This window comes from Rhodococcus sp. IEGM 1307 (assembly GCF_030056915.1).
In the GTDB taxonomy this organism is placed as follows: Bacteria; Actinomycetota; Actinomycetes; order Mycobacteriales; family Mycobacteriaceae; genus Rhodococcus_F; species Rhodococcus_F opacus_D.
This window is the reverse complement of the sequence record NZ_JASHKW010000004.1, coordinates 62,972-119,790: the sequence shown is the minus strand read 5'-3', so window position 1 is coordinate 119,790 and position 56,819 is coordinate 62,972. Positions and strand designations below refer to the sequence as shown.

At 64.9% G+C, this 56,819-nt stretch carries 56 protein-coding genes and 2 pseudogenes; 30 read left to right on the top strand and 28 right to left on the bottom strand.

Annotation, left to right across the window (positions count from 1 at the left end; genetic code table 11):
- Window positions 1-36: 36 nt before the first annotated feature.
- Window positions 37-264, bottom strand: a complete 228-nt coding sequence (locus QM841_RS09095; protein ID WP_283331732.1) for a hypothetical protein — start codon at window positions 262-264, stop codon at window positions 37-39.
- A gap of 11 nt (window positions 265-275) precedes the next feature.
- Window positions 276-1,430, bottom strand: a complete 1,155-nt coding sequence (locus QM841_RS09090) for a 3-ketosteroid-9-alpha-monooxygenase, oxygenase component (protein WP_283331731.1) — start codon at window positions 1,428-1,430, stop codon at window positions 276-278.
- 418 nt (window positions 1,431-1,848) lie between these two features.
- Between QM841_RS09090 and QM841_RS09085 the strand changes: the two genes are divergently transcribed.
- Both QM841_RS09085 and QM841_RS09080 read left to right on the top strand, forming a co-directional pair.
- Window positions 1,849-2,574: an IclR family transcriptional regulator gene (locus tag QM841_RS09085; RefSeq protein ID WP_283331729.1), complete on the top strand. Its 726-nt coding sequence runs from the start codon at window positions 1,849-1,851 to the stop codon at window positions 2,572-2,574.
- 126 nt (window positions 2,575-2,700) lie between these two features.
- A complete protein-coding gene (locus QM841_RS09080) occupies window positions 2,701-3,867 on the top strand; it encodes an NADH:flavin oxidoreductase (protein ID WP_283331728.1) in 1,167 nt (388 codons plus the stop codon).
- Window positions 3,868-4,121: 254 nt separating this feature from the next.
- Here QM841_RS09080 and QM841_RS09075 read toward each other — a convergent pair whose 3' ends face one another.
- Window positions 4,122-4,958 (bottom strand): class I SAM-dependent methyltransferase, encoded by an 837-nt coding sequence (locus QM841_RS09075; RefSeq protein WP_283331726.1) that lies wholly within the window; start codon window positions 4,956-4,958, stop codon window positions 4,122-4,124.
- A 200-nt stretch (window positions 4,959-5,158) separates the two neighbouring features.
- Here QM841_RS09075 and QM841_RS09070 point away from each other — a divergent pair, with 200 nt between their 5' ends.
- Window positions 5,159-7,225, top strand: a complete 2,067-nt coding sequence (locus tag QM841_RS09070; protein WP_283331725.1) for an FUSC family protein — start codon at window positions 5,159-5,161, stop codon at window positions 7,223-7,225.
- 281 nt (window positions 7,226-7,506) lie between these two features.
- Here QM841_RS09070 and QM841_RS09065 read toward each other — a convergent pair whose 3' ends face one another.
- Together QM841_RS09065 and QM841_RS09060 are read right to left on the bottom strand one after the other, a co-directional pair.
- Window positions 7,507-7,773, bottom strand: coding sequence for a hypothetical protein (locus QM841_RS09065; RefSeq protein ID WP_283331724.1), 267 nt, complete (start codon window positions 7,771-7,773; stop codon window positions 7,507-7,509).
- Window positions 7,774-7,840: 67 nt separating this feature from the next.
- Window positions 7,841-8,044 carry a hypothetical protein gene (locus QM841_RS09060; protein WP_283331722.1) on the bottom strand — a complete coding sequence of 68 codons (204 nt, stop codon included), beginning with the start codon at window positions 8,042-8,044 and terminating at the stop codon, window positions 7,841-7,843.
- Window positions 8,045-8,388: 344 nt separating this feature from the next.
- On the opposite strand from QM841_RS09060, the gene QM841_RS09055 reads away from it, so the two are divergent.
- The gene (locus QM841_RS09055; RefSeq protein ID WP_283331721.1) at window positions 8,389-8,736 is read left to right on the top strand and encodes a hypothetical protein; all 348 of its coding nucleotides are present in this window, start codon (window positions 8,389-8,391) and stop codon (window positions 8,734-8,736) included.
- Window positions 8,737-8,966: 230 nt separating this feature from the next.
- On the opposite strand, the gene QM841_RS09050 is transcribed toward QM841_RS09055, so the two are convergent.
- The 4 genes from QM841_RS09050 to QM841_RS09035 form a co-directional block, all read right to left on the bottom strand.
- Complete coding sequence (locus tag QM841_RS09050) at window positions 8,967-9,134, bottom strand: hypothetical protein (protein WP_198602278.1); 168 nt, start codon at window positions 9,132-9,134, stop codon at window positions 8,967-8,969.
- 231 nt (window positions 9,135-9,365) lie between these two features.
- Window positions 9,366-9,671: a hypothetical protein gene (locus QM841_RS09045; protein ID WP_283331720.1), complete on the bottom strand. Its 306-nt coding sequence runs from the start codon at window positions 9,669-9,671 to the stop codon at window positions 9,366-9,368.
- Between the two features lie 124 nt (window positions 9,672-9,795).
- The gene (locus tag QM841_RS09040; RefSeq protein ID WP_280782291.1) at window positions 9,796-11,859 is read right to left on the bottom strand and encodes a transglycosylase domain-containing protein; all 2,064 of its coding nucleotides are present in this window, start codon (window positions 11,857-11,859) and stop codon (window positions 9,796-9,798) included.
- A gap of 164 nt (window positions 11,860-12,023) precedes the next feature.
- Window positions 12,024-12,314, bottom strand: coding sequence for a hypothetical protein (locus QM841_RS09035; protein WP_283331719.1), 291 nt, complete (start codon window positions 12,312-12,314; stop codon window positions 12,024-12,026).
- 297 nt (window positions 12,315-12,611) lie between these two features.
- Between QM841_RS09035 and QM841_RS09030 the strand changes: the two genes are divergently transcribed.
- The 8 genes and pseudogenes from QM841_RS09030 (at window position 12,612) to QM841_RS08995 (ending at window position 21,937) form a co-directional block, all read left to right on the top strand.
- Window positions 12,612-12,941: a VOC family protein gene (locus QM841_RS09030; protein ID WP_280782289.1), complete on the top strand. Its 330-nt coding sequence runs from the start codon at window positions 12,612-12,614 to the stop codon at window positions 12,939-12,941.
- Between the two features lie 484 nt (window positions 12,942-13,425).
- Window positions 13,426-15,273, top strand: a complete 1,848-nt coding sequence (gene dnaK / locus QM841_RS09025; RefSeq protein ID WP_283331717.1) for a molecular chaperone DnaK — start codon at window positions 13,426-13,428, stop codon at window positions 15,271-15,273.
- Window positions 15,270-15,941, top strand: coding sequence for a nucleotide exchange factor GrpE (gene grpE, locus QM841_RS09020; protein ID WP_283331715.1), 672 nt, complete (start codon window positions 15,270-15,272; stop codon window positions 15,939-15,941). Before dnaK ends, grpE begins: the two co-directional genes overlap by 4 nt.
- A gap of 83 nt (window positions 15,942-16,024) precedes the next feature.
- Window positions 16,025-17,194: a DnaJ C-terminal domain-containing protein gene (locus QM841_RS09015; RefSeq protein WP_283331713.1), complete on the top strand. Its 1,170-nt coding sequence runs from the start codon at window positions 16,025-16,027 to the stop codon at window positions 17,192-17,194.
- A 116-nt stretch (window positions 17,195-17,310) separates the two neighbouring features.
- A pseudogene (locus tag QM841_RS09010) lies at window positions 17,311-17,700 on the top strand (VOC family protein).
- A 690-nt stretch (window positions 17,701-18,390) separates the two neighbouring features.
- Window positions 18,391-19,647, top strand: coding sequence for a threonine--tRNA ligase (thrS, locus tag QM841_RS09005; RefSeq protein WP_283331963.1), 1,257 nt, complete (start codon window positions 18,391-18,393; stop codon window positions 19,645-19,647).
- A 339-nt stretch (window positions 19,648-19,986) separates the two neighbouring features.
- Complete coding sequence (locus tag QM841_RS09000; protein ID WP_283331711.1) at window positions 19,987-21,468, top strand: sensor histidine kinase; 1,482 nt, start codon at window positions 19,987-19,989, stop codon at window positions 21,466-21,468.
- Between the two features lie 157 nt (window positions 21,469-21,625).
- Window positions 21,626-21,937, top strand: coding sequence for a hypothetical protein (locus QM841_RS08995; protein WP_283331709.1), 312 nt, complete (start codon window positions 21,626-21,628; stop codon window positions 21,935-21,937).
- Window positions 21,938-22,024: 87 nt separating this feature from the next.
- On the opposite strand, the gene QM841_RS08990 is transcribed toward QM841_RS08995, so the two are convergent.
- Window positions 22,025-22,309: a hypothetical protein gene (locus QM841_RS08990; protein ID WP_283331707.1), complete on the bottom strand. Its 285-nt coding sequence runs from the start codon at window positions 22,307-22,309 to the stop codon at window positions 22,025-22,027.
- 182 nt (window positions 22,310-22,491) lie between these two features.
- Between QM841_RS08990 and QM841_RS08985 the strand changes: the two genes are divergently transcribed.
- Complete coding sequence (locus QM841_RS08985) at window positions 22,492-22,926, top strand: periplasmic substrate-binding domain-containing protein (RefSeq protein ID WP_283331706.1); 435 nt, start codon at window positions 22,492-22,494, stop codon at window positions 22,924-22,926.
- Between the two features lie 233 nt (window positions 22,927-23,159).
- Here the strand turns inward: QM841_RS08985 and QM841_RS08980 are convergent, their stop codons facing one another.
- Together QM841_RS08980 and QM841_RS08975 are read right to left on the bottom strand one after the other, a co-directional pair.
- The gene (locus tag QM841_RS08980; RefSeq protein ID WP_283331704.1) at window positions 23,160-23,465 is read right to left on the bottom strand and encodes a hypothetical protein; all 306 of its coding nucleotides are present in this window, start codon (window positions 23,463-23,465) and stop codon (window positions 23,160-23,162) included.
- Between the two features lie 91 nt (window positions 23,466-23,556).
- Window positions 23,557-23,763 (bottom strand): zinc-ribbon domain-containing protein, encoded by a 207-nt coding sequence (locus tag QM841_RS08975; protein ID WP_283331702.1) that lies wholly within the window; start codon window positions 23,761-23,763, stop codon window positions 23,557-23,559.
- 781 nt (window positions 23,764-24,544) lie between these two features.
- Here QM841_RS08975 and QM841_RS08970 point away from each other — a divergent pair.
- The 3 genes from QM841_RS08970 (at window position 24,545) to QM841_RS08960 (ending at window position 26,898) form a co-directional block, all read left to right on the top strand.
- Window positions 24,545-24,979, top strand: coding sequence for a hypothetical protein (locus QM841_RS08970; protein ID WP_283331700.1), 435 nt, complete (start codon window positions 24,545-24,547; stop codon window positions 24,977-24,979).
- A 188-nt stretch (window positions 24,980-25,167) separates the two neighbouring features.
- A complete protein-coding gene (locus QM841_RS08965; protein WP_283353494.1) occupies window positions 25,168-26,400 on the top strand; it encodes a DUF6745 domain-containing protein in 1,233 nt (410 codons plus the stop codon).
- A gap of 42 nt (window positions 26,401-26,442) precedes the next feature.
- On the top strand, window positions 26,443-26,898 hold the full coding sequence (locus QM841_RS08960) for a DUF8820 family protein (protein ID WP_283331696.1): 456 nt from the start codon (window positions 26,443-26,445) through the stop codon (window positions 26,896-26,898).
- A gap of 270 nt (window positions 26,899-27,168) precedes the next feature.
- On the opposite strand, the gene QM841_RS08955 is transcribed toward QM841_RS08960, so the two are convergent.
- Both QM841_RS08955 and QM841_RS08950 read right to left on the bottom strand, forming a co-directional pair.
- Window positions 27,169-27,264: a hypothetical protein gene (locus QM841_RS08955; RefSeq protein WP_283331962.1), complete on the bottom strand. Its 96-nt coding sequence runs from the start codon at window positions 27,262-27,264 to the stop codon at window positions 27,169-27,171.
- A gap of 365 nt (window positions 27,265-27,629) precedes the next feature.
- Window positions 27,630-28,115: a DUF3263 domain-containing protein gene (locus tag QM841_RS08950; protein ID WP_283331694.1), complete on the bottom strand. Its 486-nt coding sequence runs from the start codon at window positions 28,113-28,115 to the stop codon at window positions 27,630-27,632.
- 380 nt (window positions 28,116-28,495) lie between these two features.
- Here QM841_RS08950 and QM841_RS08945 point away from each other — a divergent pair, with 380 nt between their 5' ends.
- Window positions 28,496-29,509, top strand: a complete 1,014-nt coding sequence (locus QM841_RS08945) for a LacI family DNA-binding transcriptional regulator (protein ID WP_283331692.1) — start codon at window positions 28,496-28,498, stop codon at window positions 29,507-29,509.
- 139 nt (window positions 29,510-29,648) lie between these two features.
- Here QM841_RS08945 and QM841_RS08940 read toward each other — a convergent pair whose 3' ends face one another.
- From QM841_RS08940 to QM841_RS08930, 3 genes are all read right to left on the bottom strand, one after another.
- Window positions 29,649-30,398, bottom strand: coding sequence for an SDR family NAD(P)-dependent oxidoreductase (locus QM841_RS08940; protein ID WP_283331691.1), 750 nt, complete (start codon window positions 30,396-30,398; stop codon window positions 29,649-29,651).
- Between the two features lie 91 nt (window positions 30,399-30,489).
- On the bottom strand, window positions 30,490-31,791 hold the full coding sequence (gene hisD, locus QM841_RS08935; protein ID WP_349307398.1) for a histidinol dehydrogenase: 1,302 nt from the start codon (window positions 31,789-31,791) through the stop codon (window positions 30,490-30,492).
- Between the two features lie 407 nt (window positions 31,792-32,198).
- Entirely contained in the window at window positions 32,199-32,876 is a 678-nt protein-coding gene (locus tag QM841_RS08930) for a GntR family transcriptional regulator (protein WP_283331687.1), read from the bottom strand.
- 174 nt (window positions 32,877-33,050) lie between these two features.
- Between QM841_RS08930 and QM841_RS08925 the strand changes: the two genes are divergently transcribed.
- The 6 genes from QM841_RS08925 to QM841_RS08900 all read left to right on the top strand — a co-directional run bounded on the left by QM841_RS08925 (window position 33,051) and on the right by QM841_RS08900 (window position 38,869).
- A complete protein-coding gene (locus tag QM841_RS08925; RefSeq protein ID WP_283331685.1) occupies window positions 33,051-33,941 on the top strand; it encodes a fumarylacetoacetate hydrolase family protein in 891 nt (296 codons plus the stop codon).
- 2 nt (window positions 33,942-33,943) lie between these two features.
- Window positions 33,944-34,864, top strand: coding sequence for a VOC family protein (locus QM841_RS08920; RefSeq protein WP_283331683.1), 921 nt, complete (start codon window positions 33,944-33,946; stop codon window positions 34,862-34,864).
- 50 nt (window positions 34,865-34,914) lie between these two features.
- Window positions 34,915-35,346, top strand: a complete 432-nt coding sequence (locus QM841_RS08915) for a nuclear transport factor 2 family protein (protein ID WP_283331681.1) — start codon at window positions 34,915-34,917, stop codon at window positions 35,344-35,346.
- Window positions 35,347-35,880: 534 nt separating this feature from the next.
- The gene (locus QM841_RS08910; RefSeq protein WP_283331680.1) at window positions 35,881-37,137 is read left to right on the top strand and encodes an MFS transporter; all 1,257 of its coding nucleotides are present in this window, start codon (window positions 35,881-35,883) and stop codon (window positions 37,135-37,137) included.
- 50 nt (window positions 37,138-37,187) lie between these two features.
- Window positions 37,188-38,042: a sugar phosphate isomerase/epimerase family protein gene (locus tag QM841_RS08905; RefSeq protein ID WP_283331678.1), complete on the top strand. Its 855-nt coding sequence runs from the start codon at window positions 37,188-37,190 to the stop codon at window positions 38,040-38,042.
- Window positions 38,043-38,080: 38 nt separating this feature from the next.
- The gene (locus QM841_RS08900) at window positions 38,081-38,869 is read left to right on the top strand and encodes an SDR family NAD(P)-dependent oxidoreductase (RefSeq protein ID WP_283331665.1); all 789 of its coding nucleotides are present in this window, start codon (window positions 38,081-38,083) and stop codon (window positions 38,867-38,869) included.
- A gap of 385 nt (window positions 38,870-39,254) precedes the next feature.
- Here the strand turns inward: QM841_RS08900 and QM841_RS08895 are convergent, their stop codons facing one another.
- Entirely contained in the window at window positions 39,255-40,208 is a 954-nt protein-coding gene (locus QM841_RS08895) for a DUF808 domain-containing protein (protein ID WP_283331663.1), read from the bottom strand.
- A 554-nt stretch (window positions 40,209-40,762) separates the two neighbouring features.
- Between QM841_RS08895 and QM841_RS08890 the strand changes: the two genes are divergently transcribed.
- From QM841_RS08890 to QM841_RS08875, 4 genes are all read left to right on the top strand, one after another.
- A complete protein-coding gene (locus QM841_RS08890) occupies window positions 40,763-41,821 on the top strand; it encodes an ABC transporter substrate-binding protein (RefSeq protein WP_283331661.1) in 1,059 nt (352 codons plus the stop codon).
- 77 nt (window positions 41,822-41,898) lie between these two features.
- Entirely contained in the window at window positions 41,899-42,888 is a 990-nt protein-coding gene (locus QM841_RS08885) for a FecCD family ABC transporter permease (protein ID WP_349307395.1), read from the top strand.
- Complete coding sequence (locus QM841_RS08880; protein WP_283331659.1) at window positions 42,885-43,670, top strand: ABC transporter ATP-binding protein; 786 nt, start codon at window positions 42,885-42,887, stop codon at window positions 43,668-43,670. Before QM841_RS08885 ends, QM841_RS08880 begins: the two co-directional genes overlap by 4 nt.
- Before the next feature lie 41 nt (window positions 43,671-43,711).
- Entirely contained in the window at window positions 43,712-44,977 is a 1,266-nt protein-coding gene (locus QM841_RS08875; protein WP_283331657.1) for an MDR family MFS transporter, read from the top strand.
- A 355-nt stretch (window positions 44,978-45,332) separates the two neighbouring features.
- Here the strand turns inward: QM841_RS08875 and QM841_RS08870 are convergent, their stop codons facing one another.
- The 5 genes from QM841_RS08870 to QM841_RS08850 all read right to left on the bottom strand — a co-directional run bounded on the left by QM841_RS08870 (window position 45,333) and on the right by QM841_RS08850 (window position 49,512).
- Window positions 45,333-45,572 carry a DUF3263 domain-containing protein gene (locus QM841_RS08870; RefSeq protein ID WP_283331655.1) on the bottom strand — a complete coding sequence of 80 codons (240 nt, stop codon included), beginning with the start codon at window positions 45,570-45,572 and terminating at the stop codon, window positions 45,333-45,335.
- A 54-nt stretch (window positions 45,573-45,626) separates the two neighbouring features.
- Window positions 45,627-46,019: a tautomerase family protein gene (locus QM841_RS08865; protein WP_283331653.1), complete on the bottom strand. Its 393-nt coding sequence runs from the start codon at window positions 46,017-46,019 to the stop codon at window positions 45,627-45,629.
- Between the two features lie 126 nt (window positions 46,020-46,145).
- The gene (locus tag QM841_RS08860; protein WP_283331651.1) at window positions 46,146-47,657 is read right to left on the bottom strand and encodes a CoA-acylating methylmalonate-semialdehyde dehydrogenase; all 1,512 of its coding nucleotides are present in this window, start codon (window positions 47,655-47,657) and stop codon (window positions 46,146-46,148) included.
- A 64-nt stretch (window positions 47,658-47,721) separates the two neighbouring features.
- Window positions 47,722-48,069, bottom strand: coding sequence for a cupin domain-containing protein (locus QM841_RS08855; protein WP_283331649.1), 348 nt, complete (start codon window positions 48,067-48,069; stop codon window positions 47,722-47,724).
- Window positions 48,070-48,102: 33 nt separating this feature from the next.
- Window positions 48,103-49,512, bottom strand: coding sequence for an NAD(P)/FAD-dependent oxidoreductase (locus tag QM841_RS08850; protein ID WP_283331648.1), 1,410 nt, complete (start codon window positions 49,510-49,512; stop codon window positions 48,103-48,105).
- A gap of 131 nt (window positions 49,513-49,643) precedes the next feature.
- Here QM841_RS08850 and QM841_RS08845 point away from each other — a divergent pair, with 131 nt between their 5' ends.
- Window positions 49,644-51,116, top strand: coding sequence for a PucR family transcriptional regulator (locus QM841_RS08845; RefSeq protein WP_283331647.1), 1,473 nt, complete (start codon window positions 49,644-49,646; stop codon window positions 51,114-51,116).
- A 67-nt stretch (window positions 51,117-51,183) separates the two neighbouring features.
- Here QM841_RS08845 and QM841_RS08840 read toward each other — a convergent pair whose 3' ends face one another.
- Both QM841_RS08840 and QM841_RS08835 read right to left on the bottom strand, forming a co-directional pair.
- Window positions 51,184-52,620 (bottom strand): amino acid permease, encoded by a 1,437-nt coding sequence (locus tag QM841_RS08840; RefSeq protein WP_283331646.1) that lies wholly within the window; start codon window positions 52,618-52,620, stop codon window positions 51,184-51,186.
- A gap of 425 nt (window positions 52,621-53,045) precedes the next feature.
- Window positions 53,046-53,219 (bottom strand): hypothetical protein, encoded by a 174-nt coding sequence (locus QM841_RS08835; RefSeq protein WP_283331645.1) that lies wholly within the window; start codon window positions 53,217-53,219, stop codon window positions 53,046-53,048.
- 806 nt (window positions 53,220-54,025) lie between these two features.
- On the opposite strand from QM841_RS08835, the pseudogene QM841_RS08830 reads away from it, so the two are divergent.
- Window positions 54,026-54,326 (top strand): annotated as a pseudogene (locus tag QM841_RS08830) (superoxide dismutase family protein); the annotation flags it as partial.
- A gap of 27 nt (window positions 54,327-54,353) precedes the next feature.
- Here QM841_RS08830 and QM841_RS08825 read toward each other — a convergent pair.
- From QM841_RS08825 to QM841_RS08815, 3 genes are all read right to left on the bottom strand, one after another.
- A complete protein-coding gene (locus QM841_RS08825; RefSeq protein ID WP_283331644.1) occupies window positions 54,354-54,572 on the bottom strand; it encodes a nuclear transport factor 2 family protein in 219 nt (72 codons plus the stop codon).
- An 8-nt stretch (window positions 54,573-54,580) separates the two neighbouring features.
- Complete coding sequence (locus tag QM841_RS08820; RefSeq protein ID WP_283331643.1) at window positions 54,581-54,739, bottom strand: hypothetical protein; 159 nt, start codon at window positions 54,737-54,739, stop codon at window positions 54,581-54,583.
- 103 nt (window positions 54,740-54,842) lie between these two features.
- Complete coding sequence (locus QM841_RS08815) at window positions 54,843-55,388, bottom strand: dihydrofolate reductase family protein (protein ID WP_280782268.1); 546 nt, start codon at window positions 55,386-55,388, stop codon at window positions 54,843-54,845.
- A gap of 1,024 nt (window positions 55,389-56,412) precedes the next feature.
- Between QM841_RS08815 and QM841_RS08810 the strand changes: the two genes are divergently transcribed.
- Window positions 56,413-56,819 (top strand): Lsr2 family DNA-binding protein (locus QM841_RS08810; RefSeq protein ID WP_283331642.1); only part of this gene is annotated, 407 nt, incomplete at its 3' end.

Sequence of the window (56,819 nt, the reverse complement as noted above, 5' to 3'; positions counted from 1 at the left end):
CGACAGGCCATCGCCGGAGGGAGTAAAGGGATGTGGTCAGTCCGGGGGGATCGGGATCGTGCCATCCAGGACGGCCTGCCGGATCGTCTCGCGCAGCGCCGAGCAGTTCCTGATGTGGACCCCCTGGCGGCCCGGAACGGCGTCGACGCGGAACTGTGCGCAGGAGGTTTCGCAGTCGGCCAGCCACTGCACGGAAGTGTGGTGCCAGCTGAACTTCTCCACCATCACCCGGGTGCTGCAGGTGCTGCATTCCAACGGTTGCATGACAATTCCTCTCAGGTGGGCTTGCCTGCGGCGGTGCTGCGGGCGAGGTTGTCGGCGACTTCCTGCTTCCAAGTCTCGACCGGTTTGGTGGTGTCGAGCTCGTACTCGAAGCGGTCCACCATCTCGGGCGTGATGTCCGCGACGTCCACGTAGAACTGCTCGTACCAGCGGCGCAGCTGGTAGACGGGGCCGTCCTCGTTGGTGAGCAGGGGGTTGTCGATCCGGGTCTTGTTCTTCCAGATCTCGATGTCCTGCTCGAAACCGACGCCGATGTAGCCGATCATCGCGTCGACCAGTTGGTCGGCGATCGCGGCGGGCGCATGTTCGGTCTTCTGGACGGTGATCCCGTACATCAGGACGAATTTGTCGGGGGTGATCGGGTAGTGACAATTGATGAGGATGGATTCGACGTCGAACTTGTCGTACTCGTAGGTCAGTTCGTCGACCATGAACGAGGGCCCGTGGTAGGCGGCGAGGGACCGGTGTGCCAGCAGTTGGGGGACGTCCGGGTCCGTCCATTCGGTGATGTCCTCACGGCCGACGCCGCTTTGCTCCTGGATCGCGACGTGCCCCTCGAAGATGTTCTTGAAATACGTCGGGAAGGAGAAGTGGACGTAGAAGAAGTGCGCCATGTCGACGACGTTGTCGATGATCTCGCGGCAGTTGGTGTCGATGACGATCGACTTCCACACCCACTCGGTCCACTCGGTGCCTGGCGCCCTCATCACCGGGATCGTCACCTCGGCCGGCGGCGGGTTGCCCTCCGGGTCGTGCCAGACGAACAGCAGCTCATCCTGTTCCATGGTCGTCCAGGCGCGAGTGCGCGCCAGCGGCGGAACCCGTCGCGCGTAGGGGATGTCGGTGCACTTGCCGTTGCCGCCCCAACGCCAGTCGTGGAACGGGCACGCGATCGAATCGCCCTTGACGGTGCCCTGACTCAGGTCGCCGCCCATGTGCCGGCAGTAGGCGTCGAGGATCTTGATCTCACCCTTGCTGTCGGCGAACACCACGAGCCGGGTGCCGAACGCCTCGATGGAGTGCGGCGCGCCGTCCCGAAAGTCCACCACCAGCCCGAGGCAGTGCCACCCCCGGGCGAAGCGAGCAGGCGGTGTGCCCTCGTCGATGTAGCGGACCTCGTCGGTTTCATCGATATTCAGAGCAGTCATGGTGGTTTCCTTCCTTCTGGTCTTTGCTCAGGTCGCGCGCAGCCACTTGCGGCCGCGCCCCGCCTGGCGTCCGGACCGAATGCGCAGAACTTGGCGCCATGAGGCGTCCGCGTTGTGACCTCGGCCACGGGTTCCTGGCCACCCTGTCAGCGCCAGACGGCGGTGCACCACTTCCGCATCCGCTCAGCGGACGACACGCTGGTCGATCGCGGTGACCTCGCGTGTCGTCACGTGTTGCCTGCACCGACTCGCGTTCGACGGGGCCTCGACCTGCAGCGGGCGAACACGAGGCAGTTCCCGCTCACCGGAAGGGGCTCTGGTGATGCGCCGGTTCCGAAGCTGTGCTGGGAGTGCCTGTCCGTCTCGGACGGCCGGCGGCGCTCCAGGTCGCGACTGCCGCCAGGGAAGGGAGAAGCCGATGTTGCACGGAGAACGCACGGAGAACGTCCCGCCCGCGTCCACCCTCGATCGGCTGTCCCTGGTGCTGGACTGCTTTCGCAGCACGCCGGCTCTGAGCCTCACCGACCTGTCTCGCCGAACGGGGATACCACGGACGAGCACTCGTCGGATGCTCGAGCAGTTGGTGCGACTGGGCTGGCTCCGTCGCCGGGGCAGCGAGTTCGAGCTCGGGGACACACTCGTCGAGTTCGGAGCACTGTCGCTGCACCAGAACAAGTTCGACCGGGTGGTGGCCCCGGTGCTCCGCGAGCTGCATCTTGTTACCGGTCACGTCGTTCATCTCGGTATCCTCGACGGCACCGACGTGGTCTATCTCGAGAAGGTCGGCGGCCAGACGGCCCCCAACCTCCTGACGCGGGTCGGAGACCGCATACCCGCACGGTCGTCGACAATCGGCAAGATCTTGCTCGCAACCGCCCCACAGTCCGATGATGCCTCCGCCGACCTCCGCTCCGAGACCGACAGACTCCGACATCTGGGAATTGCGTTCGGAACCTGCGCGGCAGGATTCAGTTGCATCGGAGTGCGAATCGGTTCCCTGGGCGGAGCGCAAGCAGGGCTCTCGGTCAGCGGACCGACGAGCCAAGTGAAGTTCGACCATCGGCATGCCGCACCTGTGCGTATGGCGGCTGCAGCCATCGCACAGTACCTCGACTTCGCGTCAGTGACCCGAAGACCTGCCTGACAGTGCCCGCTGGGCAAGGCCAAGACTATTCGACCCCGCCCAGCTTTCGGGATCTCCACCTGGCCGAGATCCGCTCACCGGACTGCCGGCTTGCTCGCGTATCGACCCCGTTGGCACCGTGTTCTCATGACATCCGACCTCACCGATTCGCGTCGAGTCGATCCCGAAGGAGCAGTGAACGCGCTGTTCGAGCCGCTGCAGGTCCGCTCCCTTGCCCTGCCGAACCGCATCGTCATGTCCCCCATGACGAGGGAGCACTCACCCGGCGGGGTCCCCGGTGCGGACGTGGCCGCCTACTACCGGCGGCGCGCCGAGGGCGGCAGCGGTCTGGTGATCACCGAAGGCGTGGCGATCGACCACCCGACCGCCGTCGACAGTCCGAAAGTGCCACGCCTGCACGGCGAAGCGGCACTTGTGGGCTGGCGCGGCGTGGTCGACGAAGTTCACGAAGCGGGCGGCCGGATCATCCCGCAGCTCTGGCACGTCGGACCACTCTGGGGCGCGATGAGCGACGTGGATCCGAGCCTGACGTCGATGCGCCCGTCCGGAGTGTGGGGCCGGGCGGGGCGCACCGTCTACCCGGACGACTACATCGCCCGTGCGAGCGCTCCGACCGCGGCGATGACCGAGCAGGACCTCGAGGATGTCATCGCCGCGTACGTGCGCTCGGCCCGCAACGCGGTCGAGGTCGGATTCGACGGGATCGCCATCCACGCCGCACACGGCTACCTGTTGGATTCGTTTCTGTGGGAGTCGACGAACCAACGCACCGATCAGTGGGGCGGCGACCTGCAGCGGCGCACCCGGTTCCCGGTGGAGGTGATTCGGGCGATCCGGCGGGAAATCGGTCCGGAGCTGCCGATCTTCTTCCGGTTCTCGCAGCACAAGCAGCAGGACTATGGCGCCCGGATCGCGAACACCCCCGCCGAGCTGTCCGTCGTACTGAACGCGCTGATCGACGCGGGAGTGGACGTGCTGGACGCCAGCATTCGCCGTTTCGACATCCCAGCGTTCGAGGGGAGCGATCTCACACTGGCTGGGTGGGCGAAGAAGCTGACCGGAGCCGTGAGCATGGCCGTGGGCAGCGTCGGCCTGAGCAAGCCACTGCGCGACACGGGCACGCCCGAACCCGCCGACCTCGATGGAGTATTCCGGCGGTTGAAAAGCAACGAGTTCGATCTGGTCGCGATCGGGCGACTGCACCTGGCCGATCCGGCCCTGGCTCGCACGCTGCGCCGCGGTGGGCCCATCCCGACCTTCGACCGCGAACGACACGAGGGACAGCTGTACTGACGTGGATTTCTAGGTCAAGATCGATCTGAGTGTCCACGGCTGTACTCGTGCCCATCGAGCCGCACCCCCCGACTGAACCTGCAGCCATTCGGGTTGTTCGGTGTCGAGGGAAGCGGTGATGCGGTCGTGGACCGGAGATTTCGAGGTTCTGGCCGACAGTGTGGGCGCGGGTGTAGTCGTCGTCGCCGAGACGGATGGGGATCCGGTGGGCGGGGCCGGGGTTGGCGTCTTGTCCAGTCCGGTGATGATGGCCGCTAGTCTCGGGGCCGGCTGTCGTGATGCTTGACCCACCGCCCCTGTTGGTGGTCCCAGTAGCGGGTGCGATCGTGTGAGTGACCAGGCGGAGGTGAAGCGGCCGCAGCTGTGCCCGTCGCGGTTTTTCTGTGTGATCCTGTGTGTGCGCCGGGAGAACCACCGGCAGTCGGATGCCCGATGGAGGGGCTGCGGTGGGGCAGCCTGTGCGCGCGCAGAACCACGTCGTGGGTGTGGTGTGCACCCGCGCCGCCACTGATCGAACGCTCCCGCACCTCGTTCACGTCGATGTGCCAGCTGTCGTCGAGTAGCGCCGCCACGTCACCGGGTGTGACCCAATCACCGGGATCGAAGCCGTGCTCCCGCGCCGCCTCCGCGTCGCGGATGTCGTGGTGGACGACCAGCAAGATGCCACCCGGTGCGACCGCGGAGACCAGCGCACGTTCGGCGGCACGATGGGCGGTACTGCGCAAGGCGGGGTACTGGGCTGAGACCAGGTCGAAACCACCCGCGGGCACGTCGGCATCGAGCAGTCCGCTCAGCACCCAGGTGATGTCCACGTCTTCCCGGTCGGCGTGTGCCCCGGCCCGGTCGAGGGCGATGCGCGAAACGTCCAGCGCGGTCACGGCCCATCCCTGCCGGGCGAGCCAGAGCGCGTCGGCGCCTTCACCGCAACCGACGTCCAGGGCGCGTCCCGGCGGTGCGCCGGTCATCTCGTCGACAAGTGCACCGTTGGGTTCGCCGCTCCACACGCGATCCTGCTCGCTGTAGCGCGCATCCCATTCGTCCGCCTCACGTGATGTCGTCTTGACCTCGGTGACCTCGCCCGCATCTTCCATACCAACACAGTGCAATAACACCGACGGTTTCGGCGAGAGTTCTTGCCGTATCGGCAAGCTAGGCAATCGCAAGACGGGCGCCGGGCCGGACGTCGGCGGGCAGGGACCGGTGCGTGGTGTAGGTGCTGTCTCGGCTCCGCCATCAACGAACTCGCACGCCTCTCACGATCGGGGATGAACCCAGGGCGCACAATCGGTGAATGCCTTTTCGGTTCGTACAGGAGACAGTCCGTTTTCTCGCGGTCTCCGATCCCGGCAGGCTGCGGCTCCGTGCCGCAACCGCCACGACGATCACCGTCGTGCTCGCGATGGTGGTGCTACTACCGGGTTCCGACGTGATCGGCCAGCCACTCACCGTCGCGCTTCTCGGGACGGTTGTCGCGATGCAGTCCTCGGCGGCGGTCAAGGACAGGGATCAGCACAGCAGGGTGATCACGACACTGCTGCTCGTGTTCCCGGCAATCGCAGCGGTGTCGATGTCCGCGGCGCTGTCACACTTCGGGAAGGTCGCCGATGTGGGTTTCATCGCGGTGCTCTTCGCGGCCGTCTGGGTGCGGCGCTACGGCCCGCGAGGGACGGCTCTCGGGATGGTCGCGTTCATCTGCTACTTCTTCGCGCTCTTCCTTCGGGCCGAGCCTGGGCAGATTCCCATCCTCGCCGTGTCCATCGTCGCCGGCGTCGGTATCTCGCTCCTCGTCCGAACAGTGATCCTGCCGGATCGGCCGGGGCTCGAACTCAAACGTTTGGTTCGGGCGCTGCGGGCCGCGTCGATCGACGTGCTGGAGGTGGCGTCGAACAGGGGTGATCGGAATCTCGATCTACTCCGCAAGAAACTCGATCGGCTCGGAAGCACCGCGCTGATGATCGACGACTGGCTCGACCGCAACGATGCAGCTCAGATCCTGAGCGTCACGAATGATGATCTGTCCGTTCGTATCTTCGATGCGCAAATCGCTACCGAACAACTCGTCAGCGCGCTGTGGGCGCTCGACCCGAACAAGTCGTGGCCGAATTCGCTGGGGCAGGCGACCACGGCACTGGGATCGTGCCTGCAGAACAATCCGTCGGACGACCAACTCCGCGCTGCCCGACGCCTCGCCGCCACGGCCGCAGACAAGTCCGATCCATCGACTCCGGCGGGTATCGCGACCGCCGTCGCGATGCGAGCAGTGCAGGCACACATCGCGATCCATCACATCACCAACAATGCCCTGCGAACAGAATCCGAGCCGAGGAAGAAGCCGGACGAGGACGAAGAAACGGACACCGGATGGAATCCGAGCACCAAAGCCGCGATCCAGGTAGCCGTCGCGACCAGCGCTGCAACGATCCTCGGTGAGCTCATCTCGCCCGACCGCTGGTACTGGGCGGTCCTGACGGCCTTCCTCGTTTTCACCGGAGCATCTACCCGCGGTGAGATTCTCTCGCGCGCAGGCCACCGCGTCGTCGGCACCATCGCGGGAGTTCTTGCAGGAGTATTGCTGTCCGCGTTGGTCGGAAACAACCAGCCATTGCAGCTGCTCCTGCTCGTCGTCTGCGTATTCTTCGCGTTCTACCTCGTGACGGTCGCCTACGCATTGCTCTCCTTCTTCGTCACCGTCATGCTTGCGATGCTCTACGGACTGCTCGGCACATTCAGCATCGAGGTACTCGAACTGCGCATCTACGAAACGGCGGCCGGCGGAATCGTCGGAATCGCGGCGGCGTACTTCATCTTCTCCACCGGAACGAGATCGACGCTGACCTCGAAGATCGACGACTACCTCGATCAGATGACTGCCATCATCGACACCGCTATCGGAGCCGTCGTCCAACCAGGCCACGAGACTGACCTCGTCGCCGACATCCGGAAGCTGGACAACGCGCTGAAGGACCTTGTCACGGCGGGCAAACCCTTGGAAATGGGACCGACGACGCGGACCCGCCGGGGCGCAAAACGGTTGTTGCGGATCATGACGGCCAGCAATCGGTCGTCTCATGCACTCGCCCGAGCAGGGGTAAGCGCCGCCCGCGGCGAACCAGACAGCGAACCGTCGCAGGAGACCACGAAGGCATTGCGCCAAGCATCCGACGTCACCAAGGCAACCATCGCCGACGTCAAACGCGCACTCGCCGGCGAGCACGTAGAGCCTCCAGAGAAACTCACCGAAACCTCGGCACCCGACGTCATGCTGCAGTCGACCACCACGCCGGGGCCGGTTCGCAGTGCCGTCCGCTCGCTCAGCACCCTCAACCGCACGATGGGGGAGGCATTGACGCATGTCTGATGGCTCGTATGTACTCCCGAGCGAAGCACAAAGCAAGCCAGTCGAACCGGGAAGCCTGCCGAAGTCCCCGGCGCTGACCCGCAACGGTGGGCGGTCTTCGCGAGGAGGCGGGGAGCTCGATTACCCATAACTCGGCCAAATCCTCAGGCGCACATGTGTGGACGAGGTTGACATCACCGACCCGCAGTCGATCGACCGGGCGTTGCGTGTCGCGGTCACCAATCCCGCGGTGCTGGTCGAGTTCGGGTTCTCCGGCAGCCGGTATCGATGAGGGCATTCGTTCACCCAGCGGACGTCAGCACTCCGATGATTGCAATCGCGATCGCCGAGGCGGCGCCACAGATTGTCCAGGCCTGCACAGCGGTCCGGCGCCAGCGGGGATCGCGGAGCCGGGTGGTCGGCGCGGGGGCAGCGCCTCCGCCACCGACACGTGACGGTTCGGGTTCACGTACGTGACGGTGCGACATCGCATCCGCAGCGAGCGCTGCGCCGAGAGAGGCGACCACCACGATCAACGTGACGGCGATGACCACAACAGTCCAGGGCATATGTGCACCGTGCCTTTACGATTCCTGGGATGCCGACGGCATGCGTCGACGTTGGTGTGGGCGTGCGTCATGGCGAAGGCCGGAGCATCACAGCTGCCGCGATGAGGCCGGCGAAGGTCGCGGCGACGATCGCCGCGGTGGCGCACAGTGAGCTGGTGACCATCCAGGCGGGCATGGCGACGGATAGTGCGGCACCGGCACCGATGATTGGCTGTGAGAGGCGTTCTGCACCGCCGGGAATGTGCTGCTTCATGGGTAGCGAGGGATGCATTCCAAGCTCCTTTCGCAAAGGGATAGACGCAGGCGGTGGTGATATCGAGTCCGATCGGCAGGGCCGCCTGGGTGGTTTGTCTGTCTCCTCCGGTAACGATTAAGAGTGATTTGGATCACAATTGAGTTGCAGGGCTCGTTTGTACCGCATTCCTGTCGGGAGCGCCACTAGGCAACCGTCCATGTTCGGGAATCCCCGGCAGCGTCCGGTGCGATTCGCGGTAACCCGCCGGGTGCTGTAATCCGCTCGGCGGATCGAACACCGACGTGAATCGCCGACGTTGCGAGACAACGGGACTTAAGACCCTATCCGCAAATGCTTTCGCCGAGCTTACGATGCCGCGTGTGACACTCGGCTCCCTGTCCTTGGCCCTTCTACGTGTGAACTACCGACTGGCGCGGCTTCCGCTGCAACTGTTCGAAGACGTGGCGGTGTCTCGGCTCGACGAACGGGAGCCGGTACGGCTCGCCTACGAGCAGATTCTGATCGACTGCGACCGTGCCGCGGCATACCTGCTCAACGATGGGAACGCGGCCCGGCGTGCGGCTGAGTTGGAGCGGCGGACCGCGTCGGTGCGACTGCTGATTGCCCGTGAACATCACCGCGTGCAGCGTCGTGGTGTGATCTTGCTCGATGAGCAGCGCGAGCGGTTTCATCGACGCCGTCAGCAGGACGCGGGTCTGCCGACATGACGTGAGCCTTGTTCGTCGTTACGGTGGTGCGCGGTCAGCACAATCGACCGGTGAGCCGACGGGCCCAGGTGGGGCGTAGGGAAGTTTCGCGCATCATCAGGGCGCGCCGGCCGCTCTGGCCTTTCACGCCACGTGTGGTGGTAGCTGCCGGGATGGGGGAGGGCTGACTGCTTTGCGGCGGGCGGGCCCGTAGTTCGCTGGCGTAGTGCGCACCACGTCTCAAACCCGGTTCAGCCCACCAGCGGCCTGAATTCGTGGAGGTTCAACAGCTGCTGCACATACTGCCCTTCGGCCAGCGCCGTCATGGCGTCGAGCCTGGCCAACTCTCCGGGGCTAGCCGTCGCAATGTCGAGTTGCATCAACTCGGCGACCCACTCCCGGATCTCCTGATGGATCACACCCGATCACCACCTCTGCACTGTGCGTTTGCGCGACTCGGGCCGACGCTGATTCTCGATCTGATCTGGCGTCAGCGCCGGATCTCGAGCCTGACGGCGACGCCGGTCTTGCGTGCCTCGGCGATCGCGGCATCGTCCTGTGTGCTCATGCCTTGATTCTCCTCCGAACGTCCAGAGCGCGGGAATCGCCGGTTATCACCACCGAGTTCATTGGCTCTCCGGCGGCCATTTTCAGCCGCGGAGGGCGTAGTACCTCTCGCGGGGCTCGCCGGCCCAACCGTTGATGCCTTTCCGCGGAAGCCACCAGGCGTGGATCAGCAGCACGATCGCGGCCAGGACGGCGAGCAGCACGAAGAACCAGAATCGCCCCGCAGTGGCGGAAACCAGGACCGACAGCCCGCACAACACGACGATCTTTCCGATCCGCCGCCATTTCGGGGTGTGTTCCTCCCAATGCCCCCACACAATGGTGCCTACGGCGGTGATCCCGCATATCACCGCAATTCGAACCAATAGGGCCAGCTGCTCATCGTTCACCTTCCCATGCCTCGCGGAGGCCGTCCTGCCTGCGGACCCCGGCGTGACCAATCGTCAGCAGAACAATCGCAGCAACCCGAGAGCTACTGTCCAGTTGAAGGCGTTCACCCCGCTCGTCGTCCGGTCAGCGGGCGTAGCGCTGGTCGATCGGAGGCAGGGTGGTGGGGCCGAAGTTGTTCGCGATCGGCATCATCGCCGTGAACCAGGTGCGGGCCGGCTCGGTGCCACCGAAGAGGTTGCCGTCCCCGCACGAGCGCAGTGGGCTGGTGCAGATCTGGCCGGGGGTCGGCGAGTCCCCGAACACATAGACGCTGCCGGCCAGGTTGTTGGTGTACCCGACGAACGCCGACGACATGTGCGATTCGGTGGTCCCGGTCTTGCCGGACATCGGCAGCTTCCACCCGGCGGCCGCGGCCGCGGCCGACGCCGTGCCACCGGGCAGGTCGTCTTTGCTGAGCGCGTTGGACAGGGTGTCGGCCAGGCCGGGATCGATGACCTGCTCGCAGGCTTGCTGGGTGAGGGGTACCGGCCGGCCCTCGCGGTCGACGATGGAGTCGATCGGAGTCGGTGGGCACCATTTGCCGTGCGAGGCCAGGGTCGCGGCGACATTCGACAGTTCGAGCGGATTGATCCACACCGGGCCAAGGGTGAACGACCCCAGATTCTGGTCCTTCTGCATGTCGGCCAGGCTCTGGTCTCCGAACCCGGAGGTGCCCGGTTCGGTGTAGGACCGCATGCCGAGGCGCACCGCCATGTCGACCGTCGCATCCACCCCGGTGGCCTGGAGAAGTTTCACGAACGCGGTGTTCGGGGACTGGGCGAGGGCGTCGGTGACCGCCAATGCCCGCGGATAGGGGGCGGCGTTCTGCACGCAGTAGGTCGCCGCCGGGCATCCGGGGGCGCCGCCGTCGCCCATCCCGCGGGCGTCGAACCGGCCGGGCACGTCGAGGATCGCGTTGAGCCGGAGCCCCTTTTCCATGGCCGCGGCGGTGGTGAAGATCTTGAACACCGATCCGGCGCCGTGCCCGGACAATGAATAGGGCAACTCCTGCACCGTCTCGGCGGCGGCAGCGTCCAGGCCGTAGTTGCGGCTGCCCGCCATCGCCAGGACCCTGTGTTGGTCCTGGCCGGGCTGCACGACGTTCATCACGCTCGCGATGTCGGGGAGCTTCGGGTCGGCGTAGGTGGACACCGCCGACCTCACTGATCCCTGCACGGCCGGATCGAGGGTGGTGCGGATCAGGTAGCCGCCCTTCTCGAGCTGCTCCCGGGACAACCCGGCGGTCTGGAGGTACTGCAACGCGTAGTCGCAGAAGAACCCGCGGTCGCCGGCGGCGATGCATCCTCGGGGCAGATTGTTCGGTTTCGGGAGCACCCCGAGCGGCGTTTCCTTCAGGGCGCGGATCTCGGCTGCCCGGTCCGGAACATTCACGACCAGGGTGTCCAGGACGACATTGCGGCGCTCGAACACCCCCTCCGGGTTGGTGTAGGGGTTGAGTGCGGAGCTGGACTGCACCATGCCCGCGAGCATCGCCGACTGCGCCAGGTTCAGGTCCTTGGCGTCGATGCCGAAGTACGTGCGGGCGGCGTCTTGCACCCCGAAGGAACCGTTGCCGAACGGCACCAGGTTCAGGTACCGGGTGAGAATTTCCTCTTTGGAGAGTTCCTGGTCGAGGGTCATCGCCATCCGGATCTCCCGGATCTTGCGGACCGGCGTGGTCTCGATCGCGGCACGGCGCTCGGCGTCGGTCTTGGCGACCACGTGCAGTAGGTAGTTCTTCACGTACTGCTGATTGATGGTCGAGGCACCCTGCTCGATCTGACCGCTGGTGGTGTTGGTGAAGAACGCCCGCATGGTGCCCTGCCAGTCCACCCCTTGATGTTCGCCGAACCGTCTGTCCTCGATGGAGAGAATCGCCAGTTTCATCTCGTTGGAGATCTGGTCGCTGGGGACCTCGAATCGGCGCTGGTCGTACAGCCAGGCGATCGGGTTCCCGGTGATGTCGGTCATGGTCGTCACCGCCGGCACCACCCCGTCGGCCAGTTCGGCCGAGGAATTACCGACGCTGTCGGCGGCACGGTTGGACGCGTACCCGAGCCCGGCGGCGATCGGGAACATCACCCCGGCCAGCATTATCCCCGCGGCCACGGTGGCGCCGGTGAGTTTGAGAACAATCTTGGAATGCACTTCGGCACCTCATTCCGACGGTGCACCGGCAACGAATCTACCGATGCTGAAACGACTATCGGGTCACGCGGCACGTCCGGTGAGGGATGTGGCGCCCAAGCCCGTGGCGGTCACGAGAGGGGAGTGGCGTCAGATCTGCTGGGACGGCAGCCGGTGCCTGCCTGTCACACCCGGAGCACACAGGTGCTGTTCCGCGCGGGCATGGGTGACACGGCCGAGGTCGGTGACGGTGCCCGGGCGCGGACCGGCAGCGATACCGGCCAGTTGACGGCGCCGCGCTCCGGGGCGCGGCGCGGCGCGAGCGCGTCGGCTCCGACGTCAGCTGGGAGCGTCTCCTGCGCATCGTCCACCGCGTTGGTGTGGCCGAACTGCAGGGCCATGCGCTCGACGGCGATCACCCCGAGCACGGTGAGCAGCGCCGTGCGCCGCCGCGAGGATTGCCGACCGCCACACACAGGGCTCAAGGTAACACCGATAGCGTGTTTCCTGCCCTGTTCCGGGGAGAGACCATCAAAGGCGCTGAACCGGTGGGCGATCCGCCGCCCGTCGGCCACAGCCAAAGCGAGGGGGAGACCCCTGGCAGAAGATGACGGACCGCGCGGAGTCCGGATCTGGAACCCCGTTGCGTCGATACAAGATGACGAATCATCACTTCCAGATCGGTCAGAAATCGAGAAGCGCCGGCCCCGAGCCGCGCATAACGTGGTCGTCATCGCCGAACGAGCGGCCGCCGCATAACGAAGGAGACGAACATGAGCCCCACAATCCGCAGCCTGGTGATCCCCGTATCCGACCTGGACGCCGCCAAGGCGGTCTATTCCGCGCTGCTCGGCGCACCTCACACCGACGAGGCCTACTACGTCGGATACAACGTGGACGGCTTCGAGGTCGCGCTGAATCCAGGTGACGGGGCCGCCGGACCGGTTGCGTTCGCCGACGTCGAGGATCTCGACGCGACCCGCGACACGCTGCTTGCCGCCGGCGCAACCGAGCGCGACGCTCCACGTCAGGTTGCACCCGAGACACGGATTTGCGTGCTTGCCGACGCTGACGGCAACCCGATCGGGCTGCGCGGCCGATAGACGTCGGCGTGGCCGGGCCCTCCCACGTGAATCGCGCGGGAGGGTGGGGCGAATCAGCGCACTCGTCCAGGACGGCTACGCGTAACCTCGGCCCGGTAGCCGGACACTCGGACTGCTTGTGTTCCTTGCCATTCGACGGCGAGCGGACTATCTCCTACGCACCTCGGCGACGCGGCGGAGCAGTTGGGCGGATCCTGGCCATCGCCTGCGCGTGACTGTGACCCCGGAAACCGCCTGCGGTGACTGTGGCCCGGAAACCGATTCGATGACCCGTGCAGACGTCGCACCGACACATCACTACCGATCATGACGAAATCCACCAGGCGAACACAGCAAAGGTTGAGCGTTCCACGCTCAATTCTTCGCCTTGACCTCGGTTTGGACCGGGGGGAAAATTGAGTCGATAACACTCAATTTCGGTGGGTGTGACGACGAGCAGATCGACCGAAGGATCACGCCACCCGGTGTGCTGCTGGAGGCGGTCATGGCTCGCGCGGTGGGAATCGATTTGGGGACCACGAACTCGGTGGTGTGCGTGCTGGAGGGTGGCGACCCGGTGGTGGTCGCCAACTCGGAGGGGGCGCGCACGACACCGTCGGTGGTGGCGTTCGCGAAGAACGGTGAGGTGCTGGTCGGCCAGCCCGCGAAGAACCAGGCCGTCACCAACGTCGATCGCACCATCCGCTCCGTCAAGCGCCACATCGGCACCGACTGGCATGTGGAGATCGACGGCAAGAAGTACACGCCCCAGGAGATCAGTGCCCGCACGCTCATGAAGCTGAAGCGCGACGCCGAGGCGTACCTGGGTGAGGACATCACGGACGCCGTGATCACCGTCCCCGCGTACTTCGAGGACGCCCAGCGTCAGGCCACGAAGGAAGCCGGCCAGATCGCCGGTCTCAACGTCCTGCGCATCGTCAACGAGCCCACCGCGGCCGCGCTGGCCTACGGCCTGGACAAGGGCGACAAGGAACAGACCATCCTGGTCTTCGACCTCGGTGGCGGCACGTTCGACGTCTCGCTGCTCGAAATCGGCGAGGGCGTCGTCGAGGTCCGGGCCACGTCCGGTGACAACCACCTCGGTGGTGACGACTGGGACGACCGGATCGTGAAGTGGCTGGCCGAGAAGTTCAAGGCTCAGAACGGCATCGATCTGACCAAGGACAAGATGGCCCTGCAGCGTCTGCGTGAGGCTGCCGAGAAGGCCAAGATCGAACTGAGCTCCTCGCAGAGCACGTCGATCAACCTGCCCTACATCACCGTCGACGCGGACAAGAACCCGCTGTTCCTCGACGAGCAGCTCTCCCGCAGCGAGTTCCAGAAGATCACGTCCGATCTCCTCGACCGCACCCGCGCCCCGTTCCAATCGGTGATCAAGGACGCGAAGATTTCCGTCAAAGACATCGACCAAGTCGTGCTCGTCGGTGGTTCCACCCGTATGCCGGCCGTGACGAATCTGGTTCGCGAGCTGACCGGCGGGAAGGAACCGAACAAGGGTGTCAATCCGGACGAGGTCGTCGCCGTCGGCGCCGCCCTGCAGGCCGGTGTTCTCAAGGGTGAGGTCAAGGACGTGCTGCTCCTCGACGTCACCCCGCTGTCCCTCGGTATCGAGACCAAGGGTGGCGTGATGACCAAGCTCATCGAGCGCAACACCACCATCCCGACCAAGCGTTCCGAGACCTTCACCACGGCTGACGACAACCAGCCGTCGGTGCAGATCCAGGTGTTCCAGGGTGAGCGCGAAATCGCCTCGCACAACAAGCTGCTCGGCTCGTTCGAGCTGGCCGACCTGCCGCCGGCACCGCGGGGGGTGCCGCAGATCGAGGTCACCTTCGACATCGACGCCAACGGCATCGTGCACGTGACCGCCAAGGACAAGGGCACGGGCAAGGAGAACACGATCAAGATCCAGGAGGGTTCCGGTCTGTCCAAGGAAGAGATCGACCGGATGATCAAGGACGCCGAGGCTCACGCTGCCGAGGACGCCCAACGCAGGGAGGAAGCGGAGGTCCGCAACCAGGCCGAGTCGCTGGTGTACCAGACCGAGAAGTTCATCAAGGACAACGAGGACAAGGTGCCCGCCGACGTCAAGGAGAAGGTCGAGTCGTCGATCACGAATGCCCAGGAGAAGTTGAAGGGCAGCGACGTCGCGGCGATCAAAGAGGCCATCGAGAAACTGTCCACCGACTCGCAAGCCTTGGGCCAGGCGATCTACGACGCGCAGGCGAAGGACTCGGCCGCCACCGGCGGTGGGAACGGTTCCCCGGGTGGGGACGAGGAGGTCTTCGACGCTGAGGTGGTGGACGAACCCGGACGGGAGGACAACCGATGAGCAGCAGCGAGCGCCGCAACGGCAACAAGCCGCCGCGGGAACCGATCTCGATCACCGACAAACGCCGCGTCGATCCGGACACCGGCCGGGTGCGCGAGCACACTCCGAGCCAGCCCGTCACCCCGACCCCACAACGGGAACCCCCGCCGACCACGTCCGACGCGGAGATGCACCCCGGTGACCGGGCCGATCGGGCGGCGCGCGAACACCCTGATCGAGTGGCGGAGTTGACCGCCGATCTGCAGCGGGTGCAGGCCGAGTACACCAACTACCGGCGCCGGATCGAACGCGACCGACACGCGGCAGTCGAGGCCGCGACGGCGTCGGTGGCGGCGAAGTTTCTCGGGATCCTCGACGACCTCGATCGAGCCCGCGAGCACGGCGACCTCGAAACCGAACCCCTGCGTGCGATCGCGGCCAAGCTCGATGCCATCCTGACCGGCCTGGGAGTGGCCGCATTCGGTGAAGAGGGCGACCGCTTCGATCCCACCTTGCACGAAGCGGTCCAGCACGAAGGTGCCGGGGGCGATCCCGTCGTGGGCAGGGTGCTGCGACGCGGCTACACCTTCGGTGACCGCAAGGTGCTGCGGACCGCGACGGTCGCCGTGGTCGAGGGGCCCGCTTCGCCGGGGAACGGCACGGGCACCGCCCCGGTCGACGGTGCCTGAGACACCGCACACCAGCCTGACAACGCCGATCTCGGAGCGCACGGCGCTCTCGTCGCAGCCAGGAGAGGAAAGGAGGATGCCAAGTGTCGCAGCAGGAATGGCTCGACCGCGACTTCTACGCCGCTCTGGGTGTCCCTTCGACGGCGTCGGCCGGGGAGATCAAGAAGGCGTACCGCACATTGGCTCGGGAGCTGCATCCGGACGCAAACCCGCACAACACCGAGGTGGGGGATCGGTTCAAGGCGGTCAGTGAGGCGTACGCGGTGCTCTCGGACCCCGCCACACGCAAGGATTACGACCGCGTGCGCCGGCTGCTCCGATCCGGAGCGTCCACCGGGACGGGTTTTCCTCCACGCGCCGGGTCGGGCGGCTTCGAATTCGGGGACCTGTTCGGGAGCGGTCCACCCTTCACCATGGCCGATCCTCTGGGCGGGGTCGGCGATGTGCTCGGAGACCTGTTCCGGCGCGCAGGAACCCGAACTGCATCGGCCCGGCCGAGGCGGGGCAGCGACGTCGAGACCGAGACCAGACTGTCGTTCCAGGAGGCGGTCGCCGGGATGGTGTTGCCGCTATGGATGACCGGGCCGATGGTGTGCACCAGCTGTCACGGCTCCGGCATACGGCCGGGAACCCGGCAACGAACGTGCCCACACTGCCGCGGGGTCGGGGCGCGCAACCGGAATCTGGGCGGCTTCGGGTTCAGCGAACCCTGCGAGGGTTGCCGGGGCACGGGATCGATCGTCGACACCCCCTGCCCGGATTGCCAGGGCAACGGGATCGGGGACCGCACCCGCACTATCTCCGTCCGTGTTCCGCCCGGGGTGAGCGACGGGCAACGCATCCGGTTACTGGCGCAGGGCGAACCTGGTCTCGGTGGGGCGCCGTCGGGGGACCTGTATGTCACTGTGCGCGTCGAACCGGACCCAGTGTTCGCCCGCAGCGGCGATGATCTCACCGTCACCGTTCCCGTGTCGTTCGCCGAATTGGCCTTGGGTACCGTGCTGTCCGTACCAAACTTCGATGGTCGGGTCAGTCTGAAGACCCCGCCGGGAACCCAGTCGGGGAGAACGTTCCGGCTGCGCGGACGCGGGGTGCCTCGCCGCGGCGACGCGGTCGGTGATCTGCTGGTCACCGTAGAGGTCGCGGTCCCGTCCGATCTCGGCCAAGAAGCCGCTGAGGCGTTGCGGGCGTACGCTCGGGCAGAGGAAATAGGCGGATTCGACCCCCGCCCCGGTTGGGCGGAAAGCCGATGACGTCGGGAACGATGTCAGCACCGCGGAATCACCTCGTCATTCCCGCCGTCGAGATCGACACCCGCATCCGGTACCCGCTTCCCACCCTCACCACCGAATTGTGAAAGGAGTGTCCGATGACCCCACCCGACGAATGCGCCGGCGTCCGCTACCTAGTCGATGACGTGTCCGCAGCGATGGACTTCTACACCAGCCACCTCGGCTTCACCTTGCACGCCAATCCCGCCCCTGCGTTCGCCGACGTGATCCGTGGCCCCTTGTGATTGTTGCTGTCCGGCCCGGCCAGTTCGGGTGCTCGCGCCACCCCGTCCGACATCACCGGCCCGGGCGGCAACCGTATCCACCTCATCGTCAGCGACCTCGACGCCGAGATCACCCGACTACGCGACGCCGGTGTCGCCTTTCGCAGCGATGTGGTCAGCGGCCCGGGTGGTCGCCAGATTCTGCTCGCCGACCCTGCCGGTAATCTGATCGAGCTGTTCCAGTCCTCCGCACCGGCCAGGTGACCTCGGAGTGCGCTCGTCATCGCGGCTACTGCTGCCAGTGCTCCCGTGAGCACCGGCGACAGGTGCCCTGCCGGACCGAACCCGTGCGATTCCGGAACCCGACGTTCCACGGGGTAGGTCCTCCGCGACATTATGTGTGGACCTGTTTCCACCGCACCCGGTGAGAATGAGTGTGCCAGCCACTGGCAGGCGACAAGGATTCACTTCAGATGCGTGATCACACCGGACCATGCACGCTCGGGCAGCCGATTCCTCGAGTAGCTGCAGATCACATGAACGATATTCGGCTCGAATGGATCTCGACTCGCAGCCACGACTGTCACCCCGGTCGCCGGTCGACCCATCACCAACGTGGCGGCAGTGGCGCGGGATCCGGCCACGACCCATCGGGCGTCTCGGAGTGACGATTGATCGGCCTTGTTTCGGCGGCCGGCCTCCACGGCATCGAAGAGTGGAAGTGCTTGGCAGCGGCGAACGAGCCTGGTGTGGCCAGGCATCGGCGCTTTGCCACTGTGCTCACAGCCTTGTACACTTTCGGACCATGCGAGGACACCTCCATTTCACGACGACGCCGGACGCTGCCGGCGCCTTCGTGATGGACTGAGAACCCTCAGGCATTTCAAGCCCCGGAGCAGATCCGGGGCTTCTTGCTTTCCTGGCTGCTCCGGCACGAACAACAGGAGCAGACTTATGGTCACTGACCACCGAGATCTCAACCACGACATGGCCATATTTGCCACGGATCCGCTTGCCGGATCCGGTCTTCCGATGTGGCTTCCCACCGGTGCCGTTGTCCGAGAAGAACTGCAGAAGCTGGCAAAGGAGTTGGCGTCGAGTGATGGATGCCTCGGCGTGTTCTCACCGGTGCTCGGGAAACGAGCGCTGTACGAGCGGTCCGGGCATTTGAGCAAGTTCAGCCAAGACATGTTCCCCGCCATGCGCATTGGGGATGACGAGGTCATGCTGCGGCCCGCGAACTGTCCTCACCACGCCTTGATCTACGCCTCCGACAGACGCTCATATCGTGAGCTGCCGCTTCGATTCAACGAACTCGCCTCCATGTTCCGAGCCGAGCGTTCCGGAGTTCTGTCCGGCTTGAATCGCGTCCGACAGATCAACCTCGACGACACGCACGTCTTCTGCCGCCCGGACCAAGTGCTGCATGAAGCCGAGCTGGGGTTGCGAGCTGCGCTGCGCGCACAGGAGATCTTGGGGCTACCCGTCGATTACGTCCGGCTCTCGATGCGTGACAATTCGGCCGCGTGGCTCGGAACCGAAGCGCAATGGGAGCACGCTCAGGAGCAACTTCGTGCTGCCGGATCGTCCGTCCTCGACGAGCATGGGCCGAACCTGGTCGAAGCCCCAGGTGAGGCCGCTTTCTATGGTCCCAAGCTCGATCTCCAAGTCAACGACGGACGTGGCCACGAGGAAACCATCGCCACCGTGCAGCTCGACTTCAACCAGCCGGAGCGATTCGACCTGACCTATGTCGGCGCCGACGGTGGAGACCATCGACCGGTGATGATCCATCGAGGGACTGTCGGGTCGATGGAGCGAGTGACCGCAGCGCTCCTCGAACGCTACTCGGGACGCCTTCCGTTCTGGTTGGCTCCAGTCCAGGTCACAGTTCTGCCGGTCACTGCCGAGCAGGATGCTGTGGCGCGCGCGTTCGCGGATGTAGTACGGCAGCGGGGGCTGCGCAGCCGAGTCGACCATGACGGGTCACTGGGAGCGCGTGTTCGGAAAGCCCGGAAAACCAGAGACCATCTGATCGCAGTCATCGGGCAGACGGAAATCGCGCAGAAGAGTGTGCAGATCACGGACGTCGCCAGTGGTGTTCGAACCCGAATCAGTCAGGAGCAACTTCTCGGGTTGATGGACGACGCGTACCGCCACCGCAGGGCAACCCTCGATTGGGCCCTCTGCGAGCGAGTCTCATGTGGATGAAGTGGCTTGGTGCATTGTGTGACGCGTGGGAGATGAGGTGCCTCTGGGTGGTGCCGGATGCGTTGTGGGAGACCAGGTGGCTACCGCGGGCGTGGCTGCGTGAACAGGGCGTCACCCCGCGGATCGCGTGCCGCGGAGTCGAGAGGAACGACCGACTGTCTGCCGGGAGCGCTCGTGGCTAGGTCGGATTCGGTCTGTTTCGGGTGACTGAGCGCTGATGGACCCGGTTTCCAGCCTGCCGACGAGGTGTGGGCCTAGGGTGGACTCGGGTGTGGAATCGATGAGTGTCGGCGCGAACCGGCGCCGCTCAGCTGGTTCTGCGAGTCCGAGAGGCACGCGATGACGGATTCGAGCGCGAATACCGTGAGGGTCTCGTTGCGGACGCTGCTGTGGCTGGCTATCGGCATCCTGGTGACGCTGTTCGCGGTGTCTGCAGCCTTCGCGGTGTACGGGAGATTGGCGGTCCGAGCCGCCGTAGACGACCTGTCCGAGCAGCTGCTGCCCGCGCAGCGGGCGGTGGCCGAGCTGACCACGTCGTATGTGAACCAGGAAACGGGACAACGCGGCTACGCCCTGACAGGTGAACCGCAATTCCTCGAACCCTACGATGCGGGCCGGCGTGACGCGGCTGCACTGCACACCCGCCTGGACACGCTGCTCGCCGAGGATGCGGCCGCGCAGGAAGCGCTGCAGACGACGGTCGAGGCGGCCGAGACGTGGCGGATACGGGCAGCGGAGCCGGAGATCTCCGCTCGCCGCGACTCCGCGAGCGAACCGGATCGGATCCAGGCGACGACCGGGACGGGCAAGGAGTTGTTCGACGACCTGCGCGCACGGATCGCGGCATTGAGTGCCCGCACCGACATCCTGGTCACCGAGCAGGTCGAACGAGTCCACTCGGCGCAGGCCCTGGCGAACATCACGACCGTCGTCGCGTGCGTTCTCGCCGTGGTCATGGTCGTGACCGCGGTGTATTTGACGCGGCGGCTGCTGACACGGCCGATCGATCATCTCCTCGCCGACATCAGCGCGGTGGCCGGCGGCGACTACGTGCGGGAGATCGACACCGACGGGCCCCGGGAGGTGGCGATCATCGCGGGCACGGTCGACACGATGCGGACCAGCCTGTTGACCAAGAACGAACAACTCATGGCGGCGGAGCGGGCCAGCGCACGTGATGACGAACAGAGCCGGATGGCGGCGGATCTCCACGATGTGATCCTCCAACGCGTGTTCGGTCTGGGCCTCGCACTGACCTCCCTGGGCTTCCGGCAACCACGCTTGTCTGCCGAACTCGACCCACTGATCGACGAGACCGACAGCATCGTGCGTGGGTTACGTGCCGTCATATTCGATCTCACCCAGTCCACCGCGGCCGTGCGGTCCGGGGACGTGGGCAGCCTGAGTGCCGCGGTGAGTGAGATCGTCGAAAACAGCGCCGCAGCGCTCGGTTTCACCCCCGACTTCTGTGTGGAGGGACCGGTCGACCGGTATTCCGGTGGGGAGGCCGGGCCGGAACTGCAGGCGGCCCTGCGCGAGGTCCTGAGCAACGTGGCCCGCCACGCACAGGCGAGCGTATGCAGCGTCCGGGTCACCGCCGACGAGGATGGCCTCGTCTTGACCGTGAGCGACAACGGCACCGGAATCGCGGCGGGTGCTGCGCACGGACACGGACTGACGAACATTCGGAGTCGCGCCGAGCGGCTCGGCGGGCACACGGCCTTTCGCGACCTGGGGCCGGGGACGGTGATCGAGTGGGAGGTCCCCGCAACGAAGGCGTCTCCACAAGGGCTTATCGACCGCGGGACCGGTGACCTGTGACTCCGCTGCCGCATCGGCGTGGCACGACAGTTCCGACACGGCAGTCGCTGCAGCAGCGTGCCGTGCGCGAATGGTCTTCGTGCAGGCCGGGTCGCGTACGGACCGGGTGGTGCATATGCTCAACCTCAGGGTTCGGCGAGCGAAGAGGTGCAGCAACATGGCCCGAAACAACGACCACCGGCCGGTGGGTGTGCAGGAGTTGATCATCGGCGTCCGGGTGCTGATCCGCAGGAACACCGAGGCCGACGTCATCGGTGAGATTGTCGAGGACTTCGCGGCATTGACCGACCCCGGCGGCCGTGGGCACGAGTGGGCGCCGGCGCATCGTTGGGCGCTCGCGCTCGACGACGGGCGACTGATCTTCGCCGACACCGAGGACCTGACCATCGATCCGAGCTCCCCCCGTTCCGTCCCGGATTCGGGCCCGGCTCCGGCAGTGCGCACGCCCGGCAGACACCGGGGAGAGTAATCGGCGCCGCCGCAGACGCGTTCCGACCACAGCGATTTCGGGACGCAATGGTGCACTCTTGTCCGAACAGCTCTGAGCGACGTCGCCTCAGAGCAGAACTGCGGCGATCTCGTCGGCGGTGACGCGGGCGAGTTCCACGAAGAATGGAATGCGCGCGTCGATCATGAGTTCGGTGGGCCCGCGCAGGATAGATAGATGCGGTGCTGGCGGTACGAGATCTGACCGTAGGCAGCCAGCGCTGCCGAGCCGGTAGCGGTTAGACGTCTTGTCCTTGTCGAGAAAGCCGCCCTGATCGAGGATGTCACCAAGGCAACGCAAGGCAGAGTGTGGAGCCTGCTCTCCCCGGACAGCAAATACTTCGATTCCCGACACGACGACACCTACCCCGCCGACATCGACGAGGCCGGCTCCCTGCTGGACGCTGCCGGCTGGACCGCGCCGATGCCGGCGGGTCCCGCCTGAAGATCAAGCTCCTGGCCACGATTCCCACCTACCCGCTCGACGACGTTCTCGAGGCGTGGCAGGCGGAGATCCGCCAGAACCTCGGAGCCGAGGTGGAACTCGAATACGTCGAGAACGCACTGGTGTACAACCTGCTCGCCAGTAACGACTACGAGGCGTTCCCTCGGCAGATCGGCGGACTCGATCTGTCCCTGCAACTCAACCGTGCCTTCGGCTCCACCACACCGGACCTGAAGTACGGCCAGATCGACGGCATCACCATCGGATCGATCGTCGCCGGGTCCAAGCTCGCCGACCCGCAGGTCGACCAGTGGCTGGTCCAGGCCACCAAAGCGACCGACGAGGCCACACGACGGGGTCTGTTCGACCAGGTGACACGCTTCATCCTCGACAACGCCGTCGCGTTGCCACTGTTCACGGACCGCAACAGCGTGGCCGCGACATCCAGCGTCCACAACGTCACCACGCTCTTCGATCCTCCCCGCAACGTCGTCAGCGCCTCGGCGTACGACATCGCAGTCAACTGACGACGGCACGATCACTGATCGTGATGGACCGGGACCGGTAGTTGCAGTCGACGGGCGTCACGCTTCGGAGCTCGGTGGTCATGGGAGTGTCGGTGGTCAGGTTTGCCGGTGCACCGACACCGTTTCGGGCACAATGGCGGTCGTACCGCACCGACACACTGGGGAGGGAACGATGTGGGAGTTGCCAATTGAGGGTGGCATACCCTGGCTGGTCTGGCTCTTGGACCTGGTGATCAACGGATCCTGATGGCGCTATATACCGCGGCCGACCTGCCGGCGAAGGACACGAGAGACCGACCGCGACCGACCTCGAGGTAGAAGTCGGAGTTGCCGACGGAGAACTCGTGCTGGCGTCCGACAGAGGAAAAGGGAGCGCCGAAATCGCTGAGGAAGTGGGCGAGCCGACCGATGAGGGCATCGTCGAGGGTCGCGTTCGCTGTAGGCGGGTCGAGGGCAGCAGGGTGCTGCGCAATTGGGTCGGGGTGTTCGCTGGCGAGGGTGCGCATGTAGACGAGGCTGCGTTGGGGCAGTAGTCGCATGCTGGAGAATTCGGTGAGGAGGTCGTCGGCGAGCCGGGCAAAGACACCAACGCACGCTCAGTCAGTGGCCGCGTCGCCGGACTGAACGTGCTCAGACTGCGACGGCGGTGCCGCAGATGCCACATTCCTCTAACTGCCGCCGCTTCCAGCGTGCGACCGGAACGAAGAACAACGTGAACTGCTTGAATTCCCGCATCCGTGCCCACTGTGTGGTGTTGTGGCAGCGTGGGCACGTTCGGCTCTGCCCCGGGCCACGGTGTTGCCGCTTGGTGCCGTAACCGAATATAAAGAACACCATGCCAGCATAGAGCGATCCCTAATAGACGGTCATCGGTCGGCAATACCCGATCGCGTTCGTGCGGCACGGCCACCGCGCCAGGAATGCGCAGTCAAGAGAACGCGCAGGGCCGCCAGTAGCCAGGTTCGGTTCCCATTTCGGCGTCCGGTCGTGAGAGAAAAGAGTTGTCGACCCTGAGGGATGCGGTTGTCGCTTTAGCCAGAGTGCCATGCGAACGACACTCGCATGGAGTGGTTGTCGTGCAACACCTCGAAGTTGTTTTGCATCAACTAAATAGAATAGGCACCACTGATGATTGGGAACGTCACGTCGATGCCTAGCGGCAGGTCAGGCAAGTTGCCCATCTTAGAAATACCCGTAGCCGGTCATCCAGCCGGTGAGAATCCACACCACATGACTGAACATTTCGCCCATTTCCCTGGTCGGGAACCATGAGTACCACACAGGGTCGGGACTCGGCGGTGATGCGCTTGCTGTACCAGCGATTAGGAACATCAACAGAGTTGTAACGCCGACTACTGTTGTGGCACGTGCCATCCTCATTTGGAACTCCTGGTCCTCCCGACCATGTACCGCGTATCGCTCAGTGGGTGTTCTGCGTTACGGCTGCGTGCCTACTGGTTCAATTTGTCTTTGCAGTTGGGCAATGGCCCCTCTGCTCCCGCCCTTTCCACACCTCCGTAACGAATGACGACGGCCCGACGACGCCATCATTGACCCCGCGGCACGTCGCCAGTCGTGTCCGAGCGAACCGAATGGGTCCCCACAGGAGGTAGCTACGATGCAACGCCGTACCTCGAACGTCCTACCCAGACGCAGAAGTTCGATCGCTGTTGTTCTGGTCGGACTGGGTGTCCTGTTCCTGGGTGTCGCACCGGTCGCGACCGCGGCACCCACGGACACCGTCCTACCGGTCCCGGTCATCGGGATCACCAACTTGCCCACCGGTTTTCTCAGCCCCGTCTACTCACAGGTGACGGTGCGTACGGACCCGGAGGCACCGGGTATCACCGAATTTGCCGAATACTGCGTCTGCACCGTGCATTGGCGCAATCTGACGACCGGGGCAGCCGGTGCGGTGAGCCCGTCGCGGTTCACGGGCCCCGTGCTCACGGGGTCGGGAACGGTGGTCGCCGTCCTGACCGTCAACGGCCTGTCCGACCGTGTGGGTGTCCTCACCGCACTGCCCGGCGCGGGTACCTGGAATGTTCCCTGAGGAGGGGTTCACGCAGACCGACCATCGCGGCCCGGTGATCAGGAATCACCCGACGGCGGGATAGTCGGTCTCGTGCCGTCGCGATGCAGGCGGGCGGTGTCCGCCGGTTGCGGGCCTTGCGCTCGCCGCGTCCTCGTGCCACGCTCTAGAACTATGACTATTGGAAAGGCGGACACCGCCACCGTCGCGTGAGCGCCGCACCGTTTCGCTCGGTGGCTAGACCCCGAGCGCAATTCACCGAGAGCACTGATGTCTCCTCCGACTACATTCTGGCCGTTGAGGCCGTGCGTGATGCATGGCTGAGACACGGGCTGTGCGCACACCCCTCCGATCGCGCCACTGCAGAATCGGCTGTCGCGCAAGTGTATCGGCAGTCCGGATTACGGAGGCCGGAGTTCGTGTGGGTTCCGTCTCCCGTCGCCGGATCGGACCTGATCGTCGCCGAAGGTTTGTCACCACCGATGTCGTTCGATGGCAACGGAATCCACTGCGCTTCCGCCCGGATCGCAACCATGCTTTCGGAATCACGCAGTCGCATGGACGCACGAATCGAGCGGAGGAGATCCGACTGGCCGAACGAGCGCCGGACAGTCGAGACCGCACGGGTGAAGCCTCCTGAGGAGGCTGCCCGCGTCGGCATCAGCCCCGATCGGATCATCCGAGCGACCGTCTGGGATTCGCTGCACACCACACTCTTCGACGGGGTCGCCGCTGCGATACGGACACTTCTGACCCCTGCTGTCCTCGGTGTCACTTGGTACGGGCAACAAGAAGCCCACCGGGTCGCCTACTACGACACGTACCGCCGGCTCGGCCTCGCTGAGTTCCACCCCAACGACAACACGCTGCTCGACGCCAGCATTGCGCTGACCGGCGCAACCGGATGGTGGTGGGCCTTCGGCGACATATGTGTCATGGCAGAACGACCCACCACTCTTCATGCCGAGCCCATACCGGGCCGTGTGCACAACGAACACCGGCTGCACCACTCGGATGATCCAGCACTCGAATTCCAAGACGGCCGAGCAGTATTCGTTCAGCACGGGACAATAGTCCCGGACTGGGTCGTCCGCGACCCGACTGCAGAACGTATCGCACGTGAACGCAACGTCGAGATCCGCCGATGCGCGATTGAGCGCATCGGGTGGGACAACTACATCGAGGCGGCCGGACTCGCGCTGGTCGACCAAGCCGACGATCCAGGCAATGCCGGTCGCACCCTGCGGCTCTACGCGACACCGGACGGGTGGGGTCGCAGTGGCCGTATCCTGCTCGCGGTCAACGGTTCTTCCGAACGCGACGGGCATCGGCGGCAATACGGGCTTCACGTGCCCAGATGGATCTCATCAGCACTGGACGCCGCAGGCTGGACCTACGGCCTCGGCGGCGCCGACTACGCCCGTCTCGTTCGTCGCACCTGAACAAGACCGAAACCTGAATCCCTGAACTCGAAGGTGACTCGCATGAATGCAACCATGACCTTGTCCACTCTCACTGCCCTCACCGGCCTCGATGTGTTCGACTATCTTGACCAGGAAGTGTCCATACCTGTCGTCGACGGCCTGCAGGCCCAAGGTGATCTCATCGTGATCCCGTATTCGCTTGTCGCCGGCATCGTCACGTCCACCGCGTGGACGCGGACGGAGAACGTACCGCTCTCAGGAGTGGAGTTGCTGCGCAGCGCTGCGGGTGGGAACCCGCACAGCCTGGTCGCCGAGCAAGGTGGCTGCACGTGGTCGACGCCGGTGAACGACCCCAGGGGTCTTGCGCTCGGTATCCTCGACACCCGGGTGACTGCGTACCTCATCCACCCTGAGCACGGAGCCACCGGCATCGCCCCTGGCCGGTATGTCATCGGACGGCAGCGAGAACAAGGCATCGGGCGGTCCTCCGAGCGGGCGCAACTGGTCGCCGACTGACGTTCGGGTCCTCGTCCGAAGTGATCGGATCGGTACCCGTGTCAGAAATGCCGAAACTTTCGATACCTGATTCCGCCCGCATTGACCGGGGATGATGGCAGGCCCCCGTGATGGCAGGTGGTTCGCCGAGGGCACTCTGGATAGCCCTCCGCCTGTCCTATCCCGTGGGCAGATGGTTGACCATAGTGGCGCATGCCCCGGCTCGTACAGGACTTGAACTCGAGGACGCGGTGATCACGTCAGCGAGATGCCCTCGTGGTGTGCCGCCGGTCAGGAAAGGGGCGCAAGTAGGTTGACAAGCTGAGCCCGGGCCCGGTGGGTCCGTGTCTTCACCGTTTGGACGCTGACGCCTCGGTGTTCGGCGATATCGGAGCAAGTTGAGGGGACATGACTGCCGCCAGCTCCGTCGGGCGCAGGAACCGCAAGGTTGAATCAGCGGCGCTCTCGGATGGGAGCTGGCTCATTTTGCATACCCTCGCCTTCTCGGACCCGCCGCGAGTCTACTCTTGGCGCCATCGACCTGCAGTTCCGCAACGAGCCCACCGGGCCGGGTTCTTGAAATCGGGAGGCTCCGTCGCTAGGCCGAGGTCGTCCAGGCGCTCGATATCTGCGTGGTCAACTTGCCCGGTGATCGACGCACGCACCATGCCCCCGAGGGTTTGTGCGGCGCAGAGGGAGATATGCGCTACGGCGGGCGGACCGTTGCAAGTAGTAGTGGCCTGGTCTCGCAGCTAGGAGTTGTGTGGAGCTACTGGGTTACTCTCGACTGTCGGTAGTCCGCCGTCGTGGAGGCGAGTGAAGCAGATCTGCCGAAGGTGCGCTTTCTCGTCAGGGGACAGTGCCGCGGCGGCAGGCGTACTCAACAGTTTTCTCACCCGCAGAAAGTACTGGCAGGTGTTGAGCCCGAATTGAACGAAAATGTCTTCGTCGTCCCCACCGCCCCAGTGGCGCCACTTCATTGCAAAGGCCAGTGCCTCTTGGGCGTCGCTTGGTGAGTGCTCACTCGGATGTGCCGCAGGTGTCTGAAGTGGGCGGTGTCGTGACTGCTGCGCTCGGTGTAAGTCGTTGGGGACATGGAACTCTGGGTCTCGCTGAGCGGATTGTGTGACGGTTCGAGTACGTGCCTGCTTGACGTGGGGGGTCGCGGTTCCGGCTGCACTCACATGACCGGCGCCGAGTATCGCCGGGTGGTGTGGGCGCGGCGTGCGATCTGTCATGAGGGTGGCCTTCTGGGTCGGGTTGTGGGGTCGGTTGGGTGCTTGCGGACAAGAACTCCGTATACGGGGTTATGGGCGCGTGCTGCCGACCGCGGATCCAGCGGCTGTTCGGCGGCTTCTGAATCGACTGCGATGGCGCGCGCGGGCGGTGGGGAGCGCGGTCAATTCGGAAACAGTCGTGGCGTGGGGCGCCGGTCGCATTGGCGTGAGCCGCTGATCGGTGGGCGGCCTGGAGGTATACGTATGCATGTTAGACTGGCGATATATCTGTGCCCAAGAGCATTCTGGCACAGACGATTACACCCTGCCCGTGGATTGTTGAGACTGCTGGTGGAGTGCTGGATCAACAGGGCGGTACATTCGCCGGCGACAGGAGCGAAATGGCGATCACTAGTCGCGACGTGGCCCGGCTTGCGGGGGTCTCGCAGCCGACGGTCTCCCGCGCGTTGCGTGGAGACCCGCGTGTTGCTGCGGAGACGCGTGCTCGGGTGGAGAGCGCCGTCGCCGCCCTCGGCTATGTTCCCAGTGAGGCGGGACGTAACCTCGTCACTCGGACCGCCAAGCGCATCGGCATAGTGGTGAGCGATCTGACCAACCCGTTCTACCCTCATTTGATCGGACCCCTGCATGATGCGCTCGAAGATCATGGTTATCGAATGATGGTCTTCACCGAGCCGTCCGACAGCCAGGTCTCGGTCGGACAACTCGTTGATGGCTCGGTGGACGGTGTGGTGCTCTTGACCAGTGATGTGGGCTCTGCCTTACCCGCGGAGCTGTCTCGGCGCCGTGTGCCGTTCGTCTTCCTCAATCGCGAGAGTGGACCCGGGGTCGGGGATGCCGCGGTGGTGGACAACGACCTCGGGGGCCGCCTTGCCGCGAAACATTTCACCGGGCTGGGGCATCGGCGGATCGCGGGCATCTTCGGCCCGCAGACGACCAGTACTGGCCGCGATCGCGAGATGGGCTTCCGCCTGGCCCTCGCCGATGCAGGAATCGGACTCTCCCCGGAGTTGACCCACCGAGGGTCATTCGAATTCGACACCGGGCATCGGGCAATGCGGGAGTTGCTCGCGTTGCCCTCGCCTCCGACGGCCGTCTTCTGCGGCAATGACGTCGTTGCGATCGGAGCGCTCAATGCGGCTTCGGCTGCGGGTGTCCGTGTGCCTGACGTGCTGAGCCTGATCGGTTTCGACGATATCCCGATGGCGTCGTGGGAAGTGTTCCAGCTCACCACCATCGGCCACGATCTGAATCTGATGGCGCGGTCCGCGGCCGAACTGCTCGTCGAACGAATCAAAGGCAGCAGCACAGAACCACCGCGTCGCATCATGTCCAGGCCACACGTCGTCGAGCGGTCCACCACAGCACCCCCGTCGCCACGGCAGCCCTCGTGAGAGCAGTTCCTTCGGTCGGCAACACCAGTCCGGGGGACCGATGCAGGAAAGCGCGGTGGCCGCAGCGAGGGGAGCGTCGTGTTCGAGACCTACCGGTGATGCCGGCAGGTTCAGTCGGGCGTGCATCGCAGGTCGCTGCTCACCAGGCGGTGTAGCCGCCGTCGACCAGCAGCGTGTGACCGGTGATCAGCTTCGCAGCGTCGCCGGCCAAGAAGGCGACGGCGCCGACGATGTCTTCCGGTTCCCCGAAGCGTCCGGCAGGAATGCGGGAGAGCAGGGTCTGTCCCCATCCAGGTCGGTCGAGGGTGGACGCGGTCAACTCGGTGCGAACGAACGTCGGGGCGACGGTGTTGACGCGGATGCCGTGGGGTGCCCACTCGATGGCGAGTACCTTGGTGAGCTGATCGAGTCCGCCCTTGCTGGCGCAGTACGCGGCGCGTTCTTCGATGCCGACCGTGCCGGCCTGGGACCCGATGTTCACCACCACTGCGCCCGTTCCCGCCGCCACCCAGGTCCGTGCCAGAGCCTGGGTGAGGAAGAAGGTGCCCTTCAGATTGGTGCCCGTGACCGCGTCCCACTGTTCTTCGGTCACGTCGAGGGCGGGGGCTGGATGGTTGACACCGGCGTTGTTGATCAGAATGTCGATCCCGCCCCCGATGTGTTCGGGCAGCGAGTCGATGAACGGCGCGATCGACGCCGTGTTCTGGATGTCGAGTATCAACCCCGGGGTGCCGAGATCGGACTCGATTTGCGTGGCCCCCGTCTCGGTCCGGGAGGTTCCGTATACGGTGGCGCCGAGTCCGGTGAGGGTGCGGGCGATCGATTGCCCGAGACCTTTGTTTGCGCCGGTGACCAGCGCGCGTTTGCCGTCCAGTGTGAACGTGACCATGGTGGATCCTTCGGTGTGTGTGATGCGTGCGGGGTGGAAGGTGACGACGCACCCGGGAAGGCACCCACCGGGTGCGTCGTCGCCGGTCTCATCAGAGCGCCGTGGAATCCTGAGGCGCCCAGGTCAGTGGTGCGCCGGCGTACTTCGCGGCGCGCACGTCGCCGGAGCGGGCGTGTCCTTCGAAGAACTCGACGCGTGCCGCGCGCCCGCACAGCTCACCGAGTTCGGCGCTCGCCGCATCGGACGTGACTTCCTGGTATGTGACTGTCTTGAGGTACTTGCCCACCCACAGTCCGCCGGTGTAGCGCGCGGCACCCCGGGTGGGCAGCGTGTGGTTGGTTCCGATTACCTTGTCGCCGTACGACACGCAGGTCTTCTCCCCGAGGAAGAGGGCACCGTAGTTGCTCATCACGTCGAGGGCCCGGCGTGGGGTGTCGGTGAGAATTTGCACGTGTTCGGAGGCGAAGGTGTCTGCCAGCGCGTACGCAGCCTCGATGTCCTCGACGACGATGATCTGGCCGTGATCGCGCCACGCCGGTCCGGCGAAGTCGCGGGTCGGCATGTCGGGGAGGATCGCATCGATGTGAGCGAGGGTGGCCCGGGCCAGGGCTTCGGAGTCGGTGATGAGCACGGCGGGGGAGTCCGGCCCGTGCTCGGCCTGGCTCAGCAGGTCCACGGCCACGATGAACGGGTCGGCGTTCGAGTCTGCGACGACCAGGACCTCGGTCGGGCCGGCGAATAGGTCGATGCCGACTTCCCCGAACAGTTGCCGCTTGGCTTCGGCGACGAAGGCGTTACCGGGGCCGGCGAGCATGTCGACCTTGCGGATCGTCCCCGTGCCCAACGCCATGGCGGCGACGGCCTGGACGCCGCCGAGGAGGTAGATGTCGTCGGCTCCCGCCAGGTGGAACGCGGCAACGGTGGCGGCGGGAATCTCCCCGCGGATGGGCGGGGTGCAGGCGGTGATGTGCGGTACCCCAGCCACTTTCGCGGTAACAGTAGTCATGTGTGCGGACGCCACCAGAGGGTAGCGGCCACCCGGTGCGTAGGCGCCGGCCGCAGTGACCGGCAGGTTGCGCTGACCCAGGTGCACGCCGGGCGTGGTCTCGACCTCGAAGTCGGTCAGCGAATCCCGTTGGTGCTGTGCGAACACCCGCACGTTCTGCTGCACCGTCTTGATGTCGTTGATGACCTCGGCGGGGACACGAGCGACGATCTCTTCGATCTGAGTGTCGCTCAGCTTGAAGCTCTCCGGCGTCCACTTGTCGAACTTTTCGGAGTACTCGCGCACCGCGGCGTCTCCGCGCTCGCGGATATCGGCGATTACCGCGGTGACCGTCTCGGCGACGGCGGGATCACCAGTGGGGGTAGCCACGGAGAGGGCGGATTTGATGTAGAGCGGCTCGGACACGCGGAGCTCCTTCAGAGGGGTGAAACGATTCGGATTGATGGTGCGCGGTCTCGAACGACCGATGCGCAAGGGTATGTATACGTATGTACTACGTGTTGCACGATACCTTCCCCGGCGCGAAGATGGCAAGGGTGAATGAAGATACCGCGTCAGCCTGGCATGTGAAAGTTTGTGTCAATAAGCAGAATTCGATCTCGAGTGCGTCCTGCTTCGCCGTGACAGGGCAGCGCGACGGCGGGTGATGAAGACACGATTTCGGGCTCAGGGCGCAGTGTTCGGCCAGGGGCGGTCATTCGAATGAATCGGTCTACCGAGGGTCGACGAATTCCGAACGCACCAGTGCGCTGCTGCGCTTTGTGCCGGCGGCGGCACCCGGTTCGGTTGGGTGTCTAGCTGCTCGGAGGGGTCAGGAGGGCATCGGTGGTGCGCCGGATGTGGGTGCACAGCAGCTCACACGCTCGACCGGAGTCGCGACCCACGGCGGCGTCGAGGATGGCGCGATGCTCGCCGGCGATGTCTCGATCCCGATCGTGCAATGGCGCGGACCAGCGCCGGTAGAGTTCGGCCGAATCGCGGAGCATAGTTGCGGTTGCCAGGATCCGGTTGTTGGTGCAGCCGTCGAGCAACGCCTGGTGGTACTCGCCGTGTGCGAGAACCCAGTCGTCGGAGAACCGAGCGGGGTCGGCGGGGTCGTACTGGGGGGTGCGCTCGAGGCGGTGGTGTGCGGCGACGACCCGGCCCTCCCATCCCAGATCGCCCCCTGCGATGGCGTACTTGAGTGCGAGGACCTCGATTTCGCAGCGTGCATCGGTTAAGTCGACCAGGTCTTTCTCGGAGATCTCCACTACGCGAAAGCCCAGTTTGGGCGCTGAGGTGACCAGTCCCTGCTCGGCGAGCCGTTGCAGCGCCTCTCGGATGACGCCGATGCTGCACTTGTACGTCTCCACCAGTCCGGCAAACCCTAGCCGTGACCCGGGGGCGAGACGCCCCGCAAGGATGTCCGCGCGGACCGCTTCGTACACGCGGGCCGTCCGACTCGGGGCCTCGATGGGCAGCTGAGTGGTCATCGCGCTCTCACCGGTTCCTTGTCACCTCGGGGTTGGGTACCTGCAAGATCCTACACGATCGCGAAAGATCGCAGAGTTTTCGAAAACTATTTGACTTTTCACTCCGCCGGTGTGATTGTCGTTACAGGCGGTGCCGCTGCCGTCTCGAATTCCAATAGTGATGAGGAGTAGCTCGTGCGCTTGATGAACCTTGCAGGTCGATTGCAGATTGCTTTGGGGGACAAGGTGATCGACGTGTCTGATGCCAGTGGTGGGCGCTTCGACGCGGACCCGCAGGCGGTCTACGACCGGTGGGATGAGTTCGTGGGATGGAGTTCCTCCCTGCCCACTGACGCTCCGCTGAAGGATCAGCAGGGAGTGGTCGGTGCACCGGTCCCGCGGCCGCGGCAGGTCTTCGCGGTCGGTCTGAACTACGACGAGCACGCCGACGAATCGGGCTTCGAACGCCCGGAGAACCCGGTGATCTTCACCAAGTTCGTCTCGTCGATCACCGGCCCGGTCACCACGGTCGAATTGCCCGAAGGAGCGGTCGACTGGGAAGTCGAGCTGGTAGTGGTGCTCGGCCGCGGTGGCCGCAACATTCCCGTGGCCCAGGCATGGGATCACGTCGCCGGCGTCACGGTCGGCCAGGACCTGTCCGAGCGGGTGCGGCAGCATTCCGGCCCTGCCCCGCAGTTCAGTCTGGCCAAGTCGCATGCCGGCTTCTCCCCGGTCGGCCCCACGCTGGTGACGGTCGACGAACTCGGCGATCGCGACGACCTCGAGCTCGGCGCCGACATCAACGGCGAGACGGTGCAGACAGGACGGACCTCGCAGCTGATCTTCCCGGTCCCGGTGCTGATCGAGAGCCTCTCGCGCACCGTCGAGCTCTACCCGGGCGACGTCATCTTCACCGGCACCCCGGCCGGTGTCGGTGCAGGTCGTACTCCACCCCGCTACCTCGGCGCCGGTGACGTGCTGCGCAGCTTCATCACCGGTATCGGCGAGCTGAACCAGAGGTTCGTCGCTCCCGCCGAGTCCGCAACCGCGCTCAGCAGTGCCGAACTGGTCACCCAGCGAGGCTGATCATGGCGCTTCACCGACTCGACTCCATCGTCCTGGGCGTGCCGGACCTCGACTCGGCCACGGCCTTCTACGAGGACTTCGGTCTCGCCCACGTCGGCGGGCACCTGTTCGCCACGCAAGACGGGTCCATCCAGCTCTCGCTGGTCGCGGCACCGACCCGCCGGCTGGTCACCGCGACGTTCGCCGTCGACGATGCCGACGATCTCTCCCGCGCCCAACGGAACCTCACCTCGCTGGGGTTGGCCTCCGCGCGCACCGGCGGCCGGGTGAGCACCGTCGAACCCGCGACCGGAACCGGAATCGACCTGTTGATTTCCCCCCGCCTCGAGCAAGAGCGGTTTACCGCCCCCGCGGTCAACGCCCCCGGCCGGATCGATCGAGTCAACGCCCGCGCCGACGGGGCCGTCCTCGAAACCCGGACCAAGCCCCGCCGGCTCGGACACATCGTCCTCGGTACCCCGAACTTCGATGCCTCGCACCAGTTCTTCGTCGACGCACTGGGCTTCAAGATCAGCGACATCGTCAAGGGCGAAGGTGTGTTCCTACGGTGCTCGACCGATCACCACAACATCTTGATCCAACGCGCCCCGATTGCGTTCATGCACCACAGCAGCTGGCAGGTCGACGACGTCGACGCGATCGGGCGGGGAGCTATGGACATGCTCGACGGGCATCCCGAGCGCCACGTCTGGGGTCTCGGTAGGCACTACGCCGGGTCCAACTTCTTCTGGTACTTCAAGGATCCCGCCGGCAACTTCGCCGAATACCACAGCGACATGGACTTCATCCCGGAAGACGCGCTCTGGACACCCGAAGAACTCGAAGGAGCTCGCGGACTCTATCGATGGGGACCGCCACCACCACCCTCGTTCATCAAGCCCGACGACCTCGCAGACCTGATGATCCACGGCCACAGTGGCTGAGAGCCGATTTTCACAGCTCGCAGACCGCTCTCACGGAAGGAGAAACACCAATGGACAACAGCAGCGATCCTACGCAGGTGTTGCTGAAATTCTATGCCGCGGAAGAGAAGTATCTCGCCACCGGCGGTGAGGACTTCAGCGAAATCGCCAGCACACTGGATCCTGAATGCGTTATGCACCAGCCGCAATCATTGCCCTACGCCGGCGAATGGCACGGACACGATGGCTTCGAACGGTGGATGGAGGCGTTCGGGGATACCTGGGCGTCCCTCGCCGTCGAGAATCCCGCCTTCTACCCGTCCGGAGCGAACCACATCTTCGTTCGATCGACAGTGGTCGCACGCGCCAAACGCACCGGAACGGACATCACCTGGCCACTCTTGCAGATGATCACGACTCGTGACGGGCGCATCCTGGAGATCCAGCCCTTCCACTGGGACACAGTGCCGATCGCTACAGCGGCGGCCTACCCCACGAGCTGATCGACCACGACCCTGGTAATGGCGAAGTGCTGTGTCGCTCGTGAATCGAGCGGTCATACACGGACATGGCACCGCACCACCTCGGCACCCGCGTGTCCCCGGAGGTCGGCGGCCATCCCGGGAACTGCAGAACGACCCGCACGCCGCCCTCCGGGAACCCGCAGTCGACCACACCCTCAGCGTCGACTTCTCCCTCGTTCCAGCTGCCACATGACGGGTGATTGCCCGATAAGCGCGGCAAACCCGGAATCGTCAACCCGACCGCGCAGATTGAGCGCCGAACTCGGCACGCAGTGCGGGCAGCAGCATCACTCGCTCCTCAAACGACGCGAATCCCGTGATCCCGCATCCCATGCGCCGGTCCACCCATGTATGGCAACAATCAACCGACACCGCACCCGCGGTCACCGGAATTGAACTGCCCGTGCCGTTCGGCGCGGTGCCAGTCGGCAGGACCTCACCACGACGGCCCCGGGTCGGCGACTGCCGGAATCGACATCATTGCACCGCGCCCATCACCGCCCAAGGACAACAATGACCATTCCCCGTCAATCCGCCCCGGCAAAAACCGCCGGGCAGGACAGTCCGCGCAGCACCACAAACGCGGATACCCTGCCCATCGCTGCCCTTCTCCCGCTCGCCGCGACTGCACTGCTTGCCATCGTCACGGAGACACTCCCGGCGGGATTGCTCCTGCAAATCTCGTCCGGCCTCTCGATCAGTGATTCCGCAGCGGGGCAGATGGTGAGCGCGTACGCACTCGGCGCCGTCATCGCGGCCATCCCTGCTATCACCCTCACGCGAGGTATGCGGAGAAAGCCAATCCTCCTGTCCGTCGTGGCGGGGATGTTCCTCGCCAACCTCATCACTGCCTTCGTCGATATCTTCGCCATCACACTCGTCGCGCGGTTCGTCGCCGGTGCGTTCTCCGGAGTGCTGTGGGGCATGCTCGCCGGCTATACCCGAAAGATCGCCCCACCGGCCAAGACCGGCAAAGCGCTGGCGATTGCGATGGCGGGTACCACCATTGCCTTCTCCATCGGTACGCCCCTGGGGACCTACCTCGGATCAATGCTCGGCTGGCGATGGGCATTCGTGACCTTGGCAACGTTCGCCGCAGTTCTGATCGCATGGATTGTCGTTGCCGTTCCCGACGCACCAGGACAGCCGCCGCAAACCCGCACACCCCTGCATCGGGTGTTCACGGTCCCGGGAGTGGCGGCGATACTCCTCGTCGTCTTCGGCTGGTTCTTCGCCCACAACATGCTCTACACCTACATTGCACCGTTCCTCGCCTCCGTCGACGCCGGTCTGCGCGTCGACGTGGTCCTCCTCATCTTCGGTGTCTCCTCGCTCGCGGGAATCGTGCTCACCGGAACCGTGATCGATCGGGCTCTCCGCAAGATGGTGTTGGCCAGCCTGACTGCATTCGCCACCGGAACACTCGCCCTCGGAATAGCAGGCGGCAACTCACTCGTCCTCATGGCCGCCGTAGTCCTCTGGGGCGGAACATTTGCCGGCGCCTCGACATTGCTGCAAACAGCACTGGCGGATGCCACCGGGCCCGATGCCGATGTTGCAAATTCGATGCTGACTGTTGCCGCCAATCTCGCGATTTTCGGTGCGGGCACCACCGGCGGAGTCCTACTCGACACCGCAGGCCCGCAGCTATTCCCATGGGTGGCCCTGGTCATCATCGCAGTTGTCTTCGGAATCGCACTCCTCGCACGGCGACACGCGATCGTTCCAGGTCGACGCGTGGACCGAATGGAATCGCCGTCGCAGGAGTAACCCCCACCGGCCCAACACCAACAACACCCGCAGAGACCGAGGAGAAGACTATGACTGCACCCACGGAGTTGATCATGTGGGAGGGAAGTGTGCGCACCTTCACCTATCGCGAACAACTCGAAGCAACAGCCGAGGCCGGATTCGACTCGCTAGCACTGACACCCGCAGCCTTTCGCACAGCCATCGACGGCCTCGGCGCGACGGGGGTCAGACACCTGGCAACTGAGATCGGAATCAATCTGCACCTCGACACGGTCACCGGATGGGCGCCGATCCGCATACCCAGTGGCGCAGAAGACAATCTCATCGCACGATTCGATTTCTCCGTCGACGAATGTCTCGAACTCGTCGACTCGCTCGACCTCAGATCCATCCTGGCCGTAGCGGTATTCGACCACGACGCCATACCGAAGGACACCCTCGTACGCGGATTTGGTGAGCTGTGTGACGCCGCGCTGGTCCGAGAAGTTCGCGTCAATCTCGAGTTCATGCCGTTCTGGGGAGTACCCGACCTAGCCGCAGCCTGGGACATCATCGACCGCGCACAAAGGCCCAACAGCGGTCTGATGCTCGATACCTGGCACTTCGCGCACAGCGGATGCGACGTCGACCTGCTCGCTCAAATCCCGGAAGACGTCACAGTCAACCTGCAACTAGCGGACGGATTCCCGGCGTCGACGGGAGCCGATCTGATTGAACTGACCTTGCACGAGCGACAACTGCCAGGAGAGGGAACCCTCGATCTGGAGAGCGTGCTCAACGCGGTCCAAGGTCGCGGATCGGTCGGGACAGCGGGCCCCGAGGTCTTCTCCGACGAGTTGGACACGATGGCCGCACCAGAGGCCGGCCGCGCATTGGGAACGTCGACCCGCCGGGTGCTAGGTATCGGCGCCCACGACCGCTGAGCGGACCTTCACACAAGCCCGAGCGAATCTTCGCCTCGGTGTCACGACACGAGAAGAGGTTAACGATGAAACTGAACAACAAAGTCGCGGTGGTTACCGGTGGAGCCGGCGGACTTGGGACTGAAATCTCCCGGGAGTTGGCCCGCCAAGGTGCGGCGGTAGCAATCCTCGACCGCGACTCGGTGGACGACGTCGCATCGCAGGTGTCCTCAGAGGGGACGAAAGCGATCCAGCTCGGCGTCGACATCACCAACAACTCCGAGGTCGCATCCGCCTTCGGTGAGATCGAAAGCCTCCTGGGGCCAGTCGACATCTTGGTGAACGCAGCCGGTATCACCGGTACGTCCAGACCCACCCATGAAGCAACCGAGAACGATTTCGACGATGTCTTCGCAGTCAACGTCAAAGGCACCTTCTTCTGCTCCAAGTACGCCATCCAAAGCATGCTTCAACACAAGTCCGGCGGGTCCATCGTCAATATCTCCTCGACGTACGGAGTAGCCGCTAACGCGGACATTCCCCTGTACCATGCGACGAAAGCAGCTGTCCTCATGATGGCCAAGACCGATGGGGTCACCTACGCGGCAGAGGGAATTCGCGCCAACGCAATAGTTCTCGGAACCACCCGTACCGCTATGTCCGAGGCTGCCATGTCGATCAGCCCAGAAGGCTCCGCCTACCTCCAAAACTTGATCGACCTGCACCCGCTCAAGCGGCAAGCCGAACCCGACGAGGTCGCGAAGGTCGTCGCCTTCCTCGCCGGCCCCGACGCCAGCTACATCACCGCCGCCGCAATTCCCGTCGACGGGGGATACACCGCAATCTGATCTCGCAGCAGAACAGGCAACAGCAAGCAAGGTGTGCCTCACGGTCCATGGTGCCGTTCCAGGCCTTTCCGCCGCTGCCCTTGGTGGGGAGGTTACAGGATCCTGGCGGGGCGTGCGCACGTCCCGCCGGGTTGCGCACATTTGACGGGGGCACCAGGGCTTCGGTGGATCAGGCTCTGGCACATGGGATTTATGCCGTTCGAGGCGATGGGTCGGACGTCTTCGCTGCTGAGACCGACAACTGGTGAAAACCCATGTCCACTTTCGCGTAAGCCATGGAAACATCGGCTTCAAGCCGGATACGGCGGTCTCCAGGCTCCCTGGGTTTGGATTGCGGACAACCTGCAGCCTCGATAGCCGGTGGGCGTGCGCGATGGTCACCGCGTCAGTGCGCGGAGTCGCCTTTCTTCCGCTTCGGGATCAGGTGCGCGATCAGGACGACGATCGCGCCGACGACGAGCCCGACGAGTGCGGACACCACGGTCCCGGCAGTCCAGGACAGAGCACCGGCGAAGCCGCCGTGCACGAGATCGCCGAACCAGTGTTCGAGATCGTGGAGGCGATCGGCCGGCCAGTGGAATCCTGCCTCGCCGACGTTGACCAGAAGGATGTGGCCGCCGACCCACAGCATCGCGGCGATCCCGACCACGGTGAGCACCGCCATCACCTTCGGCATCGCTGCGACGAGCCCTCGACCGATCCACTGACTGAACGAGGACTCGCGTTGGGCAAGCACCAGGCCCACGTCGTCCATCTTCACGATCAGCGCGACCACGCCGTACACCAGGACGGTGATGAGGATGGCGACGACGAGGAGCACCAACAGCCGAGTGAGGAACGGTTCGTCCTCGACCGACGACAGCGAGATCACCATGATCTCGGCGGACAGGATCAGGTCGGTGCGGATCGCGCCGCTGACCATTGTCTTCTCGAGTTCGGGTCCGCTCTGCCCTTCGGTCGCGCCCTCGCCCTCGTGGTGACCGCCGGTGAGTGCCTCGTAGACCTTCTCGGCTCCCTCGAAGCACAGGAACAGACCACCGGCGATCAGCAGGTACGGCAGTGCCTGGGGCAGGAACTCGCTCAGGATCATCGCCACCGGCAAGATGATCAGGAGTTTGTTGCGGATCGACCCGATCGCGATCTTGCGGATGATGGGCAGTTCGCGATTAGGGGAGAACCCGTGTACGTAGCGGGGGGTGACGGCTGTGTCGTCGACGACCACGCCCGCTGCCTTGACGCTGGCCTTGCCTGCCGCGGCTCCGATGTCGTCGATGGATGCCGCAGCCGCTTTCGCGAGTGCCGCGACGTCGTCCAATAGGGCCACGAGACCACCAGCCACGGGAACCTCCCTCAGTTCGGATGTGCAGAGCCGACCGAATGACACGCGGTCGCGGGTCGACACCGAACGGTACCGAATCCGTGGTCATTCACAACAATGAGATCAACGATGCAGGGCTGACTGGGCCGTGCCGGTGGTGGTCGACTGCGTGCCCACCACTGCAGTCGCTGATACGGCGGGGGGCGCCTTCGAGTGACTGTCGCCGTCGGAGTCGGTGCGTCGTTCTCGTGCGGCGCTCGAGGCGACTCGGAGGGGGTTGGCGAATATGGCGGCGGGGCAGGGGATCACCGCCGTCCCGGCGCAAGCGGAGCTTGCGACTCGAGCATCCGCGCAGCCACGCCATCGAGAAGCTGCAGGTCAACAGTGGCTGTCAGTGACAGCTCGATCGCGGACGCTATCGCTTCCCCTCCAGACGAACCTTGATGGTACTTAGGTTAGGGTTACATGATATCTTTCACGTTCTTCCTCGTGCGCACCTGCTGATCGCTGTCGTTTCGATCGACACCCGCGATCGACGCTCGCGTGGAGTATTGATCCTGGACGAGCAGAAAGTTATGACGAGCGTGAAGATTTCCGTGGGCCGAATCGGTCTCGTGGCCGTCACCGCAGTACTGGCGAGTGCGCTGGTCGCGTGTGGACAATCCGAGGCGGTCGACGACACCGGCGCCGCTGCGACCGGGGAAGGCAGTACGAATTATCCGCTCGTCCTCGACAACTGCGGCGAGACGGTCACCGTCGACGCGCCGCCGCAGCGAGTGGTGTCGCTGGACCAGGGCTCGACCGAGATCATGCTGTCGCTCGGCCTCGCCGACCGAATGGTGGGCACCGCGTCGTGGACGGATCCGGTTCGCGAGAATCTCGCCGGAGCCAACGCATCGGTCCCCAGGCTGGCGGACAACGCACCGACGTACGAGGTCGTCCTCGACGCCGATCCGGACTTCGTGACCGCGTCGTTCGGCCGGCACTTCAAGCAGGGTGGTGTAGCGGAGCGCGCCCGGTTCGAGGAGACCGGAGTCGCGTCGTACCTCTCGCCCACCGACTGCGAGAACGGGGTGAGCATCAACGGCGGCGGCAAGCGCACCACACCTCTGACGATGGACGCGCTCTATCAGGAAATCCGTGAGATCGCGGCCGTGTTCGACGTGAATGAGCGGGGCACGAAACTGGTCGACGAACTGCAGGGCCGCGAGGCCGCTGCGCTCGCCGGCCTCGAGAAGTCGAACGTGTCGATGGCGTTCTGGTTCGCCGACACCAAGAGCCCCTACGTCGCGGGTGGTCTGGGCTCGGCGAGCCTGCTCGCCACCACGGTCGGGGCCACCAACGTGTTCTCGGATCTGACCGACGATTGGCCTGCCGTCGGTTGGGAAACGGTCGTGGAACGCAACCCGGAGGTCCTCGTCCTCGGTGACCTCCTGCGGAACCGCTTCCCCGGAGACCTACTGGCGGACAAGATTGCCTTCCTCGAATCCGATCCCGTGACCCGGAATCTCGACGCGGTGCGCAACCGGCGGTACATCGCACTGCACGGCGCGGAGATGAACCCGTCCATTCGTGCCGTGGACGGCCTCGAGAAGGTCGCCGCGGGCCTTCGCGACCTGAAGGTCCCGTCCTGACCACCACTCTCGGCCGCGCCGATACCGCTGCTGCCGAACCGGTTCGGCGGCGACAGTGGGTCGTCGGGTCACTGATCGTGGGCGGCGGGATCCTCGCGCTCGCACTGTCGATCCTCGTCGCCGTCACCTTGGGCCCGGCGGACGTTTCACTGGTCAACGTCCGCGACGTCCTGCTCAACCACCTCGGTCTCGCGGACATCCCGGTGCGGCTGTCGAAGAACGCGATCGTGTGGGAGGAACGTCTACCCCGCGCATTGGTGGCCGCCGCCTGTGGCGCCGGTCTCGGTCTGTGCGGTGTGATCATGCAGTCGCTGCTGCGGAACCCGCTCGCGGACCCGTTCGTGCTGGGAATCTCGTCGGGTGCGTCGACCGGTGCCGTGATCGTGGGTGTGCTCGGGGTTGGTGGGGCGGCGCTCGGATTGTCCGGCGGCGCATTCATCGGGTCCCTGGTCGCGTTCGGCCTGGTGCTGCTCCTTGCCCGCCTGTCCGGTGGCAACAACGACCGCATCATCCTTGCAGGAGTCGCGAGTACCCAACTGTTCTCCGCGCTCACGTCCTTCTTCATCTTCGCGTTCGCCGACTCCGACGAAACCCGAGGCGTGATGTTCTGGCTGCTCGGATCACTCGAGGGCGTCCGCTGGGACGACGTCACGCTGTGCGCGGTAGTCGTGTTCTGCGGGACGGCGGTGTGTCTGCACTTTGCGTACGTCCTCGACGCCTTCTCCTTCGGTGACGATGTGGCGGCCTCCCTCGGCATCTCCGTCGCGAAGGTCCGTCTCCTACTGCTGGTGGTCACGGCGATCATCACTGCGACCCTGGTCAGCGTCGCCGGCGCGATCGGGTTCGTGGGGCTGGTACTCCCGCATGCGGCGCGGCTCCTGGTGGGGCCCCGGCACAGCAGGCTGATCCCCGCGACGGCGCTGATGGGCGCCGTGTTCATGGTGTGGGTGGACGCCGTCTCCCGCGTCGCGTTCGCGCCCACCCCGTTGCCGGTGGGTGTCGGCACCGCCCTGGTCGGTGTTCCCGCGTTCATCGTCATCCTGTCCCGTCGAAGGAGAACACAGTGACCCTGCGTGCAGACACCGTCACCTGGAACCGTGGCGGCGCACTGGTCGTCGACGGTGTCACGGTGACACCCGAACAGGGTGAGACCGTGGGACTGCTCGGGCCGAACGGCTCCGGGAAGTCCTCACTCCTGCGCCTGCTGAACGGTGTCGTCCGCCCCACCGCCGGTGTCGTGACCCTCGACGGGGACGACCTCGCCGCCGTGCGGCGCAAGGAGATTGCGCGCGCCGTGGCGGTGGTGAGCCAGCACGCCGACACCGACGTCGACATCACGGTCCGCGACGTCGTGCGACTCGGACGTATCCCGCACCGCGGAACCTTCGGCGGCAACCCGACCGCCGACGATGCCGCGGTGGCGGCCGCGCTCGCACACACCGGCCTCACGTCGAAGGCGGACCGGCTGTGGCACAGGCTGTCGGGCGGGGAGAAGCAGCGGGTGCAGATCGCCCGTGCGCTGGCGCAGGAACCACGGGAACTGCTGCTGGACGAGCCGACCAATCACCTCGACATTCACCATCAACTGGAGTTGCTGGCACTCGTCACCCGGCTGCCGGTCACCAGTGTGATCGCCCTGCACGACCTCAACCTCGCCGCCATGTTCTGTGACACGGTGATCGTGTTGAAGGAGGGGCGGGTCGTCGCCGGGGGAACGCCCGCCGAGGTGTTGACCGCCGAGTTGATCGCCCAGGTGTACAACGTCCGGGCTGAGGTTCTCATCGACCAGGCGAAAGGGCGACTGTCCATCCTGTTCGAGCCGGGGCCGATTCCCGTTCCCACGCACTGAGGCCCTGGGGTGTTGTGCTGCGGGTCGACGATCGCGGTGACGTGACCGCGGGTGCTGATGGACGGCGGACGCGCTGGCGGTGGTCGTTCTTCGACGACCTCCATCGAGCGACGCCCACCGTCAGGCTGCTCGTCCTCACCCAGTTGACGTTCAACGTCGGCTTCTTCATGGTCTTGCCCTACTTGTCAGTGCACCTGACCAGCGACCTGAGTCTCGGTGCGGCACTGGTCGGCGTCGTACTCGGCGTTCGCACATTCTCACAGCAGGGACTGTTCTTCGTCGGCGGCACCCTCGCCGACAGGTTCGGTATCAAGCCCGTAGTCCTCGTCGGCTGCGGACTGCGCGTCCTGGGATTTCTCGGCTTGGCGGTCTGTGATTCCCTGACCGGAGTGCTGCTGGCGACGGTTCTGGTCGGATTTGCGGCCGCATTGTTCTCTCCCGCAGTCGAGTCCGCGGTCGCCATCGAGGCCGGCAAGAGCGAGCGTCACGGTGGTCCGCGCCGGGTGGAGACATTCGCACTTCTCTCGGTATGCAATCAAATCGGCTCTTTCACCGGACCACTCGTCGGATCGGTGTTGCTTCTGGCCGATTTCCGCATCGCCTGTCTCGTCGCTGCGGTCATCTTCGTCGTCATCATCGCCGCGCACCTGAAATGGCTTCCGAACGAACCGGGTGAGCACCACGACGAACCATGGCACGGGGGATGGACAGACGTAGTGCACAACAAACTGTTCGTGCTGTTCGCGATCGCCATGAGCACCCAACTGGTCGCCTACAACCAGCTGTACCTCCTGCTCCCTCTCGAAGTCGAACGGATGTGGGGATCGCAAACGGTGCTGGGCTGGTTCTTCGCACTTTCGGCGATCTTCGTCGTGACGGCGCAGTTGCCGATCACCCGCAGGGTTCAGAACCGTTCCCCTCGCGTCGTCCTGCCGATCGGGTTCGCAGTGATGGCGGGGTCGTTCCTCGTCCTCCCGGCAACAGCTCCGCTTCGACTGAGCGGTGTCATCGGTCTGATCCCCGTGGCGGTGTTCGTGCTGCTGCTCGCGCTCGGGCAGATGATCGCGATGCCGCAGGCGCGCGATTTGGTGCCCCGTCTGGCCGCCGAGCGGAGACTGGGTGCCTACTTCGGATTCATGGCGTCACTCGGCGGCATCGGTGTACTCATCGGCTCGGCTGCGCTCGGGGCGTTGATCGACGCTGCCCCCGAGACAGGTTGGGGTGCAGGCATTCCCTGGCTGGCGGCGGCTGCGTTCCCCATTGCCAGCGGATTGTGTCTGCGGACCGTGCTGGCCAGATTGCAGTGAGCCCGATTCCGTCGTGTTGCTTCGACGGATTAGTCCCTCGGCTGCGCCCCGCGACATGCTGATCCTTCTCGTGGCCGCCGGATGCGGCAGCGACGATTCGTCGCAGGACGTGTCTGCCACCGTCCAGGGGGTGTTCACCTATGGCGAGCATGATGCGGGCCTTGGGACCTCCACGAACTGACGGGCCGGCAATCACGCGTAAGTGGGAACTCCAATCACACCTGATTCCGATTTTGCTGCGGTCGCGCACTTCAGGGGAGGATCTACCCACCTACGCCGGCGAGGAGCCGTTAGGCCGCTGCCGGTTTGTGGGGTGACTGCTGCAAAAAGACGTTTAACCAGCGTCTCCTGTCCGTTACCGGCTCTGGGGCGCCTTTCTAGTCGCGGTCGCCAGTCGCTGCATGCATCGGTGCCGAATTCGCAGGATCGTGGACGGGTCGACCGACCGGGCCGCGGGGGTGTCCAGCAAGTGCAGAACCCGGCGGTAGTACTCGTCGAGACTGATGCCGAAGGTCGGTAGTACGTGCTCGTCGCCGCCGTCGTAGGGCGCCCATGTCACGGCGAATGTGAGGATCTCTGTCTGGTAGCCGATCATGTCGATGTCCGTTCTGGTGGGGCTGCCCCGCCCAGCAATTGCTGTGGCCGGCGCTCAGAGGTGTCCTTCCACGAATTGTGCGATGCCGTTGCCGAAGGACCAGTCGTCGCGTGTGTTCGCGAGCACCGAGACGATCACATCGGTTGGCGCCAAACCGGTCTCGGTGTGCAGGCGATCGGCCAGGGCCCGATACATGGCCTTCTTCTGCTCCTGGCTGCGGCCCTGTTGAGCCACCTGCACGACCACGATGTCGTCGGTTCGCTCGAACCCCAGCCCCGTGTCCTCGGCGATGATCTGCCCCGGCTTGTGTTCGGAGATGATCTGGTAGCGGTCTCGGTCCGGTGCGGCGAAGTGCTCGAGCATCACGCCCTGCACTACATCCGCGAGGTGACGAAGCTGCTCAGGAGTACGCCTGTTCTCGATGACGTGGATGTGAACGAGAGGCATGACGTGCTCCTTGATGGTGTGAGGGGTGATCGTGCGGGTGGGGCCTGTGCGGGGTGCGGTCCGAGATCCGCACCCCGCACAGGTGATTGGTGGGCTCTCCGTCTACGAAAGCCTCATGGAAAGGGGCTAGTTGTTCTGGGGGAAGCCGAGGTTGAGGCCGCCGTGGCTGGGGTCGAGCCAGCGGGTGGTGACGACCTTGCCGCGGGTGAAGAAGTGGACGCCTTCGGTGCCGTGGGCGTGGGTGTCGCCGAAGAGGGAGTTCTTCCAGCCCCCGAAGGAGTAGTACGCCATGGGGACGGGGATGGGGACGTTGATGCCGACCATGCCGACCTCGACCTCGTTCTGGAACCGTCGGGCGGCGCCGCCGTCGTTGGTGAAGATGGCGGTGCCGTTGCCGAACTGGCTGGAGTTCACCAGTTCCAGGGCCTCGTCGTAGGAGTCGACGCGGATGACGGAGAGGACGGGTCCGAAGATTTCGTCGGTGTAGACGCTCATGTCGGTGGTGACGTGGTCGATGAGGGTCGGGCCGAGCCAGAATCCGTCCTTGCCGCCGTTCGCCTGCACGGTGCGCCCGTCGACGACGATGGTGGCCCCGTCGTTTTCGCCGGCGTCGATGTAGGAGGCGACCTTGTCGCGGTGCACCTTGGTCACCAGCGGGCCCATGTCGGAATCCTGGGTGCCGTCGCCGATCTTCAACGTGTCGGTGCGGTCTTTGATCTTGGCGACGAGTTCGTCGGCGATGTCGCCGACCGCGACCAGGGCACTGATGGCCATGCAGCGTTCGCCGGCGGAGCCGAAGCCGGCGTTGACCATGGCGTCGGCGGCGAGGTCGAGGTCGGCGTCGGGCAGGACGATGGCGTGGTTCTTCGCCCCACCCAATGCTTGGACGCGTTTGCCGTGGGCGGTGCCGGTGGCGTAGACGTACTGGGCGATGGGGGTGGAGCCGACGAAGCTGATGGCCTTGATGGCGGGGTGGGTGAGGAGTTCGTCGACGGCGGTCTTGTCGCCCTGCAGGACGTTGAAGACGCCGGCCGGCAGGCCGGCTTCGGCCCAGAGTTCGGCCATCCAGATCGCGGCGGTGGGGTCCTTCTCGCTGGGTTTGAGGACGACGGTGTTGCCGGCGGCGATGGCGATGGGGAAGAACCACATCGGGACCATGGCGGGGAAGTTGAACGGGGAGATGATGCCGACCGGGCCGACGGGTTGGCGGAGGGAGGAGACGTCGATGTTGGTGGAGGCGTTTTCGGTCATGCCGCCTTTGAGCAGGTGGGCGATGCCGCAGGCGAATTCGACGACTTCCTGGCCGCGGCTGACTTCGCCGAGGGCGTCGGAGACGACCTTGCCGTGCTCGGCGGTGATGATCTCCGCCAACTCGCCCTTTCGTTCGTTGAGCAGTTCCCGGAATGTGAAGATCACCTGGGTGCGCTTGGCGAGGGAGGTGTCGCGCCAGGCGGGGAACGCGGCGGCGGCGGCGTCGATGACGGCGCGGGCGTCCTCGACGCTGGCGAGGGCGACCTGACCGGTCACGGCACCGGTCGCCGGGTTCGTCACCGGAGCGGTGTTGCCGCTCGTGCCCGTGAACGTCTTGTTGTCGAACCAGTGTGGGATCGCCCGAAGGGTGCTGTCGCTGTGTGTCATGAAGTGGGGTCCTGTCGAATGAGAAGAAGCTGGTGGTCTCGTCGGGAAAGCGGCACGATCGGCATCAGAAGATGGTGTATGCCTTGCGGACGGTTTCGGTGACGTCCCAGCGTCCGGACCATCCCGGAGGCAGGACCACGAAATCGCCGGCCGAGATCTCGACCTTGATGCCGGTCTCGTCGTCGGTGAGTGTGGCCTTGCCTTCGATGATGAAGCAGGTTTCGGTGTTGGGTCGGTCGACGACAGGCCAGCCGCCGGGCTGGCATTCCCAGATTCCGATCTGGGCGTCGGTGCCGCCGTCGACGGGCAGGGTGCGCACCTGCGGGTCGCCGCTGTCGGCACCGGGTCGCTGGCCGGCGGGGGTCAGCTCACCGTTCACGACGGTGGAGGGCAGGTGGATCAGTGAAGCCATGTTCGATGTCTCCAGGAATCGGTCGAGGGGATGTCAGTGGGCGCCGGTGAGCTTTTCCAGCAGCGCGGACACCTTGGACGGTTTGTTGGTGACGCGCTCTTCGAGGTCCGCGGTCGCGGCGGCTCGCAGTCCGGCGTTGACCCCGAACCATCGGAAGGGTTCGACCTCCCATTTGGGGGAGTGGTGGTTGACCACCGGGAGTGAGTTCAGGTCGTCGCGTTTGTCGAGGATGAGGTTGCGCAGGATGCGGCCGGCGAGGTTGCTGGTGGCGACCCCGTCGCCGACATACGGTCCGGCCCAGGCCATTTTGTTGTTCTGGTCGTAACCAACCGAGGGGAACCAGTCGCGCGGAACACCGAGTGGGCCGCCCCACCGGTGGGTGATCGGTACGTCCTTCAGTGTCGGGAAGAACTCGTGCATCGTGTCGATGATCTTCTCGTGAATCTTCTCGTCGACGTCGAACGACGGGTGGACCTTGGACCGGAAGTGGTACGGCGCCCCGCGCCCGCCGAAGACGAGGCGGCCGTCGTTGGTCGGGTGGGCGTAGATCCGCAGGTTCCGCATGTCGTTGAACGCGGTTCGGCCGTCGAGGCCGAGTTCCAGACGGACCTCGTCCGGCAGCGGGGCGGTCGCGACGACGAGCGAGTACAGCGGCGCCACATTGCGCCGGTATTCGGGGAATTCGGGGGTGAACGCTTCGGTGGCGCGGATGACGACGGATGCGGTGACCGACCCGTGCTGCGTCCAGACGATGCCCTTGCCGATCTCGTCGACCGCGGTGTCCTCATAGATGACCCCGCCGCGCTCCTCGACCCAGCCGGCGAGACCGCGCACCAGCTTGTCCGGGTGCAGCAGGGCGCAGTGCTCGGTGTAGATTCCGCCGAGCACACCGGCTGCGTTGACCTTCTCGCGCGCGGCGTCGGCATCGAGCAACTGCCACTGCCCGTGGGTGCCGAACCTCTCGGCGCCATCGACAGTCGCCTTCGCCCGCGCCCATTGCGCCTGGCTGCGGGCAAGGGAGACGAATCCGTCGCGGGAGTATTCGCAGTCGATCTTCTCGGCCGCGACGACGTCGCCGATCTCGCTGACCGTTTCGTTCATCGCCGCCTGCAGATCCAGGGCGGCGCGATGCGAGTACAGCTGTTCGACGCGGCCGAGCGACACCGGGAAGATCGAGGACGCCCACCCGCCGTTGCGTCCCGAGGCGCCGAAGCCGGCGTATTCCCGTTCGAGCAGAACTACTTTCAGCGTCGGGTCGGCCTGCAGCAGATAGTAGGCCGCCCACAGTCCGGTGAACCCGGCACCGACGATCGCCACGTCGGCGGTGATGTTGCCGGGCAGCGTGGGCCGCCGGGATGTGTGCTCTCGGTCTTTGCGCCACAGGGGTGTACCGTCTGCGGCACCTGACACACCGCGCTCCGCGCGGGCGTTACTGACCACCATTTACAGCCTCCAGCCGTTCGTTCGTTCGTGCGTCGAAGTCCAGTGTCGTCTCAGCGTGTGAGCCCCGACATACTCCGGATTTACAGACATATAACTGGCGGCTGTACTTTTGTATGAGGAGGTGAAGGCCGATGATCTCCGTCGATCAGCTGGCCGCGATCCCATCGCTCGGCCTGCGATATCTCGCCGGTGAGAGCGGCGGCGCGAGGCTGGTGACCTGGGCGCATGCCTGTGACCTGCCCGATCCGTGGTTGTGGTTCGAACACGGTGATCTCGTCATGACCACCGGCGGCGGGCTGCCTCACGGCGACACGGAGCAGTCCGAGTGGATGGTGCACCTGATCGACAGCCAGGTCAGCGCCCTGGTGATCGCCCGCGGCCCCGGCACCCCGGATGTCACGCGGGCACTGCTCGAAGTCGCCGAAAGTCGCGGATTCCCCGTGCTCTCGGCAAGTTTCGACCTGCAATTCGTCGCGCTCGCGCGCACCGTCATCGAAAGTGCCGTCGAATCCGAACGACAGCGCCTGTCCACCATCACCCGCCTGTACGACGTGTACTGGCAGGCCCTGCACGCACGCGGCACCTTCGGGGACCGGATCTCCGCGCTCGAAGGGACCACCGGATGGGCTCTCGAGGTCCGCGATCACGGTGCCGGCGGCGAGGTCATTGTCAGCGGACGCCTGGCTCTCCACGAGCGGAGCGGCCACGCGGATCCTGCGGCCGACCACGTCGAAATTCCGATCCCGGGGGCAGGAGAAGTGGTGCTGTCGGCCAGTCCCGGCCGGGTCCCCGTCAACGACCGCCCGCTCCTGCAGCACCTCGGGGGCCTGATTGCCCTCGAACTCGAACATGATGCCGCTCAACGCGACCGTCTCCGTGCGTCCGGGGCGGACTTGCTCGTCGGCCTTCTCGACGAAACCATCACCTTCGCCGCCGTGTGGCCCGAACTGCGCCACCGCGGCATGACCAATGGGGTGGTCGTCGCCTGCTGGAGTACCCCGAACGCCGACCCACTTCGTCACGAGACCATCCACCGGCAGGTCTGTCTGCAGCAGTACGCACCGCTGCTGCTGCCGCGCTCGGCGATACTCATCGCGGTGGTGCCCCGCGATCTCGACCTGCTGGCGACGATCAGCGCCAAGCTCGCTCCGGACTGTGCGGTCGGGGTCAGCAGCACTCTGACCGCCAATTCGAGTGTCGCCGAGGCGGCCCGCCAGGCCCAGCTCGCCGTGGCCCGCGCTCATGAGCAAGACCAGACGGTCAATGTCTACGGCGAAGACATCGACGACGTCGGGTTTCTGCCCCGCAGCATGGAAGACACCCGGAGGTTGGTCCGCACCACCCTCGGCCCGCTCATCGTTCATGACAAGAGCAACGAGGGTGAGCTGGTGACCTCGGTGCGCGTGTTCCTCCGGAACGATGGCGCGTGGCAGAAGAGCGCCGACGAGTTGAAGATCCACCGGCAGACCCTCGTCTACCGGCTGCGCCGCGTCGAGCAACTCACCGGCTTGAAGCCGACCTCCACCGAAGGCTCGGCGATGTTCTGGCTCGCCCTGTCCGGTGCCGAGCGAGCGAAACTCGATCTCGACGAGTTGATCGACTGAATGGAACACCAGATGGGCTGGTCCGTCACGGACCAGCCCATCTGGTGTTCAGGTGCTACCTCGAAGCTCAGGAGCTGATGCTCTCCGTGGCCACCCCGGATGCGTCAGGTCCGCTGTCGTGGGCGGCCGGCGCCACCTGTGTGGAGGCGCGGGTCTTCTTCTTGACGAAGTAGACGATCGTCAGCACCACCCACACCGCGATTCCCTGCATCAGTTCGATCCGATTGGCTTCCCGGAAACCCATGCTGACCAGTACCGCGACGATGGCCACCGTCACCAGGATCGGAAGGCCCGGGTAGAGCCACATCCGGAACTCGAGGGAGCCGGGGTTCTCCTTCTCCCACCGTCGACGCAGGCGCAGCTCGGAGATGCAGATCATGAAGTACACGAACAGGAACACCGCACCGGAGGCGTTGATCAGGAACAGGAACACCGTGTCCGGGAAGATTGCCGCAAGGACCACGCATCCGTAACCGATGACGGTGCACGACAGGATGCCCTTGACCGGCACGCCACGCTTGTTGGTCGAGGTCATCCACGCCGGTGCGTCACCGCGACCGCCCATGACGAACAGCAGCCGGGAGGAGGTGTAGAGCCCGGAGTTGAGGACCGACAGCACCGCCACCAGGATGACAAGGTTGAGCAGGTCCGCTGTGCCGGGGATTCCGATCCGGTCCAGGGCGGCGACGAACGGGGACTCGCCCGGTACTACCGAATCCCACGGCACGATAACCGCGATCAGGAACGTGGAGATGACGAAGAACGCGAGGATACGGAAGACGACGGAGTTGACGGCCTTGCGGATCGCCTTGGCCGGTTCCGCCGACTCGGCGGCGGCGATGGTGACGACCTCGACACCGGTCATGGAGAAGATCACCACGACCACGCCGATGAACAGGGTGGCCAGCCCGTTCGGGAGGAGCCCGCCATGGTCGGTCAGGTTGGAGAAGTCGATGCTCGCGCCGGGCCAGAGCCCGAAGACGAACAGTGCGGCGACCGCAATGAAAGCGACGATAGCGACCACCTTGATGCTCGCGAACCAGTACTCGGCCTCACCGAACGCGCCCACCGAGAGCAGGTTGACCGCGGTCATGATGACCATGAGGGCAGCTGCGATAGCCCACACCGGCAGCGAAGGAATCCATTTGTTGATCATCTGACCGCCGACGACGGCCTCGAATCCGACGACGATGACCCAGAAGTACCAATACAGCCACCCGGTTGAAAATCCTGCCCACTCACCCCACGCCATTCGGGCGTAATCGGTAAAGGAACCGGAACATGGTTTGGCTGCCGCCATTTCGCCGAGCATCCGCATCACCAGCAGCACGATCAGCCCCGTGATGCCGTAGGTGACAAAGGCGAGCGGGCCAGCCTGGTTGATGATCGCACTCGACCCCACGAACAGGCCGGCACCGATGACCCCGCCGAGCGAGAGCATTGTCAGGTGCCGCTGTTTAAGGCCGGGTTTGAGCTGATGGGCCCCGTTCGGAGTCGTACCCATGGCATTCCCTTCATCAGGTGCCCGCGCCCGTCGACTTCGCGGGGCGGGCGGGATAGAGCTTGTGATGGGAGTCACCCTGCTTGCCCGCGGCCGTCCCCGCCATGCGCCAACGGAACAACGCAGAGGTGGGGCCTTCATACATTTTGATGAACCGCTGTCGGGTTTCGGCTCTGACCTGGTCGTCTGGCGCGAGCGCCGCTCCGAGGGCTAGCCCGCCAGGTCGTGAACGTTGTGTTTCCTACTGCTTCCGCGGGCGCCGAGCTGGGGCTATCCGGTCCTGGTGATCAGCCCACTGTGGGTGGTAGCGATGGACCGGAGCATGGCGATCGTGGTCCGAACACGCGCAAGGCGTTGAAGCTCTCGTGGAACGATCAGTCAGTACTTCCGCAACACCGTGACTTCCTCGGCCAGAATCCACTCCAGTGTCAGGTTGGGGTCGCCGATATAGAGGGGAGTGCCGCGACACCGAGCCCGGCTGCGGTAGCCAGCCATTGGCCGGTGATGTTGTTGGTCTGGATCTGGGTGCGGTGACCAGGGAGGACCTCGTTGAAGATGCGAAGTGCGGGGACGTCGAGGAGAGAGTCGATCTCACCGATCAACGCGTGCTCGTGCAGATCGACCCATCATAGTGACTCCCACCGTCGTCAAGCGTCGGCACCAACAGCATTACCACCCAAGAACGAATGCTCAGCCGACACGGCATAGAGATCAGCTACGCCACAGCTGTTCTGCCCTCACTTCAGCCGAACGAACGGCCTTGCTCTCCGCTGCAGTCAGTGCGGTCCGAAGCTGACCCGGTCGGCTTCCCCGGCAGGCTCTCGCTTTCGCCCTCGCCGCCATACCCGATGTGGGAAACACGACGTGTATTCGGCTGTCAGGGGTGGTGTAGCCCGGTGATCTCCTACGCGTCGCGATTTCGGTGATAGCGCGCGCAGCAGCAGCTCACGTCCAACTCGATGACCCGCCTGTTATACCTCGTAACGGACGCCACCCCGCGAGAGAGCACGATCGATAGCTGGTCGTGGTCTTCGAAACAGCGGCTGCACACAAGATTACGGCGCTGGACCGGGCATCGCCCCGGTAATCGACAGCGGCGGGCGACACGCCGGATGAAGCAGGAACTTGTCGACCTGCGGGATGGGCGAGCGCTCGGGGCATCTACTGTATTCCGGGGTAGTCGAGTTTACTTACCTCCGTTATCAGGACTTCGAAAACGTATGATTTCAAAGTTATTGGGCTCAAAGCTTGCCTGAGCAATCGTGCGGGCAGGTTCGGTTCTGCACTCCTGACTCGCCAATGAGAACTGCGCGCCACCTGGTGGTGTCGGTGGCCGTGGGTAGCTTCCCACTAGCGACGAACGAGGCAACCGCAGGGTCGAGTCCCGATCGTGGGTGGGTTGCGTTTCCCCACCTCTGCCGAGACGACGACCACCGCCCGTACCGCTGCCCAGTGTGGAGGGAGGAGCATTCCGGTCGCCTGGGGAGGACGGCGGCGACAATGCCTTCACCTACGAGGAAGTCGCTGTCCCGGTGGGTTCTTCGGCAAACATCGAATCCGAAGAAGAGAACGGCCGCACGACCGTTACGTTCAGTGCGACCGGCCTGGCACGCGACCGTGACTTCGGTGTACATGTGCACACGCAGCCCTGCGGGCCGCAGCCGGCGGATCCAGGGCCGCACTATCAGAACGACGTCGATCCCGCCGCCGGAGGAAAAGCCGTCGGCTGTGTTCGATCACGGCTGGACAGCTGGGGTGATGTGGCTCAACACGCACACCCAACGACCATCTCGTTTCACGAACACGTCCGTTGTCCATTCGTCGGCGTCGAACTGCCTTCCCGCGTAGTGCGCGGTATTCGTCACCCGAGCAGTGAAGACCGCAGTATCGCCGTAGACCCTGACTCGGGCCTCCCCGGCGCGGTCCATGGCCGAATGGGTCAGCTCGCCGGACATAGCATCGCTCACGTGAAGGGCGGTGCGAAGGCGATCTTCAGTACGGCGAGGACATTTTCACTATTGATGTCGATGCCGCGCTCGCTCTCCTGCAGAAGATCCGAGCAATTTGCGGACGACGGCGGAACCGGATGGCCTAGTTTCGCCGGCGAGGGTGTCTCGTACATGATTCGAGACGAAAGGGCGGAAGGGAGGCTCGTCGCGTCCCGTTCTGCCGTCGGGGGTCGAGGGTGGGGACCGTTCGTCCGTTGGTGGCCCGGGGTGGTGTTCTCAGACGGTGTAGCGCAGCAGAGAGACGCCGTTTTCGAAGCCGCGGGCCTGCGCCAGCTGCAGCCTCGGCATCTCGTAGCCGTCGGGGAACAGCCGGCGCCCCCGACCCTGGACGGTGGGGTACACGAACAACCGGTACTCGTCGACCAGGCCGGCGACGATCAGGGCGTGGGTGAGCGTGATGCTGCCTGTGACCACGATGTCGCGGCCCTGCTGCCCTTTGAGTTCCCGGACTCGGGCGATCCAGTCGCCGGTGAGCACGGTCGAGTTCCGCCACTGGGGGTCTGTCATGGTCGAGGAGACGACGTACTTGTGGATCTGGTTCAGCTCGTCGGTGATTCCCGTCTGGTCGTCGGTCTGTTGGGGCCAGTAGCCGCGGAAATCCTCGAACGTCTGCCGACCCAGCAGCATCGCGTCCACGTGCTCGGACTGCCGGCGGGTGGCCTCGAGCAGCTGCGGATCCTGGTCCGCGGGGTCGAACCAGTCGCCGAGCATCTCGATGGAGCCGTCGAGGGTGATGTTCTGGGTGATTGCGAGTGTCCTCATATCAAGTACTGACCCTGCGGCGGCCGAAAAATCATCGCCAACAGGCGCAGCCCCAGCCGTACCGCTGCGATCCATGCACTGACTGTCCTCGACTGCATGGCTGCGCCGGGGGCTTGTCTGACCTCAGGTCGACCAGCATTCCGTGATCTACCACCCATCGGGTCGTCATCTGGATCGGGTGAACGCGGCCTTGGAAGGTTCTTCCACCCTTGCCCGGGCAGTATCTGTCCGCGCGCAAGGCTCCGGCGCGGTAGATGGTTACCGATTCAGGCTCGCTTGAGCCTGAACCTTGTCCAGGTGAGGACCAACCGGCGACAACCCCGACCGCCGGCCCGGCCAGTGGCAGCGTCCACCACATGAGCAGAGAACCGATCTCCAAAACTGGCGATCGACATGCTCTTCGGCACGGCGACGATCGTCAGGGGTGCACATATCCCGCTGAGAGCACTGCCGGCGACACTCGGCCTCGGCTCCGGGCGGGTTTGCGCTTCGAGCAGATGTCGCAGATCTTGTTCACCAACGGCTACCAGGAAGCGGTCTTTGAGAGAGATCAGGAGCAGGCCGACTTCCCGAACGGCTGAAACGGAAACCGGATTACCTGGCTCGCAATTGGCTGGCTGTGTGGTTCACGCCTCGTTCCGGAAAACAGATACGCCTGCCTCCCTGATAGATACGGTTCGACTCGCTGACCCGGATCAGAGCGACGCGGTCCAATGGATAACTGCCGGCCCTGAAGCCTCGTTCGAGATCGGCGTGGTCCAAGGCCGCGTTGCGCAATCCCAACCTTGCCTATCGTCGCTGCGGCTCACCAACGTTTTTGATTGACAGAGTGAGTCGCACTCGTTCTGCTTGAATCTTGGTGCGTCGTGAGTGTGGAACTTCACGAGGATCGTGTCGACCCGCCCAGATCGGGGATGGGTTGGGAGGTTGAAATGTCAGTTCGGGTGAGCTTCCTGATTACCGTGAGAAGCCGCCTGCCGTTACTGTGTGCGTTCGACGGTTGCCCGGGCGAAGAAGGAGACACATGACGGTATCACCGAAGGGTTCGAAAGGTTCGGCGAAAGTGACAACCAAGGAGATTCGTGAGTGGGCGATCGGGGAGGGCCGCGAGGTGTCTTTGCGTGGCCGGATCTCGGCCGAGGTGGAGCAGGCCTTCCATGACGCTCAGACGAAGAAGGTTTCGACAAAAACGGCGCCGGTAAAGAAGACGGCCGCGAAGAAGACAGCCGCAACGAAGACGGCCGCAACGAAGACGGCCGCGCCGAAGGCGGCGGTCAAGAGCGCCGTGAGTAAGGATCCGGCGAAGAAGTCGTCCAGGGAGATTCGTGAGTGGGCGATCGGGGAGGGCCGCGAGGTGTCCTTGCGTGGCAGGATTCCGGCCGAGGTGGAGCAGGCCTTCCATGACGCTCAGACGAAGAAGGTTTCGACAAA

What these genes read in the sequence shown, in the direction of transcription:
- QM841_RS09085 (WP_283331729.1), top strand. Translation starts at nt 1,849, where the DNA reads ATGTTGCACGGAGAACGCACGGAGAACGTCCCGCCCGCGTCCACCCTC.
- QM841_RS08920 (WP_283331683.1), top strand. Translation starts at nt 33,944, where the DNA reads ATGGCGCTTCACCGACTCGACTCCATCGTCCTGGGCGTGCCGGACCTC.
- QM841_RS08960 (WP_283331696.1), top strand. Translation starts at nt 26,443, where the DNA reads ATGAATGCAACCATGACCTTGTCCACTCTCACTGCCCTCACCGGCCTC.
- QM841_RS09030 (WP_280782289.1), top strand. Translation starts at nt 12,612, where the DNA reads ATGAGCCCCACAATCCGCAGCCTGGTGATCCCCGTATCCGACCTGGAC.
- QM841_RS08845 (WP_283331647.1), top strand. Translation starts at nt 49,644, where the DNA reads ATGATCTCCGTCGATCAGCTGGCCGCGATCCCATCGCTCGGCCTGCGA.
- QM841_RS08840 (WP_283331646.1), bottom strand. Translation starts at nt 52,620, where the DNA reads ATGGGTACGACTCCGAACGGGGCCCATCAGCTCAAACCCGGCCTTAAA.
- dnaK (WP_283331717.1), top strand. Translation starts at nt 13,426, where the DNA reads ATGGCTCGCGCGGTGGGAATCGATTTGGGGACCACGAACTCGGTGGTG.
- QM841_RS08890 (WP_283331661.1), top strand. Translation starts at nt 40,763, where the DNA reads ATGACGAGCGTGAAGATTTCCGTGGGCCGAATCGGTCTCGTGGCCGTC.
- QM841_RS08850 (WP_283331648.1), bottom strand. Translation starts at nt 49,512, where the DNA reads ATGGTGGTCAGTAACGCCCGCGCGGAGCGCGGTGTGTCAGGTGCCGCA.
- QM841_RS08945 (WP_283331692.1), top strand. Translation starts at nt 28,496, where the DNA reads ATGGCGATCACTAGTCGCGACGTGGCCCGGCTTGCGGGGGTCTCGCAG.
- thrS (WP_283331963.1), top strand. Translation starts at nt 18,391, where the DNA reads ATGGTCACTGACCACCGAGATCTCAACCACGACATGGCCATATTTGCC.
- QM841_RS08995 (WP_283331709.1), top strand. Translation starts at nt 21,626, where the DNA reads ATGGCCCGAAACAACGACCACCGGCCGGTGGGTGTGCAGGAGTTGATC.
- QM841_RS08870 (WP_283331655.1), bottom strand. Translation starts at nt 45,572, where the DNA reads ATGATCGGCTACCAGACAGAGATCCTCACATTCGCCGTGACATGGGCG.
- QM841_RS09000 (WP_283331711.1), top strand. Translation starts at nt 19,987, where the DNA reads ATGACGGATTCGAGCGCGAATACCGTGAGGGTCTCGTTGCGGACGCTG.
- QM841_RS08865 (WP_283331653.1), bottom strand. Translation starts at nt 46,019, where the DNA reads ATGCCTCTCGTTCACATCCACGTCATCGAGAACAGGCGTACTCCTGAG.
- QM841_RS09065 (WP_283331724.1), bottom strand. Translation starts at nt 7,773, where the DNA reads ATGCCCTGGACTGTTGTGGTCATCGCCGTCACGTTGATCGTGGTGGTC.
- QM841_RS08930 (WP_283331687.1), bottom strand. Translation starts at nt 32,876, where the DNA reads ATGACCACTCAGCTGCCCATCGAGGCCCCGAGTCGGACGGCCCGCGTG.
- QM841_RS08910 (WP_283331680.1), top strand. Translation starts at nt 35,881, where the DNA reads ATGACCATTCCCCGTCAATCCGCCCCGGCAAAAACCGCCGGGCAGGAC.
- QM841_RS09070 (WP_283331725.1), top strand. Translation starts at nt 5,159, where the DNA reads ATGCCTTTTCGGTTCGTACAGGAGACAGTCCGTTTTCTCGCGGTCTCC.
- QM841_RS08860 (WP_283331651.1), bottom strand. Translation starts at nt 47,657, where the DNA reads ATGACACACAGCGACAGCACCCTTCGGGCGATCCCACACTGGTTCGAC.
- QM841_RS08815 (WP_280782268.1), bottom strand. Translation starts at nt 55,388, where the DNA reads ATGAGGACACTCGCAATCACCCAGAACATCACCCTCGACGGCTCCATC.
- QM841_RS09080 (WP_283331728.1), top strand. Translation starts at nt 2,701, where the DNA reads ATGACATCCGACCTCACCGATTCGCGTCGAGTCGATCCCGAAGGAGCA.
- grpE (WP_283331715.1), top strand. Translation starts at nt 15,270, where the DNA reads ATGAGCAGCAGCGAGCGCCGCAACGGCAACAAGCCGCCGCGGGAACCG.
- QM841_RS09060 (WP_283331722.1), bottom strand. Translation starts at nt 8,044, where the DNA reads ATGCATCCCTCGCTACCCATGAAGCAGCACATTCCCGGCGGTGCAGAA.
- QM841_RS08970 (WP_283331700.1), top strand. Translation starts at nt 24,545, where the DNA reads ATGCAACGCCGTACCTCGAACGTCCTACCCAGACGCAGAAGTTCGATC.
- QM841_RS08905 (WP_283331678.1), top strand. Translation starts at nt 37,188, where the DNA reads ATGACTGCACCCACGGAGTTGATCATGTGGGAGGGAAGTGTGCGCACC.
- QM841_RS09095 (WP_283331732.1), bottom strand. Translation starts at nt 264, where the DNA reads ATGCAACCGTTGGAATGCAGCACCTGCAGCACCCGGGTGATGGTGGAG.
- QM841_RS08980 (WP_283331704.1), bottom strand. Translation starts at nt 23,465, where the DNA reads ATGCGACTACTGCCCCAACGCAGCCTCGTCTACATGCGCACCCTCGCC.
- QM841_RS08825 (WP_283331644.1), bottom strand. Translation starts at nt 54,572, where the DNA reads ATGTCCGGCGAGCTGACCCATTCGGCCATGGACCGCGCCGGGGAGGCC.
- QM841_RS08915 (WP_283331681.1), top strand. Translation starts at nt 34,915, where the DNA reads ATGGACAACAGCAGCGATCCTACGCAGGTGTTGCTGAAATTCTATGCC.
- QM841_RS08855 (WP_283331649.1), bottom strand. Translation starts at nt 48,069, where the DNA reads ATGGCTTCACTGATCCACCTGCCCTCCACCGTCGTGAACGGTGAGCTG.
- QM841_RS08820 (WP_283331643.1), bottom strand. Translation starts at nt 54,739, where the DNA reads ATGTACGAGACACCCTCGCCGGCGAAACTAGGCCATCCGGTTCCGCCG.
- QM841_RS09075 (WP_283331726.1), bottom strand. Translation starts at nt 4,958, where the DNA reads ATGGAAGATGCGGGCGAGGTCACCGAGGTCAAGACGACATCACGTGAG.
- QM841_RS08975 (WP_283331702.1), bottom strand. Translation starts at nt 23,763, where the DNA reads ATGGTGTTCTTTATATTCGGTTACGGCACCAAGCGGCAACACCGTGGC.
- QM841_RS08940 (WP_283331691.1), bottom strand. Translation starts at nt 30,398, where the DNA reads ATGGTCACGTTCACACTGGACGGCAAACGCGCGCTGGTCACCGGCGCA.
- QM841_RS08950 (WP_283331694.1), bottom strand. Translation starts at nt 28,115, where the DNA reads ATGACAGATCGCACGCCGCGCCCACACCACCCGGCGATACTCGGCGCC.
- QM841_RS09090 (WP_283331731.1), bottom strand. Translation starts at nt 1,430, where the DNA reads ATGACTGCTCTGAATATCGATGAAACCGACGAGGTCCGCTACATCGAC.